A 57,671-nucleotide genomic window follows, 5' to 3' on the forward strand; every position below is an offset into this window, starting at 1 on the left:
TTTGAATGCTTCCAAAACAAGTAGAAAAGGGTGATTTAGCAACTCCTTGTTTTAGAGCTATGTTGTTTTGAATGCTTCCAAAACGTAGAAGCAATTTCAAAAGTCGGTGATGAAGTTTTAGAGCTATGTTGTTTTGAATGCTTCCAAAACACATTTTCGGCAGAAGTTGACATGTTATTTGTTTTAGAGCTATGTTGTTTTGAATGCTTCCAAAACTATCAAAGCTATGCAAAGAGGACACTTGAAGTTTTAGAGCTATGTTGTTTTGAATGCTTCCAAAACTGGTGAACAATCTGAAGGTGACTATTCGTTGTTTTAGAGCTATGTTGTTTTGAATGCTTCCAAAACACAACACATCAGTGCAATCTATCAAGTCATGTTTTAGAGCTATGTTGTTTTGAATGCTTCCAAAACGAAGAAACAAACAAAAATACTCCGAGCTATGTTTTAGAGCTATGTTGTGTTTTGAATATTAACAAGATTATTTAACTACCAGACTTAAGGATAATTTCGCGATGTGTTAGTTTGATTTTCCATCCTATCATCATTTTATTTGCATCTTACCCAGATTTTTGTTACTATAATGATACAATTTTAACTCTTAGGGGAGTAACCAGTAGCAAGAAAAGGCTGCGCTAATGTCAACAGTAAGTTAACGACTTGTCGTTTTCTGGTATTAGATGAAATGGTGAGACTTAAGACAAGTAAACAACTTGTCTTAAGTCTCTTTTTTGTTAAATGGCACTCTAACTTAGGAGAAGAGAAAGGGAAGAAGAATATTGGAAAAGGAAACGTATCAAGTTGAACTTGACGAAGTAATGGAGAAAGTTGCTAGTCAGTCATCAGGATTAACGCAACAAGAAGCAAGTAAACGTTTAGAAACAAATGGCTTCAACCAATTAAAAGAAGCGCCTAAAAAATCAACATGGTCTTTATTTTTTGAAACATTTAAAGATGCAATGGTTATCGTTTTATTAGTCGTTGCTGTGGTTCAAATGTTAATGGGAGCGTATGTCGAGTCTCTCGTTATTTTCATCGTGTTAATGATGAACTCTGTTGTGAGTGTCATTCAAACTAAAAAAGCTGAAGGTTCACTAGACGCTTTAAAAAGCTTATCAGCACCTGATGCGAATGTTATTCGTGATGGGAAAGAAACAGTTATCTTAGCTAAAGAATTAGTTGTTGGTGATGTGGTTATTTTAGAAGCAGGAGATTATGTTCCTGCTGATGGTCGCTTACTTGAAGCGGGCTCTTTAAAAATTGACGAAGGTATGTTAACTGGTGAATCTGTTCCTGTTGAGAAAACGTTAGATGTAATCAATGGAGATGTGCCAATTGGTGACAGAACGAATATGGTCTTTAGTGGAACTATCGTTACTTATGGACGTGGTCTTTTCTTAGTTACTGCAACAGCAAATGACACAGAGATTGGTCAAGTTGCAGGTCTTTTAGAAAGTACAAGCGAACAAAAAACACCACTACAACGTGGTTTAGATAAATTTAGTAAGAAATTAAGTGTTTGGATTTTAATTTTATCGATTATTATTTTAGCCGTTCAAGTGGTTCGAATTTTTGTTAATGGCGGATCAGGAGATATGACAGCTGATTTATTGAATGCCTTTATGTTTGCCGTAGCCGTAGCTGTAGCAGCGATTCCAGAGGCGTTACAATCAATCGTTACAATTGTTTTATCTATTGGAACAAAACAAATGGCTACAAAACATGCGATTATTCGTCATTTACCAGCTGTTGAAACTCTAGGGTCAACAAGTGTAGTTTGTACCGATAAAACAGGAACACTGACTCAAAATAAAATGACTGTTGTGGATCATTACTTACCAAGTAGTCAAACAGAAACCATTTCAGATAATCCAACTGAATGGAATGAAGCGATTCAACGCATTATGGACATCAGTTTATTAGCTAATGATGCGGCTATTACTGAGGAAGGCGAAAAAATTGGGGACCCAACAGAAGTAGCTTTCCTTGATTACACTGAAAAGTTAAATGCGCCTTACCGTAACACACGTGATAAATATCCAAGATTACAAGAATTACCATTTGATTCAGATAGAAAACTAATGTCTACACTTCATTCAATTAACAATGAATTTGTATTAATGACTAAAGGTGGACCAGACGTTCTTCTAGGACGCAGCACAAAAGTATTAGTTGATGGAGAAGTATTACCATTAACAAGTGACATGTTAGCAGAGATTCAAGAGAAAAATGAAGGCTTCTCAAAACGTGCTTTACGTGTGTTGGCATTTGCTTACAAACCAATTGATGCCAATCGTGAATTAACATTAGATGATGAAAATGACTTGATTTTCGTTGGTTTAATGGCTATGATTGATCCACCAAGAGAGCAAGTAAAAGATGCTGTAAAAGATGCTAAGAGTGCAGGGATTAAAACAGTTATGATTACTGGAGACCATAAGACAACAGCTGTTGCTATTGCCCGTGAGATTGGTATTTCAGTTGATGGGGATATGGCGTTAACTGGAACAGAATTAGATGCTTTAACAGAAGAAGAATTATTAAGAGATTTAGAAAAAATTACGGTTTATGCTCGTGTTTCTCCTGAAAACAAAATCCGTATTGTCCGTGCTTGGCAAGATAAAGGTAACGTATCAGCTATGACTGGTGACGGTGTGAATGATGCGCCTGCCTTGAAACAAGCCGATATCGGAATTGCCATGGGAACAGGAACTGACGTAGCTAAAGATGCTGCTGCTATGATTTTAACAGATGATAACTTTGCTTCTATTATCAGCGCTGTAAAAGTGGGACGTAATGTTTTTGACAATATTAAAAAAGCCATTGCCTATCTTTTCTCAGGTAACTTAGGTGCGATTATTGCTATCTTATTTGCCTTAGTAGTTGGTTGGGATAACCCATTCACTGCGTTACAATTACTATTTATTAACTTAGTTAATGATTCTCTTCCAGCGATTGCTTTAGGTATGGAAAAAGCAGAACCAACTATTATGCAAAAAGCCCCAAGAGATCCTAACGAAAGTATTTTCTCTGGTGAAACATTAACATCAGTAATTTACCGTGGTTCATTAATTGGTGTGGCTGTTATTATTGGTCAATGGATTGGTATGCAAGTATCTCCTGAATTAGGTGTGGCAATGGCCTTCTCAACACTTATTTGGAGTCGTACATTACAAACATTCCCAGCAAGATCAAATAGTGAATCTGCTATTAAAGCTGGTTTCTTCTCAAATAAAATGGTTATTACAGCCGTTAGTGTGTGTACAGCTCTTTACTGTGTGACATTGTTACCTGGTTTACGTTCAGTATTCTCACTTCCAGCAGAATTTACTTTAACTTACATTGGTATTTCAATTGCTCTTGCAGTTGGTGCTATTGTCTTAATGGAAGTTGCTAAACTTATTTTTAAAAAGAAAAATAGCTAATTATTAGAGAGGTTAGGACTGCAGAGTCTTAGCCTCTTTTCTATTTGTAAAAGAATCGTTTATAATAACTATATTAGGAGGGATGAAAATGAAAACAATTTATTTAGTAAGACATGGTCAAACCTTATTCAACGTACAGAAGAAAATCCAAGGTTTTTGTGATTCACCACTCACAGAGTTGGGAGTAGCGCAAGCAAAAATCGCTGGAACCTATTTTAAAGAGGCAGGTATTGACCTTGAAGAGGCTCATGTTTCCACTTCAGAAAGAGCCATAGATACACTTCAATTGATAACAGAGTTACCATTTAAGACTCATAAAAACTTACGTGAGTGGAACTTTGGGACTTATGAAGGTGAGGGAGAGCATCTTAATCCACCACTGCCTTACTTAGATTTCTTTGTTCAATTTGGCGGGGAATCACAAGAAGAATTATCTAATCGCATTAACAAAAGTATCACTAATATTGCAACAGAGTCAGAAAATAATGCTATTTTGATTGTCTCTCATGGAGCAGCTATAGCTAATTTTTACCGAAAGTGGGAAGATTTTAGTGATGTAAAACGAACGTCACCTATTAAAAATTGTTCTATCATGATTTATGATTACGATGGTGATGTGTTTAGGTTGCGTGAGATTATTAATCATGATTTCAGTAGCTTAGAAAACTAATATATCAGTAAAATAGCTAAACAATGGATAAATCTGTTGTTTAGTTTTTTGGTTTTAGAAATATAATCTCAATCTGTAGAAGTTTTTAGTGATATAATGAAAAAGATAAAATAGAACTAGGAGATGTCACAGATGAATAATAATGTCACGCTTGAAACTATAAGAGAAAATAGAGAGAGATTGGTTAATGGGAGAGTTAATTATTTTACTGAACTAGTAAAAATAGCAGTAAGTCTAACAAATGAAATGGAAAATGAAGTGAACGAGGAAATCAAGGGATTGAAATCAATGCTCGTTTTAGAGACGGTTACTATGATGACAACTTCATGGAGAAATACACTTCCTTTTAATCTGTTTGTTTCAAAAAAAGCAGCAGAATTTGTAGGGAAATTAGGCGTGAAAGATTTACGAAATCATGATTATAGTCTAAAAATCGGTATGGAAGACATTATTGCTAATATTGAGGAACCATGGTTTCTTTCAGTTGCTGAAAACTTAAATGATCAAGACGTTGCTAAATTAAACAAAGCCCTAAAAAAAGGTGATAAAGCTTTGAATTCAAATGTGATGCTACATTGGGAACATGCTTATACGGGTAAAATGTTTAGTAACCATGTCATGGAGTTGATTAGTCATTTAAGTAATAGTCAAGCTAGTGAAGATACTATTTCTGAAAAAGTACAGGAATTAGTTAACAAACAAGCTATCGTTTGGATTTTAAAGACTGAAAATTATGTATTAACAGAAAAAGGCTATAAAGATACTAGAGATATTGATTGGGAAACAGCCTATAAAGAGTGTGGAATTGACTTATGTGACGTGTCAAAAGAAGACTATCAAAATAGTTTTGGTAAAGATTGGTAGAATAATTAAATAGATGAGTGATAGGAGAGATGGTTGCTAGTTCGTAGAAGCCATCTTTTTTATGTCTCAATGAATTGACAGATAATTCAAAAAGGAGTATGCTTTTAAAGTTAATTCGGAACCGAATTGTTCGGGTTCGATAGTTCGAAAGGAGATTTACATGAATCAACAACTTATTAAAGATATTTTGCTTTCTTTAAGAGAGCTTAGAAAAGAAACTCATACGTTACTTGAAGAGCAATCAGGCAAGTATTATATTTCTATTACTCATTTATTTATCTTAGATACCATCAGAAATACCCCTAAGATTTCATTACAGCAATTAGCTAAAAGGGTGAATTTAAGTCCAAGTTCAACTTCAGAAGCAGTCGAAAAAATGGTTAAATTAGGCTATGTTTCAAGAGAACAGAGCGAAACTAATCGACGTGCGATTGAGCTGATGCTTACAGAATTAGGTTTAGAAACACTAAAAGAAACCTATGAAAATTGGATTCAGGATTTTTCGTTATTTGATGCCATTGGAGAAGAAAAACTTACTTCTTTCTACAACACTCAGCAAGAGATGATTGAGCTATTAAAAGAAAGGAGAGAGCAAAATGGGGCAAACAAAACAAAGTAAACAAGATATCACTGTTTTAGCCATTCTTTTATTTGGAACTTTTTTAAGTTTTCTAAATCAAACACTAATGAATGTCGCTTTACCAAGTGTCATGAGAGATTTTGATATCACAGCAGCTCAGGGGCAGTGGTTATCAAATGGATACATGCTGATTAGTGGAGTCATGATTCCTGCTACAGCCTTTTTAATTGACCGATTTAAAACACGTCATTTATATTTAACTTCAATGGTTGTGTTTACTGTCGGAACTTTAATTGCTTCTATTTCTGTTAATTACCCTATGTTAATTATGGGTAGAATGATTCAAGCTCTTGGTGCAGGACCAATTAGCCCATTGATGACTGTTGTTATAATGAACATGTTTCCTGTTCAAAGTCGAGGAAAAGCCATGGGATTCATTGGATTAGCTATGAACTTTGCACCTGCTATTGGACCGACTCTTTCAGGTTGGATTGTTCAAACGTATAATTGGCGAGCGATTTTTTACGTGATTTTACCACTTGCTGCGATTAATCTAGTTGTCGCCTTCTTTAGCTTAAAGAATTTTGGCGAACAAAAATACCCTGTCTTTAACTTCTTAGGAGTTGTTCTATCAACTGTTGGTTTAGGAAGCTTATTACTTGGATTTAGTAACGCAGGTGATAAACCTTGGTTAACAATAGATGTTCTAGGATTCATTACATTAGGACTTGTTGTGACAGGATTATTTATTTATCAACAAACACATACAAAAACACCACTTTTAAACTTCTCAGTGTTTAAACACTCGATCTTTACGATTGCTTCGATTACAAACTTTGTGGTTATCATGGGACTTTATGGTGGAATGATCTTACTTCCGTTATTCTTACAAAACGTACAAGGCGTGTCACCTATGACTTCTGGTATGGTACTTTTACCAGGGGCGTTGGTAATGGCCTTTATGTCACCTATTACAGGGGCATTATATGATCGCATGGGTGCTAAGTACTTAAGTTTCACTGGATTGATTATTTTAACAGTGGGAACTTTCATGTTTAGTTTGGTTGAATTAAATACTAGCTTAACGTATTTAGCGACGGTTCAAGGTATTCGCTCTTTTGGGTTAGCGTTAGCTATGATGCCACTTCAAACAGACGCTTTAAATGATTTACCACTTGAATTAATGTCTCATGGATCTGCTATGTACAACACGATTAGACAAATTGCTGGTTCTATCGGGACTGCTCTTCTTGTCACAGTGATGAGTCTAGCTACAACACAATACGCAACAAATAACGTTGGTGTTAGTATTGAAGTAGCAACATTACACGGTATAAAAATTGCGTATATTGGTGTGACAATCATTTCGTTAATCGCTACTGGTTTATGCTTAAAACTAAAAACTAAAGAGAAATAAAAACAGGATGAAGGATAATACTATTCATTAAGTTGAGGATATGATAATATTTCTTATATGAAGATATGATTTCTTATTAAGAAAAGGAGCGAGAGGTATGTCTCAACCGAAACCATATGGTACTGTTTTAATAAAAGCAGCTAAGATTTTGGATTATCTAGCTGATTCAACAGGAAATGTTACGCTAAAAGAAATAGCGAGTGCATCGGAATTAACAACATCAACAACATTAAAAATTTTAGACACATTAATTTTAATTGGTTATGTTAGTAAAGATGAAAAGAATAAAACTTATTTTTTAGGATCTGCTCTTGTAAAGTATGGACAAGTATATTCCAAAAATTCCATGCTAAAAAATATCGCTGAAGCTAGTTTAGAAAATTTACAAGCAGAGGTAGATGAGACCATTCACTTAGGTATGGTTCAAAATAATCAATTGATTTATATAGACAAACTGGAGCCTAAAAAACAATCTATTTATATGTCTTCAAAAGTAGGAAGTACGCGTCCTCTGTACTCTACAGGCATGGGAAAAATATTTTTAGCCAATTTTGATGAAGATCAACTAGAGCATTATTTTTCAAAAGTACCTTTAGAAGCATATACGGAAAATACGATAACCAATAAGTTTCTCATGATGAAAGAATTAGAAAAAATACAAGAAACAAGTATTGCTTTTGATAATGAAGAGATGGAAAAAGATTGTTTTTGTATTGCTATGCCAATCATTAATAAACAAAATAATTTAGAAGGTTCTTTCAGTGTCAGCATGCCTAAATTTAGGGCGACAGAGGATACCATCAATAAGACTATTCAAAAAATGACAGAAGCAAAAAAGAATATTGAAACCAACTTAAATTAATTGTTACCCTTTAGATTTCTACTAGTGAGAAATTTAAAGGGTTTTTTTATTTTTTGAAAATGGTTGCATTTTATTAATTATTAGCTATAATAAAAGTATAAAATTTCTTAAAAAGAAATAGTATTTCCAAATAGGAAAAGGAGAGGTTCGGAAATGAAGATGAAAACAAGGTATGGTAGTAGTCCTGAAATGATTAGACATTTTTCAACAACCCAATTGAGAGATGAGTTTTTAGTGGAAGAGCTATTTGTCCCAGGCAAAGTCTGTCTAACGTATACCCACAATGATCGCATGATTTTTGGAGGAGTAACTCCTACTGAAAGTGAGTTAGAAATAAAACTTTCTAAAGAACTAGGTGTTAGCTACTTTTTAGAACGACGTGAATTAGGAGTTATCAATATTGGGGGACCAGGTTATATAGTAATTGATGGTGTGTCAGAACCAATGAAAAAACAAGATGGTTACTATATTGGAAAAGAAACAAAGGAAGTACTCTTTAAATCAGAAGATGCTAGTAACCCGGCTAAATTTTACTGTGTATCTGTGCCAGCGCACAAAAAATACCCAAATGTAAAAATCAGTATTGATGAAATTACACCTTTTGAAACTGGTGAAGCTAAAACACTTAATGAAAGAAAAATTTTCCAATATATTCATCCGAATATTTGTGACAGCTGTCAGTTGCAAATGGGTTATACCATATTAGCAGAAGGTTCATCTTGGAACACAATGCCTTGTCATACTCACGAAAGAAGAATGGAAACTTATTTGTATTTTGATATGGATCCTGATACACGAGTATTTCATTTTATGGGCACACCAGATGAAACAAAGCATTTAGTGATTGGTAATGAACAAGCAGCTATCTCACCTAGTTGGTCAATTCATACAGGTGTGGCAACTGCAGATTATACATTTATTTGGGCAATGTGTGGGGAAAATATTACATATGATGATATGGATATGATTCCAATGAGTGAGTTGAAATAAGAAAGGGGAAAAAGTATGACATTTAGTATGGATTCTTTTAGATTAGATGGAAAAGTGGCATTAGTAACAGGTGGTATTTATGGAATAGGTTTTGGGATTGCCCAAGCATTATCAGAAGCAGGAGCAACTATTGTTTATAATAGTGTGACAGAGGCTTCAGTAGCTGAAGGTGCGGAAAACTATAAAAACGCAGGTATTGATGCTAAAGGGTATGTATTTGATGTAACGGATGAAGAAGCTGTGATTAAAGCTGTTAAACAAATCGAAGAAGAAGTAGGCACAATTGACATCTTAGTGAATAATGCAGGCATTATTAAGCGTACGCCGATGTTAGAGATGTCAGTCGAAGATTTCAGACAAGTAATCGATATTGACTTAAATGGTCCTTTTATTATGTCCAAAGCTGTTTTACCAGGCATGATTGAAAAAGGAAGCGGTAAAATCATTAATATTTGTTCAATGATGAGTGAATTAGGACGTGAGACAGTTAGTGCATATGCAGCTGCTAAGGGTGGTTTGAAGATGTTAACTAAAAATATTTGTTCAGAATTTGGTGAACATAATATCCAATGTAATGGAATTGGACCGGGTTATATCGCGACGCCTCAAACAGCCCCATTAAGAGAAGAAGGACACCCATTCAATGATTTTATTATTGCTAAAACACCAGCCGCTCGATGGGGAACGGTAGAAGATTTACAAGGCTCAGCAGTATTTCTATCATCACAAGCATCAGATTTTGTTAATGGTCATATTCTGTATGTTGATGGTGGTATTCTAGCGTATATTGGAAAACAACCTTAATAAACGCGAGTAGTACGAATCTCGTGCTACTCTTTTTATTTTTTATACAAGGATGGGAAAACAAATGACATTTTATAAAACACTAGATACAACAAGTCGATATATTCTTTTTTGTTGTTTCTTTATTTTCTTTGTTAATGGTCTTTACTCTATGATATTTGGTTCAATATTACCCATTCTCAGTGAGACATATCAACTAAGTGACACGATTAGTGGTGTCCTATTGTCTGCTCATCAAGCAGGAAACTTAATTGCAGGTTTTATTGCTGGACTATTACCTATTTACTATGGAAGAAAAAAATCAATTTTATTTTTAAGTAGCTTTGTTATAATCGGCTTTTTTCTAATGATTGTAACGAGTCAGCCATTGTTGTTATTGTTAGGCTTTTTCTTTACAGGAATTAGTAGAGGAAGTATTTCAAATTTCAACAATAAAACTGTCAATGATATTTCTAACAGTAATCCGGTGGCATTAAATTTTCTTCATAGTATGTTTGCTATTGGGGCACTTTTATCACCTTTTCTAGTTCTAGGTGTTAGCTCATTGTTTGGGAGTTCGGGTTGGAAAGTAGCTCTTATCACGATTATTATCTTAATCATTATTTCTCAAGTGATGTTTAGTAAGATGCCGATTGAAGAGGATAACTTAGTAAGAAAAAACAGAGGTAAAAAAGATTATTCTTTTTTTAAAGATGCTTTGTTTTGGAATACAATAAGTATCATTTTTTTCTATCTTTGCGCAGAGTCTGCCATTACAGGATGGCTAGTGACTTACTTTATTAGTCAAGAGTTACTAACTATTTCTCAAGCACAAATGATTTCATCTCTTCTTTGGTTGTCTATTCTAATCGGACGCCTCATGTGTGTATTTATGAGTGGGCGCTTGTCAAAGGGGATACTTATAACAGTGATAAGTATTGGGAGCAGTTTATTTTATTTATTATTACTTAATAGTAATAGTCTAGCCATGATTGTCTTCTCTATTTTAGGTTTAGGAATTTCCATGGGAGGAATTTACCCAACAGCGATGACAATAGCAGGTCAGTCAATCAAAAAACATCCTATGGCATTAGGTTGGATTTTAGTGATAGGTGGTCTAGGTGGCATAACTATGCCAATGATAACGGGGTATTTATCTGAAAAATTGACAATTTTTCATGGTATGGCAGCTATAATTATAGCCATTGTATTGATGTTACTAAGTGTATTTTGGTATCAATTGGTTAATGAAAAAAAGGAGATATATAAATGAAAAAAGTAAAAACATTATCAATGTTAGAAGAAAATGGCTTAGTTGCTGTTATTCGAGGTAATTCAAAGTTAGAGGGAATAGAACTATCAAAAGCAGTTGTCACAGGTGGTATTACATCGATAGAAGTAGCATATACAACACCCGAAGCAAGTGGCGTGATCTCAGTATTAAAGGAAATGTATCAAGATAATCCAACGGTTGTTATAGGAGCTGGAACTGTTCTAGATGAGGTAACTGCTAGACTATCGATTTTAGCAGGAGCTGATTTTGTGGTGAGTCCATCTTTTGATATAGAAGTAGCACAACTATGTAATTTATATCAAGTTCCCTATATGCCAGGTTGTATGACTATTACTGAGATAAATACGGCTTTACAAGCTGGAGTCGATATCATTAAAGTGTTTCCAGGTGATATAGTGGGAAGTCAGTTTATCAAAAATATCAAGGGGCCTCTTCCTCATGTGAACTTAATGCCAACTGGAGGGGTTAATCTTGAGAACATGGCTGATTGGTTTGAAAAAGGAGTTATTGCTGTTGGTATAGGAGGTAATTTAACTGTGGGGATGACGCCAGGAGATTATCGTCCAGTAATTAGTAACTCAGAAAAATATGTCGCTAAGTTAAATGAAATTAGAGGGAAATAGCTATGGGGAGAGTACTAACTTTAGGAGAAATATTACTTAGATATTCTACAGAAAGAGGAGAAAAAATACAGGATACTCGAAAGTTTTCATCTTACTATGGTGGTAGTGAACCTAATGTTGCGATTGGTTTATCAGGGCTTGGTCACAAGACTCAACTCCTTTCTGCGGTACCAAATAATCAATTGGGACAAGGTGCTATGGCAAATCTTCGTCATTATGGTGTTGACACATCCCTCGTTAAAATGACTGGTGAGAGAATGGGTGTTTACTACGTTGAAAGTGGGGCTGGTAACAGAGCCACTTCTGTTTTGTATGATAGAAAGTACTCAAGTATTTCTGAATTAAAAGAAAATCCATGGCAAGATGAGTTATTATTTCAAGGTGTAGATATTTTCCATGTTTCAGGAATCACCACTGCTTTATCAAAGGATTTACTTGAAACAACCATCGAACTAATGGAGTTGGCAAAAAAAAATCATGTGAAAGTTTCTTTTGATAGTAACTATCGAGCTAAACTTTGGTGTTTAGAAGATGCGTTACAAGCTTATAAAAGAATACTACCTTTAGTAGACTTTTTGTCTGCTAGTAAGTTAGATGCAATTAATATTCTTGGTGTTGAAGAAAAAGAATTTGATACTCAAGAACAAGAGTTAGCATACTACTATCAAGAGATAGAAGCGCTATATCCTAATATTGAAAAAATATATTCAACAGTGAGAGATGTTGTATCGACTGATGAAAATTATTTAATGGGAAGTCTATGGGAAAACCACAAACTATTTTGTTCTAAAAGGTATCATGTGACACAGATTGTTGAACGTATAGGTGGAGGAGATTCTTTTTCAGCAGGAATGCTGCATTCATTTCTGACGGAGAAAACGGCTAAAGAAGCAAGTGAATTTGCTACCGGGATGTCTGTATTAAAACATACTTATTTGGGAGATGCTGTTGAGTTTAGCCAAAATGAAATCGAAGCATTTATTGCTAGTAAATCAAGTAAAATAAATCGTTAGAAAGAGGTAGTTATTATGCTAACATTATCACTAAAAAATAATAATGAAGTGACTGATACAAGAAAAGGGCAAGAAGAAACATATTTAGCTTTTAAACGTTATGCTTATCAAGCAGGCGACTATTTTGAATTAACTACATCAGAACCTGGTCAATATGTTTGGGTCCAAATGGACGCTGCTATTGAACCAAGTTTGATTTTTATGAGAGAATGCAACTGGCGATATAACGTTATTTTAGAGGAATCACTAAAGCGAGCTTACTCACCTAGTGTTTTTATGGGGGAGCGTCATTATGCCAAAGCTTGGTTACCAACTAAGGAAGAAGTAAACCAGTACCGTAATTTGGCTAAAAATTCTCATGATCAAAAAGATGATTCTTATGTTTATCCTCATGCCTTTGCCAATGTTGAAACACGGAATGATTCCACATTTTTTGCAAGAAATGCGATTGATGGCATATTAGCTAATGAGGATCATGGAGCATATCCATATCAATCTTGGGGAATTAATCAAAGATCAGATGCTAAGATAACAATCGATTTTGGTTGTGAGGTACTTATTGACAAACTAGCATTAGTACTGAGAGCAGATTATCCACATGATAGTTTTTGGACACAAGTAACAGTTGAATTATCCACTGGGGAAGAATACATCTTTCAAACAACTGATTCTTTAGATAGACAATTTTTCGATTTACCTAAAACAAAAATTACTCATTTAACTCTAAAAGAGTTAATAAAAAATGAGGATGAATCACCTTTTCCAGCATTAACACAAATTGAAGTATACGGAAAAATAGGATAAACGTTTACAAATAGATTGTCTATCGCTTATACTTTTGTAAACGTTTCGACATTATTATCGAAAAAGTGATAAAGATTAAGAACAGAAAAAAATTATAGGATGATCAGTGTGAATAAAATAGATTACTTGCTTTTTTTGGAAAAATATTTTGAAGCTATAACTGAGTTAACAGAAACTAGTTGTTTTTTTGCCACAACTCAATTTGTTTCTGATAAGACAAATAAAAAGACAAATATTGTGAATCATCATTTAAATAATTTATTCAAAGAAGATCAATTAATTAAAATAAATTCGAAACCAGTTTATTATTTACCTAAAAAATCATTAGAAACTTTTTTAGCGAGAAAAGTTGAAAAATCTGTTTATGAGTCCTTTAAAGAATTAACGGAAGAGAGTCGAGATGTGTTTGATCAGTTGATAGGAAGCCAATACAGCTTAAATCATGTGATTAAACAAGGAAAAATTGCTTTGAGTTATCCCCCTAAAGGGATGCCATTTTTACTAACTGGACCAACAGGATCAGGTAAGACTTTTTTAGTGAAACAGTTTTATGAGTATGCTAAAAGTAATCAGATGGTTCCTAATGATGCACCATTGATTACATTTAATTGTGCTGAGTATGCTGATAATCCTGAATTGTTATCTTCAAAATTATTCGGCTATAGAAAAGGAAGCTTTACAGGTGCTGAGTCTGATAGAAAAGGTTTGCTAGAGTTAAGTGACAAAGGAATTTTATTTATTGATGAAGTGCATAGACTGACTCCTGAAAATCAAGAAAAATTATTCTATTTTATTGATGAAGGGAAGTATAAGCCGATTGGGGAAAATGAAGAGTGGCATTATTCAGATGTTAGGCTGATGTTTGCCACAACTGAATCAGTAGATGATTATTTACTAGAAACTTTTATCAGACGAATCCCAATTGTCTCTCAAGTTCCTTCCTTGGAAGAAAGAGGAACTAGAGAGAAAAGAGACTTCTTGTATTATTTTTTTAAAAAAGAAGCAGGACTTTTAAACAAACAAATTTTAATTGAAGACTCATTGTTTCGTTTTTTATTAGCATTTAACTTCTCTGGAAATGTAGGAGAACTTCAGAATTTAATCAAATATATTTGTGGTAATAGTTATGTGAGACAAGGTGGCATTGAGACATTAAATGTGTCTGTAGGAGATTTACCTGAAAAATTGAAAAAAGAGGCATTTAAAAGTATTGATTTCAATCAAAAACCTCCAATTGAAATTAGTCCGAATGGTAAAATAGTTGATTCCAGTTATCAGTCAATGAGTGTTTTCTTTGAATCTATTTATGCTGATTTAAATGAAGTAGGTTGCCAGTATCAAGAAAATGAAATCAGCTTTTATCATTGGATTAATGACTCGTTCGAGCGAATAGAATCTCAATTTAAATTGATTGATAATCGATTTTTAATTGATAAATATCAAAAGGTAAAACTTCAAACCATTATAGAAGAAATATGTCGTGTAATGTTTGAAACTCATCAAATCGAAGTTCACCAAGAGACAAAAGAAATCCTGCTTACTTTTTTAGAATTGCTTATTTCAAGAGAAACTAAAACAATCTATCCAGATGAGGTTGCTTCTAGCTACAATGTATTGTTTAGTGAGAAATTAGAGTATGTCAAAAACACAGTAGAGTTGTTTGTTTTCTTGTTTAGAGAAATGACTACTGTAGGCAATGTTGTTTTAAACGAGTGGGATTATCTCATGTTGCATATGATTTTTTCTTATTACGGAAGATTAAAGAATAAAGAGCAAATTAATGGAGTTATTATCTGTCATGGAAAGAGTACAGCAACAAGTATTGCTGAGACAACAAATACGATGATCGGTCAGAAAGTGTATCAAGGAATTGATATGGATTTAGAGGTTAGTTTTTCTGAAATTATTGTAAAACTTCAGCGTTATCTATCTTTACATGAAACAGCCAATGGTACGATTATCTTAATCGATATTGGGCATACTCAAGATTTGAAAAAAGCGTTAGAAACGAGAGTAGATGGTTCGATTGTTATTATTAACAATGTGTCCACACAATTAGCTTTAGACGTTGGCTTTAGGATTGTGAATCATGAGAATATCGAAGTGATTGGTAAAGAGTCTTCCTCCCAACATTTTTCAAGTTTTTCATTGTTTCAACCTGAGAAGAAAAAAGTACCAGCGTTAATTATTTCTTGTCAGTCAGGCATTGGAACGGCCAAAAAATTACAAGAAGTTATTTCTGCTAATCTACCAAGAAACACGCCTATTCAATTAGTTTTATCAGACTATAGTCATTTGAAAAGAATGAAAACAAACACCACGATGTTTAATCGTTATGAAATTATTGGTATTTTAGGAACAGCAGATCCAGAAGTTGCAGGAGTGAAGTATATAGGCATTGATGATTTAGTATCTGAGGACGGTCATCAATTTGTTTCTGAGATTTTTAATGATTATTTAAACTATCATGAAATTCAAGAGTTAAATAATGGTGTTATGAAAACATTGTCGTTAGAAAATTTAGTAACAATGTTAAGCATCTTAAATCCGGAAAAAACAATAGAATTGATTTCTGAAATGATTGTCTTTTGGGAAAAGACTTTTAAAATTGAAATACCCAATAATTTAAAAACAGCTCTTTATATTCATATCAGCTGTATGATTGAACGTGTTATTACAAGAGAATACGTTAAAAATCAGCACCTTGATCAAGTTGAGTTTGAAAAAAATCATGGTTTCTTTATCGAGACGATTAAAAATGGTTTGGAGAAGTTTGAATCAGTTTATCATGTTGAGGTAGATATGGGAGAAATCTTCTATTTACATCAATTGTTCCAAGCAAATCTAATTGGATTTACTTTTTAAGAAAGTAAATCCAATTTTTTTTGATATACATCCAATATCCGTATTTGAAAAGGCTATCAGGTGACGTTTTCTAAAAGTTGGCACGACAATTGCTATATATTAAGTGAGATTAAAGAAGGAGAGATGCTAGATGATTAGAGAAGACTTACTTAATGCACAACGTTATTATAGTTCAGGCTATTTATCAAAAAAAGAAATTACGGATGCTTTGGATAGAGCGATTATATTAATCGATGAGAATATTAAAAAATTTGGAGAAACGTACCCTAGTCCAGCTACCAAAAATGGCTTTTATGAAAAAATGAAAAACATTGAATGGACCAATGGTTTTTGGACAGGGATGCTTTGGATTGCATACGAGTACACAGGAGATGAAAAATACCGTCAATTAGCAGATCGACATGTGGATGATTTTTTAAATCGAATTGAGGATAAGGTAGAAGTTGATCACCATGACTTAGGTTTTTTATACATTCCATCATGTGTCAGTGCTTATAAATTAACAGGTAATGAAAATGCCAAAAAAGCCTCTATTTTAGCAGCAGACCAGTTGATATCAAGGTATCAAGAAAAGGGAGGATTTATTCAAGCTTGGGGAGAGTTGGGTGCAGCAGATAATTATCGATTAATTGTCGATTGCATGTTGAATATTCCCTTACTATATTGGGCTACTGAAGAAACAGGTAAGGCTATTTATAAAAATATTGCTGATCAACACTATGAGACAACTATGAAAACAGCAGTTAGAGAAAATGCCTCTAGTTACCACACTTACTATTTTGACCCAGAAACAGGAGAACCATTAAAAGGTGTTACTAGACAAGGCTATTCAGACGATTCTAGTTGGGCAAGAGGGCAAGCATGGGTAGTTTATGGTATTGCGTTACAATACTATCAAACACAAAATGATGAATTAGTGGACGATTTTAAAGCTGTGACTAACTATTTACTAAATCGTTTACCTGAAGATTTAGTTCCTTATTGGGATTTAATTTTTTCTGATGGCAGTGGTCAGTCGAGAGATTCTTCCTCTGGGGCAATTGCAATTTGTGGGATGAATGAGATGTTGAAATATTTGCCAGAGTCTGATGAACTGGGAATGACCTATCGTCAAGCAAGTCATGCTATGCTAGCAAGTCTGATTAAAGACTATACTTACAAGGATTTAGAAAAAGAAAATGGGTTGTTGACTCACGGAGTTTATTCTTGGCATTCTGGAAAAGGAGTAGACGAAGCAAATATTTGGGGCGACTACTTTTATATGGAAGCCTTGATTAGATTTTATAAAAATTGGAAATTATATTGGTAGGAGGAGTAATAAATGACAACACCGAATATTAAAATGGTAAGAATAGATGAACGATTGATCCACGGACAAGGGCAACTTTGGATTAACTCATTAGGAGCAAATTTAGTTATTGTAGCAAATGATGAGGTATCAACTAGTAGTATTCAACAAACATTGATGAAATCATTGATTTCAAAATCAATTGGTATGAGATTTTTCAGTATAGAAGAGACGTGCGAAAAAATTCATAAAGCTTCTCCGAAACAATCAATCTTTCTAGTAGCCAAAGATCCAAAAGATATTTTGAGATTAGTTGAGGGTGGTGTTCCTATAACAGAATTAAACGTGGGTAATATTCACTATGCTGAAGGAAAAAAACAATTAACAAATTATATCTCTGTTGGGGAGGAGGATCTATCGGCTCTTAAAAAATTACGCTTGGAACACGGTCTACACTTTAACACTCAAACCACACCAATGGGGGGAGATTCAGGTGCTGGTGGGTTAGATTTAAACAAATACGTTGAAGAAAATTAAGAAAAAAGGGAGATAAGAAAATGGATGCATCATTATTACAGGCATTGTTAGTAGGGTTATTTGTATCATTTTGTTTAATTGGTCAATTAATTGGTATTTATACGAATAGAGCTATATTTTTAGCTTTTGGTGTTGGGCTGATTTTAGGAGATGTTCAGACAGGGTTGATTATGGGAGCAACTGCTGAACTTGCATTTATGGGATTTGGTGTTGGAGCAGGTGGTACAGTACCGCCGAACCCAATCGGACCAGGTGTTGTTGGTACGATTATGGCCATTGCTTTGAAAGATACAGGAATGGACGTAGAAACAGCTCTGTCGTTATCGTTTCCATTTGCAGTAATGATTCAATTTGTGATTACCTTTATTTACTCACTTAATGCAGGATCACTTAGTTGGTCAACAAAAGCTATTCAATCTGGTAATTACAAATCATTTAAATTAACATCTAATTTTACTTTTATCGGATTTGCTATTTTTGGTTTTATTATGGGATTTGTTGCAACAATGAGTATCGATGTGTTACGTAGCTTTGTTAATATTATTCCTGAAGCTCTTATTTCAGGTTTATCTGTTGCAGGTGGTTTATTGCCAGCAATTGGTTTTGCAATGATTCTAAATGTAATGGTTAAAAAAGAATTTATTCCAGCCATTTTACTTGGATATGTATGTATCTCATATCTTCAAATGCCAGTTATTGGATTAGCGTTTGTCGGAGCAATCTTAGCTCTTAACAATTTTTACAATAAAGGTAACGGCGGATCTGATGAACAAGAGGAGGTAATTGAAGATGGAATCTAATAAACAACCAGTATTAACTAAAAAAGATTATTTAAAAACGAGTGTGCGTTCATACGTGCTACAAAATGGATTTAACTATGGGAACTACCAAGGAACAGGTTATGCCAATATTATTTTTCCAGCACTGCGTAAAATTTATAAAGATGATGAAGAAAAATTAAAAGAAGTAACGATTTCAAACTTAGAATTTTACAACACAAATCCACAATTAGTTCCTTTTATTACAAGTATGCAGTTAGCTATGTATGATAATGGACAAAGTGAAGAAGATACAAGAGCGATTAAATTTGCTTTGATGGGACCTTTATCAGGAATTGGTGATTCTTTATCACAATTTGGTTTAGCGCCTTTGTTCTCAACAATTGCAGCAGGGATGGCATTAGATGGTTTAATTGCAGGTCCTATATTCTTTATCGTGTGTATGTTTGGTATTACATTTGGAATTCGTATGTTAATGGGATTCTTGGGTTATAAACTTGGAACTGGAGTTATTGAAACTTTAAGTGAAAAAATGGCAAGTATTGCAACAATTGCTACAACAATTGGTGTGACAGTAATCTCTGGTTTATCTGTTTCCTTTGTAAAGGCTAATTTAGCTTTGGAGTATGCGACAACCGTTGAAGGAGAAGAACAAATAGTTGCTCTTCAAACTGTTTTTGATAAAATTGCACCTAATTTATTACCTGTTCTTGTTACAGCTGGGGTTTATATTTTAATCAGAAAATATAAATGGTCTACGTATCGTTTGATTGGTTTATTAATTGTTTTAGGTATCGTGTTATCTATGTTAGGAATCTTAAAATAGTAGGGTGGGATTGTCGTGTTTAAAGTATGTATTGTAGGTCATGGTAATTATCCATCAGGAGTATGCTCTGCCCTTAAATTATTATCAGGAAATGATGAAGGAATTCATTATTTTGATTTAGATCATCAGCTAACTCATGAAGAGTATGAAAAACAATTAACATTGTTTTTAGAAGAAAACGATAAAGTATTGATTTTTGCTGATATGACAGGAGGGGCACCACATCAAATAGCCACAAGATTGATTGTCTCCTTAGAAAAAACAAGTCAGTATATTGTTTCTAGTGTATCTCTAAACTTAATTTTAGATATGACGATGAAAAATAGTATGCAATTACTTGATGTAGATAACATTGAGTTGGAGTTAGCTAAAAGTATTGAAGAAAGTAAAGAGATGGTTATGGTCATGCCAGAATCCTCTGAAACAATTGAAAATACTGAAGAGATAGTTGATGAGGGTATCTAATATGGGAACTGTTAGCATCATCTTGCTTTTCGTCTTAGTCATTTTGTATGTGGTAGTCATTCCTCTAGCAAGAAAGCAATATCAGAAAAAGCAGATAACGGAGATGTCATCATTCATTGATAACTTAGCTGTTGGTGATCAAGTAATTATGAACAGTGGTATTGTAGGTAGCATTACTAAAATTGAGGCTTATTTATTTCATATTAGCATTTCTAGTAACACCGTGATACGAGTAGATAAACATTCCATTTTAGGAAAATTCGAAGAAAAATAGCAAGATGTTAAAACGCATAAAACCAAACCAATCGGGTTGAGTTTTATGCGTTTTAATCTTAGATAATGTGATAATTAAAAAGGAGAGTAACCTATGACAATAGCAACTTTTATTAAAAAAAATGAACCAAATAGTGAATTAGCATTAAAAAATAGTGACTATTTAATGGAGAATAATTTTCTGTTTACCCATCCTTACGACATGGAACCATGTCATGAGATTGTATCGTTTCCCAAAAAAATAGATTGGTTACATATCCCGTTTGGTGATGAAGAGTGGTGTTTTATGCTAAATCGTCAAGAGTATTTGTTAGATTTATGCATCTCTTACCAAGGAACATTGGATAAAAAGTATCTGCTTAAAGGAAAAGAACTCATTCTTGATTGGATTTCAGGCAATCAACAACCCAAAGATTGGCGAACCATAGATACTGGTATCAGATTAGTTTATTGGAAGATCATGCTAGATGAGTTGTTAAAAGAGTCGATTCTGACAACTAGTGAATTAAGATTGATTGAAAAAAGTGTGGTCAATCAATTGTATTACCTTGATAAAGAGTACATTGAAAAATATGATCTTAGCAATTGGGGAATATTAATTTCATCGGGATTTTTTATGATTCAGCTAGTGTTTAAGAATTGTGTGCCAATTAGCATGAATCAAAAAATGCTTTTAAGGTTAGAAAATCAATTAAAACTTCAAATTCAACCATCTGGAAACCACTGGGAACAATCTCCACTTTATTTTATGGAAGTATTGAGGAGTTTAGTCTTTTTAGATGTGTCTAAGGCTATACCAGATGAAAAAATACAACAACAGTTAGAGCAGAAAATCTTGTTAATGTATCATTACATGCCGCATTTTGTCACACCAGAAGGAACAACTATTTTGCAAGGTGATACAGATTGTATGATTGTAGACGACATGGCTCAAACAATAGGTATTTTATATAATCGTCCTATTCCACCGCTTTTCACTAAAAGAGTCTCTGTGGACTATGCGACTCTTTTATTAAGTCACGAAACAATTACTTACAACGAGTGGAAACAAGGTATTACTAGATTAACAGATAAACAGTTTATAAAAAAAATGATAGATTCTTACACAGGGAATATCTATTATCATTCAGATTGGTCTGATGCAAGTGATTATTTTCATTTATACAATGGCTCATTAGGAAGTGGTCATGGGCACCTTAGCCTAAATCATATTGATATTTCTATGAAAGGGAGAAATGTTTTTGTTGATAGTGGGCGCTTTACATATGTTGAGTCATCTATAAGAAAAGAATTAAAGAAATCAACTCATCATAATACGTTGATAGCTAACAAACAACCTTTTGGAAAGGTTAAAGATTCTTGGAGTTATGACGACGTTCCAACTAGTATGGGAGTACAACATGCAGAAACAAAAGATTTTGTTGTAAGTCGTAGTGTGTATCTAGATAGACAAGAAGGCTGTATATTTAAAATTTATCGGACTATTATGTACTTTAAGCGCGAGAGGGATTTTTTAATTATTGATCAGGTGATTGATTTGCTTGGGAGTAGTTTAAATGAAATGAATCGCCATTTTCATTTACAACCAAATTGCAAAGTAACAAAAGATGCTAACAAACTAAAAATTCAACAAGAGCGAACTGATATAGTGACTGCTTATTTTAGTGAGGCAACAGTTGATATTCTGGAAACAAACTATTCTCGAGTATACAATCAGTTAGAATCTAGTAAAAAAATAGTAACTACAAGTGATAAACCCCATCATTTTTTATATCTAACACAAAAAAATGATATGACTATTAATAAATGTGCTATTAGAAAGTCTGATGGAACAAGTTGGGATGAAGACAGATGTTTTGGGATTGAAATAAAGAGAAAGGAGATCACCTATCTTATTCATTCCGCTATTGAAGATACCTATAAGGGGCATAAATTATATTTTTTAAATGACTTACCAGTCTATGGACAATTAAGTAGTTACAAAATTGATTCACAAGAAACCACCTATGAAAGAATTTTATAAAATCGAAAAAAACTTATTAAGTAAAAGAAAACTTTATTTAATAGGTTTTTTTAATACTCTTAAACAAACTTAATGTATTATAAGACGTTAGTTATAGAAGTTGGACTCGTTTTCCGTGTTGACAACCGAAATAAAAAAAGTTATAGTGAAAGTGGTTACTACCAGATGGTCGTGATTAGTTGTTAGAAAGGAGAGTTAACTATGATTAATGCAGTGATAACAGGTCACGGAGAATATTCGTTAGGAATGCTAAATGCTTTAGAGATGATTGCTGGAGAACAAGAAAAAATAAAAGCGGTTACTTTTTTAAACGATGAAGCCATGGAAACCTATCAAGAAAAATTACTTGAAGCAATAAACGAGGTAACTGAGGAAGGTTCTGACATTATTATTTTTACAGATTTAAAAGGAGGAACACCTTTTAATGTTTCTATGTTATTAACCAATAGTATGCCTCATGTCAAAGTATTAGCAGGCTCTAATTTACCTATTATTTTAGAATTTGTTGGACAACGTTATATGGAACAATCAATTGATCAGGCACTAGAGACTCTTTTAGAAACAGGCAAATCAGGTTTAATGGTGGGAGAATTAGTCACTAACACAAAAGAAAATGAAGAAGATGGTATTTAATTATGTGGGAAAACATTTTATACACATCCATAGCCCTTATTATCATTATTGTCTTTATAGCGGCCGTTGTTTATGTCGTTAATATGAAGAATTTAAAAAAACAAAAAGAACATTTTAAACAGATTCATCAAAGCATTCAAGTGGGTGCCAAAGTAGAGGTTCTAAATGGAATATACGGAAAAGTTGCTGCAATTAACGAAGATACGATTGATTTAAAAGTAAAATCAGGTTCAATTGTTGAGGTTTCTAGATACGCAGTCACAAAAGTCTTATAAAAAATGGAGGAATAGAAAAATGGCTAATATTTTATTAACAAGAATAGATAATCGATTGATTCATGGACAAGTAGCAACACAATGGAGTGGCTCAATTGGAGCAAATTTAATTTTAGTAGCAAACGATAAAGTAGCAGCAGATACCGTACGACAAGGCTTGATGGATATGGCAGCACCAGCTGGCGTAGCTACACGATATTTTACGTTGCAAAAAACGATAGATATCATCCATAAAGCAGCAGATCGTCAAAAGATTTTTATTGTTGTGGAATCACCAGAGGATGCTTTGGCACTTGTTGAGGGTGGCGTTGAAATAAAAAAAGTCAATATCGGTAACATGCACATGTCAGAAGGTAAACGTCAAGTAGCGACTTCAGTTGCTGTAGATGACAAAGATGTAGCAGCCTTCAAAAAATTAGAAGAAAAGGGAGTGAAGTTGGAAATTCAACGTGTACCGTCAACATCAGTCGAGGACATTTCTAAATTATACAAATAAAAGGAGGGAATTCTAATGGATTATTCAATTATCCAGGTATTATTAATCTTTATTGTAACGTTTATTGTTGCGATTGATCAATTTAGCTTTTTAGAATCTTTGTATCAACCGATTGTAACAGGTATGGTTGTTGGTTTTATTCTTGGAGACGTTCAAACAGGGCTTGTTGTAGGGGGAACGTACCAGTTAATGACAATTGGTAACATGCCAGTTGGTGGGGCTCAACCACCAAATGCTGTTATAGGTGGTATAATGGCAGCCGTCTTAGCTATTACTTTAAAACTTGAGCCTGCAGCAGCTGTAGCAACAGCAATTCCATTCTCTTTATTAGGTCAATACGGAGTAACATTAATTTTCTCATTAATGTCTCCAGTTATGTCAGTAGCTGATAGATATGCTCATGAAGCAAATGATAAAGGTATTGATAGAATTAACTACCTATCAATGGCTGCATTAGGAACTATTTTTGGTGTTATTGTTACATTATTCTTTATCGGTGGAGCAACATTTGGAGAAACTGTTGTTAACATGATTCCTGAATGGTTAATGGGAGGATTATCTGCAGCAGGAGGCATGATGCGTTATGTAGGTTTTGCGATTCTGATGAAAGTAATGCTTTCAAAAGACCTATGGGGATTCTTATTTGCTGGTTTTGCAATGGCGACAATCGTTATGGCTTCTCCAACATTAAGTGGCCCAGCATTAATTATTTTAGCATTCATCGGATTTGCAATTGCTTTCTGGGATTTCCAAATCCAAACAAAATTTAAATCACACCAAGCTCAAACATACGAAGGAGGAGAAGAAGATGGCATATAATATTCCTGATACGTATAAGGATCAAGCTCCAGCAGAAATGCTTGATAACAAAACATTGAATAAAATGGTTTGGCGTTCTTTATTCTTACAAGCTTCCTTTAACTATGAACGTATGCAAGCTGGTGGTTGGTTATACTCGATTTTACCTGGTTTAAAAAAGATTCATAAAGATAAAGATGACCTGGCAGCATCTATGAGTCATAACTTAGAGTTCTTTAATACTCACCCATTCTTAGTTAACTTTGTTATGGGGATTGTCTTGTCACTGGAACAAAATAAAGCAGACATTCCAACAATTCGTGCGGTACGTGTTGCGGCGATGGGACCTCTTGGAGGAATTGGAGATGCGTTATTCTGGTTTACATTAGTACCGATTACAGCAGGTATTACTGCTAATATGGCTATTAACGGAAATATTGCAGCACCATTCATTTTCCTTTTAATCTTTAATGCGGCTCAGTTTGGTTTGAGGTTCTTCTTGATGCGTTGGTCATATAAGATGGGGACTAATGCCATCAGTATTCTAACTGAAAATGCAAAAGAGTTTACTCGTGCGGCAAGTATTCTAGGTGTGTTTATTGTTGGTTCTTTAATTTCTGTTTACGGTGCAACTAAAATCAATGTTAATATTCCAAATGGAACAACTAATGAAGTTCGACAAGTTACAACAATCGTCCCTTCAAAAGACGATGTTAGTAAATACGATGAGTTCCTTTATAAAGCTGATGATAGTGGCAAACTAACAGAAGATTTACAAGATAATGCAAGCGTAACTGAATTATCAACAGGCGAATATGAAGTCGTATTCAATCAAAACCACGAGAAAGAAGTAACAATCAATTTACAAGAAATTTTAGATGGGATACTGCCTCAGTTAATTCCACTAGCTATTTCATTGTTACTGTTCTTCCTGTTATCTAAACGTGGTTGGACACCATTAAAATGTATTGGTTTACTATTTATTATAGGTTTAATTGGATCTGGATTTGGCATTTGGCCATCAATCTGGCCATAAAAAGAAAAAGGTTGATGAGAATCAACCTTTTTTTTACTATAACGATTGACTTTTTATTAAATCTGACTGATAATATAAGTGGTTGATACCAGTTGGTATCTTAATGGGTTTGAAGGAGAGACATTATGAATAAAAAGAAGCAATCCTTATATGGTCAGCTTGTAGATACAATTAGAGAATCGATAGAAACTGAATTAAAGCCTCATGATTTACTTCCTTCTGAGCGAGAATTATCAGAAATTTACGGAGTGAGTCGAACCACAGTGAGATTAGCTATGCAGGAGTTAGAAAATTTAGGCTACATCTATAAGAAACATGGAAAAGGAACATTTGTATCAAGTATCTCAGATAGCATTATGAATTTAACAGGTGCCTACAGCTTTACGGAACAAATGCTAGCTTTAGGAAAAGAACCTAAAACAATTATCTTAGATTTTTCAGTTGTAGAGAGTAATAAATACTTTAGTGAAAACTTAGGCATACATAAGGGAAGCAAAATGATAAAAGTAAAAAGATTAAGGTTAGCTGATGATGAACCTATGATGCTTGAGCGTTCTTATCTTCCTTTCAAACGGTTTGAATCCTTAACAAGTGAAAGACTGGAACAAAAACCAATGTATGACATTTTTTTAGATGATTACAACGAGAGAATCAAATGCGCAGAAGAAGAATTCTACGCTAGTCTTGTTAATTCAAAAGATGCTAGTTTTTTAAAAATACCAGAGGGGTCTGCCTCATTAAATTTGATTAGAAAAACATTTAATCAAGATAACGAAGTAATTGAGTATACCTTGAGTGTTGCTCGTGCAGATCAATTTAGGTACAAAGTATTACATACAAAATCATAAATAAGATAGGGGTAGTTAATACATGTTAAATTGGACAGAAAATGAATTAAAAGAATTACATGCACACATTACAACGAAAGAAATCACGCAACAACCTGAATTATGGCAAGAAACATTAGCTATTTTTAAAGCAAATGAAGACAAATTAATGGCCTTTTTAAAGCAGTTAGATGACGTATCTGGAAAAGGGAAAACACGAGTAATTTTTACAGGTGCAGGAACTTCTGCTTATGTAGGAGATGTTCTTAGACCTCATCTCATTAGATATGGCAATACTCAAAAATATCAATTTGAGGCGATTCCTACAACTGATATTTTATCATCACCTTATAGCTATTTTAAAGAAGACGAACCAACTCTTTTAGTTTCTTTTGCAAGAAGTGGCAATAGCCCTGAGAGTGTTGCAACGATTGAGTTGGCAGATAAAATCATCAACAACGTTCAGCATTTAATTATCACTTGTGCAGCTGAAGGGAAACTTGCTGTTAATGCGACAGGGGACGACCAATCCTATGTTGTTCTTATGCCAGAAAGATCAAATGATCAAGGATTTGCTATGACAGGTAGTTTTTCTTGTATGACACTAACAGGTTTATTAGCCTTTGATACAGTGAATAAAAATCATGATGAACTAGTTTCAAGTATGGTTGATTTAGGACGTCAAGCAATTGAGTTAGAAGATCAGATTGCTAGTTTATTAGAGAATGATTTTGATCGTGTGGTTTATTTAGGATCAGGTAGTTTATCTGGTCTTACAAGAGAAGCGCAATTAAAATTATTAGAGCTAACAGCTGGTAAAATTACAACAGTCTTTGATTCTTCATTAGGATTTAGACATGGACCGAAATCTTTTGTTGATTCAAAAACATTAGTCTTTGGTTTTATTAGTAACGATGAGTACACTAAACAGTATGATGTTGATATCTTAGAAGAAATTAAAATAAATGACATTGCGATTAAAGCAGTAGGAGTCTTACAAAATGACTCTACTTATTCAGGAGAGCAACTTGTTTTAAGTAATTCAATCGTTTTACCTGATGGTTTCTTAGCGTTACCTTTTGTGATGGTCGGTCAAATTATTTCTTTACTAACAGCAATAAAAGTAGGTAACAAGCCAGACACACCTTCTCCAACGGGAACAGTCAATCGCGTTGTACAAGGTGTTACTGTTCACGAATTACCATAACTAATTTTGATAAAAGAGAGGACTTATCTAATGAAAAAATTAAGCACAAGCAAACTAAACTACATGAATCAATTATCAACTAAAGACGGTGTTATCGCAGCTCTTGCCATTGACCAACGTGGGGCTTTAAGAAAAATGTTAGCTGCAGAAGGCTTTGAAGGAGATACTGAACAAGCGATTGTTGACTTTAAAAAACTTGTTTCAGAGGAGCTAACACCTTATTCTTCGTCTATTTTATTAGATCCTGAATACGGATTACCTGCTTCAAAAGTAAAAAGCCCAGAAGCTGGTTTATTACTTGCTTATGAACAAACTGGTTATGATGCCACAGAAGCGGGTCGTTTCCCTGATTTGATTCATGATTATTCAGCTCTTCGTTTGAAAGAAGACGGAGCAGATGCAGTGAAATTTTTACTTTATTACGATGTAGATGAGTCTGCTGAAATCAATGAGCGTAAACATGCTTTTGTTGAGCGAATTGGTTCAGAATGTATGGCTGAAGATATTCCATTTTACTTAGAGTTATTATCTTATGACGCGACAAATGCTGATAATGGTAGTAAAGAATTTGCAAAAGTGAAACCTCATAAAGTGAACGATATGATGGTTGAGTTTTCTAAAGAACGTTACCATGTGGATGTACTGAAAATGGAAGTACCTGTTAATATGAATTTTGTAGAAGGCTTCGCTGCTTCTGATGAGGACGTAGTTTATACAAAAGAAGAAGCAATGGCTCATTTTAAAGACCAAAGTGAGAAAACTGATTTACCGTTTATCTTCTTGAGTGCAGGTGTTAGCGCTAAGTTATTCCAAGATACGTTGTATTTTGCTAAAGAAGCGGGTTCTACTTTTAATGGGGTTTTATGTGGTCGTGCCACTTGGAAAGATGGCGTGAGCGTCTTCGTTAAAGAAGGTGAAGAAGCGACTCGTCAATGGTTACGTACAGTTGGTAAGAAAAATATGGACGACTTAAACCACGCTTTATCAGAGACAGCTTCATCTTGGCACAAAAAATTTAATTAAGAGGGTGTCAGATTTGATACTAACAGTTACGATGAATCCTTCAGTAGACATGTCTTATGCTTTGCCTACTTTTGCCATGGATCAAGTGAATCGATGCCAAAATGTTAGAAAAACTGCTGGAGGTAAAGGATTAAATGTGACACGAGTGATACATCAAATGGGTGAGCCCGTGAAGGCTACTGGTCTTTTAGGAGGCGTTTTGGGTACTTTTATAAAAGAAGAGCTTAATCAGAACGATATTACTCATGCTTTTTCACCTATTAAAGGCGATACGAGAAATTGTATTGCTGTGTTACACGATGGTGGTAAGCAAACAGAAATTTTAGAGGCTGGTCCTACAGTCTCACAAGAAGAGCTGATACGTTTTGAAAACTTGCTTTTAGAAGAAGCTCAACAAGTTGATGTAATTACCATTTCAGGGAGTTTACCAAAAGGTGCGCCAGTTAATTTTTACGCGGACTTATTAGAAAAAGTAGAGAAATTACCAGTTAAAGTGATTCTTGATACGTCAGGAGAGAGTTTAGAGGCTTGCTTGAAGAGTTCAGTAAAACCGTATGGGATTAAACCAAATTTAGAAGAACTTTCTAGTTTGTTGAATCAAGAAGTTACTTTAGAAGAAGAGGATCTGAAGCAAGTATTGTCTCAAGAGTTATTCTGCGGCATTCCCCTTATCCTTGTTTCTCTAGGGAAAGATGGTGCATTTGCCAAGTATCAAGAAGCGTTTTACCGAGTAAGTATTCCTAAAGTAGCGGTTTTAAACCCAGTGGGAAGTGGTGACTCGACTGTAGCAGGTTTAGGGATTGCCATAAAAAAAGGATTAGCTATTGAAGAAACATTGAAAACAGCTATGGCTTTAGGTATTTTAAATGCAATGGAATCTCAAACTGGCTATGTGAATCCTGATAAATTTGAAGAAATATTCAAGCAAATTGATGTGACAATTGTTGACTAATTGAGAGTTGTGAGAAAAGAGTAAGAACTTTTAGGTTTTACTCTTTTCTTTTGCATTTAACCTTTGAATTAAAGCTATTATCCAGTATAGTTAGGAAGGATAAGAACTTTTAAAGTAGAGGAAGTGTTTAAATGCGTTTAAATAAATTTATTAGTGAGTCAGGCAAGGCATCAAGACGTGGAGCAGATAAGTTGATTGAAGAAGGCCGTGTATTTGTTAATGGTAAGAGAGCCAAAGTAGGCAGTCAAGTAGAGCCAGGAGATGAAGTAAAGGTTGATGGTAATCAACTATTTATTGCCCCTAGAAGTAATGTTTATATTGCTTTGAATAAGCCTGTAGGAATTACAAGTACGACTGAAAAAAATGTCAAAGGTAATATTGTTGATTTAGTGAACTATCCGTCACGAATTTTTCATATTGGTCGTTTAGATAAGGATTCTGAAGGATTAATTTTATTAACCAATGATGGAGATATTGTGAATGAGATTCTTCGCTCAGAAGGAGAACATGAGAAAGAATATGTGGTATCTGTAGATAAACCAATCACACCAGAATTTCTCAAACAGATGTCTGAAGGTGTTAAGATTTTAGGAACGACAACACTTCCTTGCCAAGTAGAGCAATTATCAAAATTTGATTTTAATATTATTTTGACACAAGGACTAAATCGCCAAATTCGTCGTATGTGTGAGGAATTAGGTTATAATGTCTATCGTTTACAACGATTAAGAATCATGAACGTTGAATTAGGTAACTTACCAATGGGACAGTGGCGTTATTTAAGCAAGAAAGAAAAAGCTAAATTATTTGATTCATTGGATTATGAAGAAAAAGAATGGTAAAAAAATAAAAAAAGCTTTGATAATTAAAGGCTTAGAAGTATAATGAATAAGGAAAAATGAGATAAATAAGTTAAAGACAATGAAAGCGAAGTGAAATTATGGGACGTAAATGGGCAAATATCGTCGAAAAGAAAACAGCCAAAGATGCTAATAACAGTAAAATTTATGCAAAATTTGGTATTGAAATCTATGCAGCAGCTAAATCAGGTGATCCAGACCCGGAAACAAACCAAAAATTACGTTTTGTAATCGATCGTGCTAAAACTTATAATGTCCCAAGACATATTATTGATCGCGCGATTGAAAAAGCGAAAGGTTCTGGAGATGAGAACTTCTTAGAACTTAGATATGAAGGTTTTGGACCTAATGGCTCAATGGTTATTGTAGATACGTTAACAAACAATGTTAATCGTACAGTAGCGGAAGTTCGTAGTGCATTTGGTAAAAACGGTGGAAACATGGGTGTTTCAGGAGCAGTAGCTTACATGTTTGACAACACAGCTATTTTTGGTTTAGAAGGCCAAGATGCTGATGATATTTTTGAATACTTACTTGAAAAAGATATTGAAGTAAAAGATGTATTTGAAGAAAATGGTCAAGTTATTGTTTACGGTGAAGGAACAGATTTCCATTTAATTCAAGTGGCGTTAAAAGAAAAAGGTATTGAAGAATTTGCCATTACAGAAATTCAAATGTTACCTCAAAGTGATGTGACGTTAGAGGGCGAAGATTTAGAAAAATTCAATAAATTAGTTGCCGTTTTAGAAGACTTAGAAGACGTGCAAGATGTGTATCACAACGTGGATTTAGACTAGTAAAATGACTGACTCAAATCGAGTCAGTTTTTTTGTTTGTGAGTTACATAGAAACTTGATACAATGAACCAAAGTCATAGAAAAAAGGACGAAAAAAATGCGAAATATTAAGTTAACAATTGAATACGATGGCAGACGCTATTTAGGGTGGCAACGTTTGGGTGATTCAGAAAAAACAGTTCAAGGAAAAATTGAAAAAGTTATTGGTATTATGACCGAAGAGAAAATCGAAATTATTGGATCAGGTCGAACAGACTCAGGTGCTCATGCGAAAGGTCAAGTGGCGAATTTTAAAACAGAAAGTCTAATGCCTCTAGATGAAATGATCGACTATTTAAATCGTTATTTACCTAATGATATTGTAGTGAATGCGATTGAAGAAGTACCTGAAAGATTTCATTCAAGATACAATGCAAAAGAAAAAACATATAGTTACTACGTATGGAATAGCTCAATTCCTTCAGTGTTCAATGGGATGCATAGTTTTCAATACTTTGATGACCTTGATTTAGAAAAAATGCAAGAAGCCAGTGAAAAAATGGTAGGGACTCATGATTTCTTAGCTTTCTCAGCTTTAAAGAAAAGCAAAAAATCAACTGAAAGAACCTTAAAAGAAGTAGAAATTACTCAAGAAGGTCATTTGATTCGCTTTAAATTCGTTGGCGATGGCTTTTTATATAACATGGTTCGCATTTTGATGGGAACATTATTACAAATTGGTTCTGGTGAATTGGATGTATCTGTAGTTGAAAAAGCTCTAACAAGTAAAAAACGTATAGATGCTGGACCAACAGCACCATCTCATGGTCTATTTTTAGAAGAAGTCGTTTATTAAATCAAAAAAATCAATTTTGAACAATTTTGTTTGAAGTTGATTTTTTTTTTGTACAAGAGGTAAAATAAAGGTACAATTAATAAAGAAGATAAATTAGGAGGTATCAGAATGAAAGTAAGTTATCATGGTCACTCAGTTGTTGTTATTGAAACAAACTCAGGAACAAAATTGATAATTGACCCCTTTATTTCAGGAAATGAACTGTGTGATTTAAAGGTAGAAGATGTGTCAGTGGATTATATTTTGGTTACTCATGGTCACAATGATCACTTGGGAGACACAATAGAGATTGCTAAGGCAAACAATGCTACTGTTATTGCTTGTCCTGAAATTGTGCATTATGCTGAGAAAAATGGCGTTAAGAAAACTCATGGAATGAACATTGGTGGAAGTTTTACGTTTCCATTTGGGACAGTTAAAATGGTTTACGCTCAACATAGCTCAGGTTTTGAGTTAGGTGAAGAGATGATTTATATGGGAAATCCAGCTGGTTTTGTGTTATCCATTGAGGGTAAACATATTTATCATGCTGGAGATACAGCTCTATTTAGTGATATGTCTCTTATTAAAGAGGAAATCGACATTGATCTAGCTTTTCTTCCAATCGGAGATAATTTCACTATGGGACCTAAAGATGCAGCTAAAGCTAGTTTCTTCATACAACCTAAATTATCAGTACCGATTCATTACAATACGTTTCCTGTTATCAAACAACATCCAGAAGATTTTATTGAGTTACTAAAAAAAGACAGAGGTTTAATAATGGCTACTGGCGATAGTCTTACCCTTTAAGAAAACCCTAATTCTCAGTAGCATGTGAGAATTAGGGTAATTTTATTTAAGGAAATAGATGTTAAGAGGTGAATCACCGGCATCTGTTGTACAAACCTGCATTGTGACAGAAGCATCAGAGAACCAAACCATATCTAAGGCTTCTTGGTCATTTCCTTGATTATAAACAATGTCGTAAACAAAGAAGGAATAACCTTTAATAATAACTTCGCTTCCAATTCTCAAATTTGAAATGGTACGACCTGGAGGACTATTCTTCTCGATTAAATAGTGACTAGGGAAATTAGTCCACTGGTACACACAATTTGTTTCACTAGGAACAAAGTCTGTGCCACTAAAGACGTCCAAATCATAATGATAGCCTAGATAACTAAAATCATTTACTGTAACTGGTTCTTCTTCATAATAGTCAGTAATTTCTTCTTTGATAGCGTCATCATTTAGCTGTTCATTTGTCTCAACAATAGGTTCGGCAATAGAAATGATATTAGCTTCATTGTGCTTAGTTGCTGATTGTTTGTGTTGATCATTACTAGCTGATTGGTTTGTATCCTCTGCGAGATCTTTAGTTCTCGGTGTTTCTTTTTGTTCTACTTCGTTTCTTTTTCTAGGTTGTTGATAGGTAATGGTAACATTTGGTTGAGTCCTACGCTCTCTTTTACTATAGGCGTGAGACGTTGAAACACCACCTACAGTTAGCGTTAAAACAAGAGCAGCTGCAACATCAGTTTTTTTCATAGTTAGCCTCCTAAAAGTGTAACAAATATGAATAAAAAGATTTATATGTATGTTATCGGTTGTTTTGTGTTATAAATTAATAGAAAAAGTTGTTGAATCCGTTTGCATTTCAATTTTGACTGTGTTATATTTTTATTAACAATATCAAGGGAGTTACCGATTAATTTTGGGCTAGACCTTAACAGACAGCTAGGCTTGTTTGTTGAGGTCTTTTATTTTTCAAAGGAGTCTAATGATGGATAAAATAAAAAAGATTTTGAATAATAATGCGATTTTAGTTGTTGAATCAAGTGGGCTTGATTGTGTTTGGATAGGTTCTGGTATTGGCTTTCAAAAAAAAGTTGGAGATCGAGTGAAGTCAGAAAAAATTGAGAAGCGATTTGTTGTGGATCAAACTCAAAAAGTGGAAGAAATTAGTCGTTATTTAGAAAATATATCTACTGATTATTTAAAATTGACAGTTGATATTGTTGATATGGCAAAAGAACAATTGGTGAATCCCTTGTCAAATGCTATCTATCTTTCTTTGGCAGACCACATCTCCAATGCCGTTTATTTGAATAAAAAAGGACTCTCGACAGGAACAGAATTATCATGGGAAGTAAAAAAATTATATCCTAGAGAGTTTAATATAAGTAAGCGTGCAGTTGATTTAATCAATGAACAAACTGGTGTGGTTATGAATGAATTTGAAGTAGGAAATATTGCCCTTCATTTTATCAATGCTCAAATGGCCAATGGTCAAAGAAGTCAGGAAGTATCTGAGAAAATTAAAGATATTTTAACACTTGTTCGAATCCATAATAAGATAGAACTTGATAGTGAGTCCATTTCGTATGATCGTTTCGTCACGCATTTGAGATTCTTTTTTAAGCGAATGGATTCAAGAAGCGATCAAAATCAATCTAATCCATTGTATAAAGAAGTAAAGACACGGTACCCACAATCTTTCGGAACGGTTTTATTGATAGAAGAATATCTGAAAGTCAAAATGAATGAAGATGAACAGTTGTATTTATGTTTACACATTCAAAAATTAATAGAAAATAATTAATACTGGATTGTTACTGGTAAGGCAGGCAAGACCAAGCAAGATTTTTTATCTTGTTTAGTCTTGCCTTTTTTATATATAAAAATAAGAAAAGAGGTTTGAAAGATGAAGTATCAGGAATTAATTGAAGAGATATTAAAAGGAATTGGTGGAAAAGAGAACATTGGAGATGTTAAGCATTGTGTAACAAGGCTTAGGTTTAATCTAAAAGATGAGTCAAAAGCAGATAAAGAATTTGTTGAAAGTATTACTGGAGTTATCACAGTTGTTAAAAGCGGTGGACAATTCCAAGTTGTTATTGGTAATCATGTGCCAGAAGTGTTTAATGAATTACTAACCATTGCTAATTTAGGTGATTTAAGTAATCAGGATAATGGCTCAGAAGTAAAAGGTGTTTTTAATAAATTTATTGATGTTATTTCAAGTATCTTTACACCTGTTTTAGGGATTTTAGCAGCAACAGGGATGATTAAAGGTCTTAATGCGATGTTTGTTGCTTTTGGTTGGATTTCAATGACATCTGGAACGTATAAGATTTTACAAGCAGCTGGGGATAGTTTGATGTACTTCTTCCCAATTTTCCTAGGTTACACAGCAGCTAAGAAATTTAAACTACCACCGTTTATTGGGATGGTTATTGGTGCTTCTCTCGTTCACCCAATCGTATCAGGGATTCTAGTACCAGGGGCAGAGCCTTTATATACACTGTTCCAAGGAACTATTATTGAGTCTCCTGTGTATGTGACCTTTTTAGGTTTACCAGTAATTATGATGAATTACGGTTCAAGTGTGATTCCAATTATTATTGCAGTATACTTTGCTTCAAAAGTCTATAAACAAGTAGATAAAATTATTCCTTCTCTTGTTAAAACATTCTTAGTGCCCTTATTTACTATTTTGATTGTTGTTCCTTTGACATTTTTAGTCATTGGACCAATTGCAACTTGGTTTGGTAACTTACTAGGTGCAATGACGTTAGGACTATATAATTTAAGTCCAGTTATTGCAGGTCTTGTTATTGGTGGTTTATGGCAAGTAATGGTTATGTTTGGCCTTCATTGGGGGGTTATTCCAATTGGTATTAATAACATGGCTGTTATGGGATTTGATCCAATTCTTGTATTAGGTATGGCAACACCTTTTGCAACAGCTGGTGTTGTGTTAGGTATTATGCTTAAGACAAAAAATAAAGATGTTAAAAGTTTAGCAGTTCCTTCGTTTATTTCAAGTTTATTTGGTGTTTCTGAACCGTCTATTTACGGGATTACATTGCCACGTAAAAAGCCTTTTTATGCAACTCTTGTGGCGGCATCTGTTGGTGGTTTAATCATGGGTCTTTCAGGCACAAAAGGTTTTATTATGGGAGGCATGGGGATTTTTGGAATTCCTAATTACATTAATCCTGAAACAGGAATGGACAAAGGCTTCTATGGTTTCTTAATTGCCATTGCAAGTGCATTCGTCATTGGTTTAATCTTAGCTTTAACAGTAGGTTACTCAAATAGTATGGATCCAGTAAAAGAAAAAGAAGAAGATTCAAATAAGTCAGTGGATAGAAATATAAAAGAAAAAGCAATTGCTTCCCCTATTGTAGGAAAAGTATTGCCTTTGTCAGACGTAAAAGATAAAGCTTTTTCAGCTGAATTATTAGGTAAAGGTGTTGCAGTTATTCCAAGTCAGGGACTGATAATTTCTCCTGAAGATGGCACTGTAACAACACTTTTCCCAACGAAACATGCAGTAGGATTAACGTTTAATGATGGGGTTGAGATGTTAATTCATGTTGGTATGGATACAGTTAATCTAAATGGTGAGTGTTTTGAATCATTTGTTGAACAAGGTGATGTGGTGAAAAAAGGTGATAAGCTAATTGCTTTTGACAAAGATAAAATTATAGAGCTAGGTTACTCAATTGAAACACCAGTGGTTATTACTAATTCTGCTGAATTTTTAGATGTGATTGAAACATCTGATGATAAGGTGACAGCAGAATCCACACTTTTGAGAATTATTTTTTAACTAAAAATTCGTGGCCTGTTTAGGTCACGAATTTATCTGTATTTTTGTCGAGATTATATTTAATAAAAGATGCATCATTCCAGATTGATAGGTTAGTATAGGATCTTGAAATTGTTCAATACCTAAAGAAATAGATAGTTCAGATTGTTTTTGTATCCATCCATCTTTAAAAGTAGTAAATGAGACCAATTGCGTGTTGTGTCGATTGAGATCTTTAAAGTATTTTTTTAATAGATCATTGTCTCCCTTACTAGAAAAAACGATAATCAAATCATCTGAAGTAAGGGAAGAGAGTACTGTATTAGTTAGTTCTGCATTGATATTTAAAGGAATAAAGGTTGAAATGATTCCTGATTTTAACAAATAATTTTTTAAGTTTTTTGCTTGTATCTGTTGATCTTGACCAGTGCCAAACAAAAAAATATTATTTGACTCATTGACTAAATGATTTAATTTAACAGAAATTGAATCAATATCAATGGCTGCTATCTTTTTATTAATCAAATTAAGAAAAGGGATAGAATCACTTTCTGTATCTTGAGCTAGTAGATAGTACTTAAAATCTATAAATCCAGAAAAACCAATTTTTTTAAGAAGTCGTAGAACGTTAGTTTTTGAAGAATACGTTTTTTGAGATAATTCTAAAAGAGTCATATTTTTGATTAATTCGCTATTTTCAAGAAGGTAATCACAGATAACTAATTCAGATTTTGTTAAAGTGGATTGATGGCTATTAATAATATTTTTTAAAGAAATCATTATGATACCTCGTTCCGATTAATTAGTACTTTGGTCTAATTATAGATTTAATTGTTACTAAACTCAACAAATAGTCTATGCTATTAGTTAAAACAATGAAGGAGGAATGAGTAATGAAAAATGATTATGATATTTTAGGGGAAAAGATTATTACTTTATCAGGAGGAAAGAGTAATTTTAAGTCAGTCAAGAACTGTATGACACGAGTTCGAATTACTTATGTTGATGAGGAAAAGGTTAATAAGGAAAAAATTGAACAACTTGACGGAGTCTTAGGAGTAAATGTTGCGGATACCTTTCAAATTATTGTTGGTCCTGGCAAAAGTGTAAAAGTGCAGGAGTCTATTAATAGTTTATTAGGTAAACTTGATGATAATGAAAGTGAAGAAGAAGAAAAAGGTAAGAAAAATTTTTTAAAAATGTTATCTAATATTTTTGTTCCATTGATTCCAGCAATTATCGCATCGGGATTCTTACAGGGAATTAATAATATTTTGATTAGTAATGCTAAAGTGACTGCAATGACGCAACAGATTGCAGGAACCGATAAGTTAACACCTTTTCAAGTGGTTTTACAACAAGATGGCTTATTAAAAATAAGTACTTTATTGGGCATTCTAGGTGATGCAACTTTTGCTTTTTTAGCAATTTATGTTGGAATGACTGCAGCAAAACAATTTAAAACAGATCCAATTTTAGGGGCAGCGCTGGGAGCAGTTACTACTCTTCCAAGCTTGTCTATATTAGGATTGACTCCTGGTCAAGGTGGTTTGTTCGGTGTGATCTTTGGCGTTTGGCTAATGAGTAAGGTAGGAATTATTCTGAAAAAAATAGTCCCTGATGTATTAGATGTTGTACTAACTCCCACATTCAACTTAATTATTACTGGGACTATCTATCTTTTTGGAATTATGCCAATTGCAGGTATCTTATCAGATTGGTTAATTGGTGGAATTATGTACTTATTAGAAAACACAGGTATTTTTGGAGGATTTGTGCTAGCAACTGCTTTTCCTTCATTAATTGCGACAGGATTGCACCATGGCTTGTCACCGATTCATATGGAATTAATTAATTCCACAGGTGGAACGCCAATCTTTCCAGTTCAAATAATGAGTAATGCTGGATTGTTAGGAGCGGGAATTGCAATTTTAGTACTTACCAAAAATCAAAAGACAAAAGAAATAGCAAAGGGTTGTTTACCAACTACTTTTTTAGCAGTAGGTGAACCCACTATGTATGGTTTAGTAATTCCATCAGGTTTTGGTTTCATAACAGCTTCTTTAGGAGCAGGGGTTGCTGGAGCATTAGTAAGATTCTTTGATATAAAATCATCGGCTTTTGGAGCTGCTGGAATGTCAGCGATTCCTTTGATGGCGGATGGTAAGTATATTCAATACTTGATCTGTTATGCAGTGGGTGTCATTTCTGCTTTTATATTGACAGTTACATATGCTAAAGTTAGAAATAAAGAATTATAAGATTGTAAAGAAAACGAGGGATTAATAAATGACAAAACGTGCTGTAATGATTATGTTTGATACGTTAACGCGAGATTTTTTACCAAACTTTGGTAATGAGTGGATTCATGCACCAAACTTTAAGAGACTTCAAAGTAAGATGATTACATTTAATCAGTTTTACGGTGGCAGTATGCCTTGTATGCCTGCTAGAAGAGAGTTGCAAACAGGTCGCTATAACTTTCTACATAGGAGCTGGGGACCTTTAGAGAGCTTTGATAATTCAGTATTTGAACGATTACAAGAGAAAGGCATTTACTGTCATTTAGTGACAGATCATTCTCATTATTTTGAAGATGGTGGAGCTACTTATCATAATCGTTACTCAACTTGGGAAGGGTTTAGAGGCCAAGAAGGTGATCGTTGGATGCCCAGACACATGGCAATGGATAACCCAAATCATAATCCATTAAATAAAGAAGGTATTTCAGTTACTCAGCATTATGCGAATCGAACGCAACAATTAGAAGAAGAAGATTATTCAAGTGTAAAAACGATTGATGCTGGTTTAACGTTTTTAAAAAATCATCAAGATAAAGATGACTGGTTCTTACAAATTGAATGTTTTGATCCACATGAACCTTTTTATGTTCCTGAAAAATACCGTGAACTCTATGATTCTATTGCCGTTGAACAAGTTCCTTATTGGCCTAAATACCAATTAAATGATTCTGTTTCTGAAGAAGAACAAATCAATATGAGAAAAGAATATGCAGCTCTTATTTCTATGTGTGATTATCATTTAGGTCGATTAATTGATTACTTTGATGCACATAATATGTGGGAAGATACGTTAATTATTGTTAATACAGACCACGGTTTTTTACTTGGTGAACATGAATGGTATGGTAAGAATATTGCGCCTATGTATCAAGAAGTGATTCATATTCCTTTCTTTATGCATGTACCAAGTTACCAAAATAAACAAGGTCAAACCGTTGAGGGAATCGGACAAACGATTGATATTGCCTCTACTTTACTAGATTTCTTTGAAGTAGAAGATGAGTTTGACCGAGATGGCAAGTCATTAATTAATTTAATTGAAGATGAATTAAATCATGAAACGATTATTTTTGGAACCAATGGAGGCCACGTTTGTATTTATGATGGAGATTATATTTATATGCGAGGTTCAGTTAATGAAGACAACGGTCCGATTACACAACAAACCTTGGCAGTGACGATGATGCGTGGGTTCTTCCCAGGAAAAATGTTAGAATCAATCAAATTAATTCCAGGAAATCGTTTTACAAATGGTTATCCCGTGATTGAGTTAGATGCAATGACTTATATTGATTCTTATTCAATGGGGCATTTACTATTTGATATGAAGCATGATCCAAAACAAAACACGCCATTAAAAGATGAAGCTATTGAAGCGATGATGGTTAAGAAGTTAACCAAAAAAATGACTGAAGTCGAAGCTCCAGAAAGTGAGTTCATTCGATTAGGCTTGAAAGGATAGAAAATTAATGAAACATATATCTGTTTTAATAAAACCTGCATCTTCTTTATGTAATATCAAATGTCGTTATTGTTTTTATAATGATATTAGTTCTATTAGAGAAGTTAAATCATATGGAAAAATGACAAAAGAAGTAGGGATGAAGATGATTGATCAGATATATGTTGATTTAGAAGATGGGGATCAACTAAAATTAACCTTTCAAGGAGGGGAGCCTACTTTGGCTGGTTTATCCTTTTATCAATCGTTAATTGCTTATATCAAAAGTCAGCCAAAAGCAGTTGACGTATCTTTCGGAATTCAAACTAATGGGATGGTTATTAACGAAAAATGGTGCGATTTATTTAAGGAAAATAATTTTTTAGTTGGCTTATCTATGGATGGGCCAGCTATTTTCCATGATGAGGGTCGAGTTGACTGGAAACAAAGAGGGACGTATCAACGAGTCAAAAAAACTAAGGAATTATTTGATGAGTACGGGATTACTTACAACATACTAACAGTGTTAACGAATCAAGTTGCTAAAGAACCTGAGAAAATCATGGCTTTTATAAAAGATGAAAACATTCAGTATATCCAGTTTATTCCTTGTTTAGACTCTTTTTCAGAATCCCATGAGCATTCGTATGCCTTAACGCCAGAATTATTTGCTTATTTTTATCAAAAAATGTATCAGCTATGGTTAGATGAATTACATAATAAGAACTATATCAGTATTAAATTGTTTGATGATTTATTTCATTTATTAGTAAATCGTCAAGTTAGCTCCTGTGGGATAAATGGAAAGTGCCAATCTCAGTATGTTATTGAGGGAGACGGAAGTGTGTACCCTTGTGATTTTTATGTCACAGATGCTTATTGTCTAGGAAATATCACCGAACAATCTTTAAAAGAATTGTTTAGTCAGCCAATTAATATGACTTTTATGTGTGAGGGAAGACAGGTAAAAAAACAATGCATGAGTTGCCCATTTAGCCAATTGTGTGGTGGCGGTTGTAAGCGAATGGCAGATACGATGTATGTGAATCAAACAGATACTTACTGTGGCTTTAAAGAAGTTTTAGAGGTTTACACAAGTCGTTTACCTGATATAGTAGAAGCTGTAAGGAGTGTTGGTTCATGATAGGTATTATTTATTTTTTAGTTATTGTCTTTGCCAATTCTATTGGGGCTATTTCTGGAATGGGTGGCGGCGTTATTATTAAGCCTGTATTTGATTTGATTCATGTCCACTCAGTGGCAGCCATTTCTTTTTACTCAAGTGTGGCTGTTTTGACTATGTCAGTGGTGTCAACGAGTAAACAATTGAAAAACGGAATTGAGGTTAACTGGCCATTTGCCATACAAATCTCAGTTGGAGCTGTTATTGGTGGATTATTAGGTAATGTGGTATTTGAAAACATGTTATCTTTGTTTCCTGGTGGGCGAGAAGTTCAGTTGGTTCAGATAGGTTTGACCGTTGTTACCTTAATTTTTTCTTTTTTATACAGTAAAAATTGGTGGCAAAACTATAGATTTGAGTCTCTCTTTTTAAAAATTGGTGCAGGCTTATTACTTGGCTTTCTAGCTAGCTTACTAGGTATTGGTGGAGGTCCAATCAATGTGGCACTTCTGATGTTACTTTTTAATATTCCGATTAAACAAGCTACAGTCTATTCTATTATTACTATTTTTTTCTCACAACTATCAAAAGTAAGTACGATTGTGTTAACAGGTGACATGAATCGCTATGACTTGAGTATGCTATTTTACATTATTCCAGCAGCTATTTTAGGTGGTTTTTTAGGGTCGTACATTAGTGGGAAAGTATCAGATAAAACAGTCAATCAGGTGTATCAATTTGTGATTATATTGGTGTTATTAATTAATCTTTATAACGGATGGAGTGTGTGGTAATGTCTGAAATGGTTAAAATTCCAAGTGGTATTTATAAAATAGGAACGAATGGTTCTGATGGTTTTTCTTCTGACAAAGAGGGGCCACAAGTTGAGATTGCATTAGAAGCTTTTGAAATAGATGTGACAACTGTAACGAATGAAGCTTTTAAAGAATTCATTGAGGCAACAGGTTATCAAACAGAAGCAGAAGTATTTGGTTGGTCCTATGTCTTTCATTATTTTTTGACCATGGAAGAAAAATTACGAGCAACAGAGATGCCAGGGTTAAATTGGTGGTTGGCAGTTAAAGGAGCTAATTGGCGACATCCAGAAGGACATAATTCAACCATTTTTGAGCGAATGGCTTACCCAGTTGTTCATGTTTCAAGAAATGATGCTCTTGCTTATTGTGAGTGGTCAGGCACACGACTTCCAACAGAAGCTGAATGGGAAGTGGCTGCAAAAGGTGGAACCTCTTATGAGAAGTACCCGTGGGGAGAAAACTTCTTAGTCGAAAATACCCATCAATGTAATATTTGGCAAGGAGACTTTCCTTTAACCAATACTTTAGATGATGGATTTGCTAGTACAGCACCAGCAACTTATTATGAGCCCAATGGTTATGGTATTTATCAAATGATTGGCAATGTGTGGGAATGGTGTCTGAACCCTCAAGGGATTGACTTAAATGAGTTTCAGACAAAAGATAGCACTTATTTTAATAGGCATTTTAATCAAATAAGTCAGGATTCTTTTGCAATTCGAGGTGGTTCTTTTTTATGTCACGAGTCCTACTGTAAAAGATACCGAATTGCTGCTAGAAATGGCAATACAGGTGATTCATCAAGTAATAATATGGGATTTAGAACGGTACGTAGTTTATGATAAAAGGTCCAGCACTAAGAGAAAAAATCTTGTTGCTGGACCTTTATTTTATTAAAAAGTGTGGAAAATACCTTCTTCAGGGGTGATTTTCTCTGTAATTTCTTGTTGGTCATACATCCAATCTTGACAAAGAGTAAAGTCAGATGATGAATAGTTTTGTTGTGGTTCAAACTCAAAATCTGAAAAGATAAGAGCTTTTTCTTTAGGTAAATGACAGTGAGTTTCTAAGAGAGCCACTTTCTCAAGACTTGTTTGTTGATTAAAATATTGTCCGGCCTTTTCCAAGGCTTGATGGAAATGTCTGACGTCATCAGGATGATTCTTAACAAAATCTGCGTCAAAGCACCACATCACATAACAGGCGTCTAGTTGATTTGAATGCCAAATAATTTCTGTATTGGGTTGATTTAAGACTGTAGTAATAAAAGGTTCGATAGCAACTAGAGCATCAATTTCACAAGCCATTAAGGCTTGAATTCGTTCATAGGTATTGTTGATAAAAGTATAAGAAACATTAGGTAATAGCTCACCTAAGTAGGTATCAATAAAAAAACGGAATAAGCCATTCTGGCTAATACCAACAGTTAAAGGTGTTTTTTTTTGCCAATCAGTTGTACCTGCAAGTTGAATAGTTCTTGTTAAAGTCGAAGTAATCATGGCTTTTTTGCCATCTTTTAAATAATAAAAGAAAAATGTTGTGTCTCCCATTTGTGCATCAACTTCTCCTTCAAGAAAAGCACTCTTTCCTTGAAAGACAAAATTTTCAGCTAAATCAAGATCAACTTGAACGCCAAATTCGTCGAAAAAGCCAAGTTCTTGAGCTAATATGATGGGTAAAACAAGTGGATTGATGCGATTTTGTTGTAGTCTAATAACTGCCATAGTGAAGATCCTTTCTTAAATAGCGATAAAAAATAAAATAGCCATGATAACATGAAACGAGCGAATTAAGAGAAGTGGTCGCGGACCAAAATCTCGTCCCATTTCAGGATAAACCTCTGTAATTTGTAGATAGTCCTTTAACCATCGTCTGTATCCTTGAATATAAAAAATAAGAAGGCCAGCTAGACTCTGCCACCAAGTTAAGGTTGTTAGACTTAAGTAACCCCAAGCAATAAGGACGAGTATACTTTCTGGAATTAAGATTAAAATCGAATTTCTAAAACCGATAATATGTGGCCATGTTGTTCTGACTCCCATGTCTTTATCATAGTCGCCTGTGTTATTAGTCGACATGAGGAAAATAGTAAACATCATGCAGATAAAGGCATAGACAAAAGCATTTAGGTTTAATTCACCAGCTTGGAGCCAAAAAGCAACTAAGGAGCTTAGCCCTCCTACTAACAAACCAGAGACAAATTCTCCGATAGGTAGAACGATATATGGAAAAGGTCCTAAAGAGTAGGTAATAGCAGCCAGTAAGCCAATTAGTCCTAAGGCTAGTAACATCAGGCTTTTTGTCAGGTAAACAAGAGCTAAGCCAGTTAAGCCTCCTAAGCCAATCCAGGCTAAGAGAACTAAGCAGGCGTCAAGGAAAGTAGCGTCACCTCTAACTAATCCTTCACTGCCTAAATGACCAGTAAAAGTATCTTCATTTTCTTCTTTTTTCAAAAAAGCACGCATTTCATTGGATACATTGGCAACAATGTTAAATGAAAAACCACAAATAAAGAATAGCACTAGGTAAAGTAAATTGAGTTTCCCAGTTAAATAAGCAGCAAATAGACTAGAGCTTAAAATGGGAAAACCCGTAGCAAATCCAGTGCGTAGTTCCATGACCGTGTAGGCTCTAAATGGAAAACCAATTCCCCAGCGCCACAATTGTTGTATTAATTCTTTCATTAGTACTTAACACTCCCTTGAGATAAGCCTTTATCAATATACTTTTGTAAGACTAAATAAATAATCAACATGGGAATCATACTAATTAAGATGAAGGCACAAATAAGGGGCCAATTAGTTTGATAAGGTCCAATAAAGCGGTAAATACCAGTTGATATAGTGGGTAAATCACCACTTGGCATATAGAGATAAGGTATATAAAAATCATTGTAAATACTTAACATTTTTAAAAGAGTCACTGTTGTTGTGGCAGGTACTAACATCGGGAAAATTACGCGGCGATAGATTTGGAAAAAAGAAGCACCGTCCATCATGGCTGCCTGATCAAGTTCAACCGGAATTTGTTCCATGTTTTGTAAGTACAAATAAATCATAGTAACGTCAGCACCAACGTATAGTAAGATAGGTGCCCAAATGGTGTTGTACAAATTTAAACTGGTTATAATATTAAAGGTTCCTACTTGTGTGACAACCATGGGAACAGCTGATACTAAAAAGTAAGCGAATAAAAGTAACTTTTTTCCTTTAAAATCAAACCGATGATAGACATAAGCTACCATAGAGCCGATAAAAATACTTAACATGACACTGATTAAAATAATTAAGAAGGTGACAGCAAAACTTTTGACTAGGTTGCCTTCTTTAATTGCTGTAACATAGTTGTCTAAATACAAAAAGCTTTCTGGAAGTCGTAGTCCTTGAGAAGCTGAAAACTCATCTAGTGACATAAAAGAACCAAAAAACAGCATACCTAGTGGAAATAAAATAATGGCACTCCAAAGAAGAAGAGACACGTATTTAATGATTTTACCTAAAAGTCTCATGCGTTTTCTCCTCCTTTGTTCTTGATGTATTGAAGAACACCACTAAGTAAGACAATCATTAAAGTAATTAAGACGGACAAGCTAGAAGCTAAGCCATATTTTTTTTGCTCAAAGGCAAGTTTCATGGTTTGGACAACGATAGTCGTTGTGCCATTTGAGCCATTCGTTAAAATAAAAGGAATATCAAACACTGATATGACTCCGATAATAAGTAATAACGTATTTAAAAAGATGACTTTTTTTGTTTGAGGAATGGTCACCCAACGTGTTTTTTGCCATAAAGTAGCACCTTCGAGATAACAAAACTCTTGATAATCTTTTGGAATACTTTGAATCGCTCCGTAGTAGAGTAAGAAACTCATACCAAGGTTACGCCATAAAGAAATACTTGCTAAAGTGATATTTACTTGATCAGGATCTCCTAGCCAAAAAGTTTGCCAAGCACCTAGATGGAAAAAATGAAGGAGCTGATCAAAAGCGCCGTCGGGACTAAAGAACAGTCTAAAAATCATGGCAACGGCGATACTACTAATCAAAGAGGGGAGTAGAAATAGACTCTTAAAGAAAGATTTCCCCATGGTTTTTTCTGACAACAAAACAGCGAAATAATAGGCAATAATCATTTGTAAGATACCTGAAACTAAATAATAGGTGTTTGTTTTTAACGCATGCCAGTAAACCGGACTGGTTAGTAGTGTTTTGTAATTAGCCAAACCAACCCAATCAAACTCTGATCCCATACCATTCCAAGAAGTAAAGCTAATAATAATTAAGTTGATAATAGGTAAAATCCCAAACACTAGTAAAAGAAGTGTTGGGATTATAAGAAATAGAGCGAGAGTTAGTTTATGTTTGATTTGTTTACTCATGTTGCTTAGCAGCATTTACCCATTTATCAGACAGTTGTTTTACATAGTCGTCATAAGAGATGTTTTTGTCAGGGTAAAGTCCGATATTAATCACTTGTTGTAAGACGTCTGTTAAACGGGAGACACCAACTTCATCAGCAATAGCTGAATACTTAGCGTTTGCTTCAGGCGTTTCAGTAGCAACTGTTAAAATCACGTTACTATTATCAATTAATTCTTGTTGTTCTTTTGATAAATCAGCTTTTAAGTTAGGCATACCGTTTAAATCTTTAGCGTAACCACTTTTATTTGAAACAAAGAAATTAACAAAAGCTTCTGCAGTAGCTTTGTTTTTAGAGTTTTTATTCACACCAATTACAGCAGGTGCACCAATAGGTAAGCTTGTTTTACCTTTTGTTTCAACAGGGAAGTTCATGATTTTAATTGGACTTTTTGTTTTCTCTTGAATACCAGCTACTTCTTGAGAGCCGTTCATTAACATGGCAATTTTACCATCAGCTAATTGAGAAAAAGCCGTTTGACTATCTAAGGTCATTGGGTCTTTTTCAATCAAACCTTTTGAAGCCATTTCATAGAATAAATCCATGACTTGTCGAATTGGCATTCCTTCTTTAAAGGCATTTCCAGATTCTAAAGTAGCAGACTTAAATTGTTCACCACCAAATGAAGTTAAGGCACCTGCCCAAACAGCAACGGCTTGGTAGTTAGAGTAAAAAGGAGTCGCATTTGTTTTTTCTTTAATCTTTTCTAAATCTTTCACAAAAGCATCTATGGTTGTAGGTACTTCTGTAATTCCAGCTTCTTTTAATACATCTTCGTTATAAATAATACCTAGTGAGTTAAGGGCAATAGGAAGACCATAAACGTCACCTTTATAATCAGCTTCATAGACATCAAGGTAATCTTTTTCAAGTTCTTTTGTTGTGCCTAATTTTTCGAAATAATCAGGATAGTTTTCACGATTTCCAGCCATTGAGAAAGGAATAAATAAAGCATCTCCGTATTCTCCACCGTTTAAACGAGTTGTTACTGTTTGGTCGTAATCCGCAATATTCTCAAATGTCACTTTAGTTACATCTGGGTATTCTTTGATAAAATCAGCTTCAACTTGTTTGAAAATCTTGTCCCCATCTGTTCGATTCGTTAGGACTGTAATTTCTCCACTTACTTTGTCACTGTCACTTTTAACTTCCTCTTTTTTATTTGCAGCACAACCACCTAAAAAAAGAGTTGTTAAAAGTGTTCCTAAAACTAATTTTTTCAATTTCATTTTATTCTTTCCTTCTTCCTAATAAATAGTTACAACTCCTAATTATAACGAAAAAAAAATCTGAAATCAAAAGGTGTTTTTTAATAAAAATCAACGGTTAGACTTATGAAAAAATGGCAAAACGTGTTAAAGTAAACTAGAAAAGAAAAAATGAAAGAAAAGAGTCATTAATATGCCTAAAAATAAAGCAAAACAACCAAGTAAGCAACCAACTAAACAAGCAAGTAATCAATTTTTTGTCGTAACAGAAGAAACGACTTTGTTACCTTTTCTTGTCCAAGAGGTAAAAGGTAAAAGTAGAAATGCCGTGAAGTCTATTTTGACACGTGGTCAAGTATCAGTTGATGGTAAAGAAGTCACACAACATAATCATCCTTTGATTCCAGGTCAACGTGTGATGATTTTAGATAACAAAACAGCAATGAGTGAAAAAGCACTTGTTGGGATTGAAATCATTTATGAAGATGAAGACATCATTATGATTGAAAAAGAAGCCGGAATGCTATCAATTGCGGCACAAAATAATTTTGAAGTAACAGCACATAATCAATTAATGGGGTATGTCAAAAAAGACCATCCTAAAAACCGTATTTTCGTCGTGCATCGTTTAGATAAGGATACATCTGGTATTATGCTATTTGCCAAAAATGAACCGACGAAAAAAGTATTACAAGACAAATGGAAAGAGCTTGTCACAGAGCGTATTTATACAGCCTTAGTTGAAGGTGACGTTAAGAGAAAATCAGGTACTATTGAGTCTTGGTTAACGGAAAATAAAAACTTTAAAATGTTTTCTTGTCCTTTTGATAACGGTGGTAAACAAGCAATTACTCACTACAAAAAAATCAGAGGTAACAGAAACTATAGCTTGTTAGAAGTATCTTTAGAAACAGGTCGTAAAAACCAAATCCGTGTTCATATGGAAGAAATTGGTCACCCGATTGTTGGAGATAAGAAATACGGAGCTCATGGAAATCCATTAAAACGATTAGGTCTACATGCGACAACTCTTGTATTTACTCATCCGATTAGTGGTAAAAAAATGAAGTTCCATTCAAAAGTACCTAAAAAATTTATTCAAGCAACAAAACAAGACAAACAGTAGATAAAAAGAGCTTTCATTTCTTATAGAGATGAAGGCTCTTTTTATAAATCAATTAGTAGAATAATCATGTATAAAATGATATTGTAGGATTAATAATTTTTTCTAATTGGAAAAAGGTTTCCAATCATGAGAAAATGAACAAGACTAAAAGAAGTTGAAAAGGGGTTTAATCATGTCAAGAACCAATAGCAAAGCGTATCGATTAACGATTCGAGGCATATTGATTGCTATTATTATGGTGCAATCTATGGTGCCGTTTTTAGGCTATATTCCATTATTTGCAACAAGTTTAACGATTATTCATATTACAGTCATTGTCGCAGCAATTACCTTAGGGACAAAAGATGGCATGTTGATTGGATTTATCTGGGGAACACTTACGATGATACGAGCATGGACAATGCCGACAACACCACTAGATACATTGATTTTTACCAATCCAGTTGTATCAGTATTACCTAGAATTTGTGTGGGATTAGTGGCAGGTGTTGTCTTTACTTTACTATATAAAAAGACAAAAAAATTCTACATGGCAACAGCTGTTTCAGCAGCACTTGCTTCATTAACAAATACCGTATTAGTTTTAGGTTTGATGGGGATTTTATACACAGGACCTGTTGCTGAAGCTTATGGAACTACGACTTCAGGTTTGATGGCTGTCTTACTGACAATAGTTGGGACCAATGGGATTCCAGAAATGATTGCAGCAATTATCATCACACCTTTAATTGTAAAAGCTATCTTTTCAGCGACAAGTTTGTCAGCAGATACAAGACTATAATAAGCAAAAGGAGGCTCAATTTAAGTTGAACCTCCTTTTTTTATTTTTCTCTGAATTTTCTTTATTAGTCAGGGGATAAAAAGTCTGCTATTTCAACAACTTCACAATTAAGGAACAATAGAAAAAGTCGATTGTTCCTTAATTCCTCCAGTTGCTTAGAGCAAAACGACTTTTGACTCACCCTGTTTATCGTTTCAAGATAATTTTCCCACTAGATTGGTTTGTTTCTATCAGTCGATGTGCTTCTTTTAAGCCGTTTAAGCTAAAAGAGAGCGTATGCCCAATACGTAAAGCAAGAGGTGATTTTTCATAAAGGGTTAATAAATGAGGTAAAGCTTCAGCATCAATCATATCTTCAGTTTTTTCCATGAAAAATGCAGTAATATCTGATCTGTTTTCAAGATTTGGTAGACTATTTAATCCTAGATAGGTGCCACGCTCTCTGACTAATGAAAGAGCTAGTTCCTCACCAGAATTAAATAAAGAAGCATTAATGACATAGTCACAACTCTGATAAAATTCACTAACTTGTTCAGAGTTTTTGTAGTCAATAAAGATGTCAGCACCTAATTTTTTGAGATAATCTTGATTCTTCTGACTACCTAAAGCTAGTATGGTGATATCTTTTTCTCTAGCAAGTTGTAAGATAAGGCTACCAACATTACCAGATGCCCCAACAATCCCTAATGTATCTCCTTGTTTAAAGGAATAAAAATGAGGATGTAATGTCCAGTAAGCAGTTGTAGCAATCATAGGAAAAGCCGCTCCAATAGCTAAAGGCATGTTGTGAGGTAATTTAAAGACACGACTTTCAAAAGTAGCCACATATTCAGAATCCCCTCGAGCAGGTAATAAAGCCATCACTTTATCTCCTTTAGAAAATGATGAAGAGTCAGAAGCAATTTCGACAATCTCACCTTGTATTTCATTGCCTAAAACTCTGAAATTTTTAGGAGGCGTGCCATTAGACATAAGACCTTTACGGATAGAAACCTCAACCGGATTCACACTAATGTGTTCTGTTTTGATTAAAATAGGTGATGTTTCAGTTGTTGTAATATCCAGTGATGTTTCAGTGAGTACCTCAATAGAGCCATATGAATCAAATCCTAGTACTTTACTTTTTACCATAATATCTCCTCCTAAATGTTAGTTACTTTAAGTATAAGATATCAATAAGGATTGTCAAAAGAGTAGAATTTTAATCCATTGATTAGTAAAAAAAGAGACTGACAGTTGTGTCAGTCTCACGGGAGTTATTAAAGTATATAAAAATATGATCTAACGTCGATTCTTTTGAACAAAGGCACTAATATCTTCCATGCAATCTTCTGCTTGAGGGAAGTTTCCAACGTGGTCAATATACGCATGCCCCATTCCTTTATATAAAGTAAATGTTGTATCCACACCTAAATCGACTAATTTTTTTGCATAGGCTAGACTTTCAAAGGTCAAGAAATCATGTTCGCCAGATGTAATCATAGTAACAGGCATTTTCTCACTGACAGATACGTAAGGAGATAGGTATTTAGTTAGAATATCTTTTGTTCCAAGAACTTCAGATAGACCAGATGACATGCCAGCCATCATCTCAATACCAGGTTTAATGACACTTTTTTGTTTATCATAAATAGCGATATCTTGATCGATATCAAAGGTTGTATAAGGGTCTTTCACGCCACCCATGTTTAGAGTTGGGTAGAGTAAAATTTGACCACACACATCATCACGATTTTCTTCAATATTTCGGTTACTACAATAAGAAGTTAAGTTACCACCAGCACTGTCCCCAGCAACAAAAATACTACGAGGATCGCCACCCCATTCAGCGACGTGATCTGCTAGAAAACGTAAGCCGGTATAACAATCGTTGTGTCCAATCGGATATGGATTTTCAGGAGCAAGACGATAGTCAATACTAACGGCAATCATATTAGTTTGGCTAACAAATAATTTTAGTGCCTCTCTAACGACATCTGTACTACCTGCAAAGAAGCCACCCCCATGAATAAAATAAAGAACAGGTGCGTTTTCTACAGGTTTTTGTGACATAAAACGAGTCATAGGAATATCAAAGCCATCTGCTGCTTTTGCAGTAAATGAGTGCTCTTCAATTTTTTCTTCCACCATAGGCGTTGAGTCGACACTATTAAACATTTTTCGAAGTCGCTTGATTGACTTTGGACTAGCATCCATTTGGAACATACTTTTTGGCATGAATTTCATAATCATGCTCATTTTTTTGGCTCCTTTATAGACACGAGGGTCCATAGCACCATCAATATCGCAATCAGGTATTGGTTTCACAATGATTTCTACGTCTCGACGAATTTCTTTATATTGTTTTTCTTTGATTTGTTTTACAAGTGATACATCATATTCTCTAGGCATGTTCATTCCTCCAAATAAGCTAATTATTGACCATCTAGTTCTTCAAGTAAGTGATATAAAGCACCTAAAAGACCTGCTTCGTTTCTAAAATGACAAGGGACAATTTCAACAGGTGTTAGCATACTACTAAATAAAGGTGAAGAGGCTAAAACTTTTTTATATTGACGTCTGATTTCTTCGACTAAAATAGGTTGGGCACTAATCCCACCGCCAATAGCAACGCGTTCTAAATCTACGACAGATTGCATATTCATCATAATGGTAACAACGCCTAAACAATAGTCTTCAAATAAAGGATAAATTAGTTCGTTTTTATTTTCTAGTTCTTTAAAAACGGTCTTACCATCTAGTAAGTCATCTAACTTAAGTAATGTGGCAGCTTGATGGATAAAATTAACCGCAGACCCTTTCATACCAGCTATCTCATTCATATTAAGCGGAGATTCAACAGAAAGGAGCATAAAGCTTAGTTCTGCAGCTTGGAAATGAGCTCCTTGGAATAAAGAACCATTTAAAACGATTCCTCCACCAACGCCAGTTCCTAAAGTCATCACACCACCGTTTTCAATTCCCTTTAATTGTCCTAACCATAATTCAGCTAGGGCAGCTGATTTTCCATCATTCATGAGACCACATGGTAAGTTATTATGTGACTCAACAAATTCTTTTAATCTAAAAGTATGTAGGAAAGTTAAGGCGCCACCATGATAAACAACGCCTTCTTTTGAATCAATTTGACCAGGGCAACTAATTGCTGTTGCTTTGATTTGTCCTTTGTATTGATCTAAAATAGTTATCAAAAGATCTTTAAAGGCTTCAAGGTTATCAGGGGTTACTTCTTTTTTGACAAAAATAATTTGCCCGCTTCGGTTGATAAGGGCATGCTTGATAAAGGTTCCTCCAATATCAATACTTAAAAAATGATTGTTTGTTTCTGACATGACAGTTCCTCCAATAATTTCATCTAAAATAGTAGCGCTTACACATGTATTGTAACGACTTACTAATGAGAATAATAGTAAAAAATAATTATCTGTGGTATTTTTATATCAAAGGAGAGTGCTTACATGTCAAATTTTACTAATTTTTTAATTCGTTTATCAGAAATTGGCTTGTTTTCTTTTTTATTAGTTAATCAAGAAACAGAAGAAATGATAGATCAAAGAAATTTAACGAATCATAACTTATCGAGTGAACAATTAAAACGAATGAGTAAGCAAACAGACCTTATTTTCAATTATTATGTACAGGATCAAAAATTATTATTACTTGTTTATCAACTAGCAGATTGGAAGCAGACGCTGATTTTATTTATTGATGATGAGGTAGGGAATTTTGTTTCTTACAATGATCAATTACTAAAAATCGCTGAAACAATTCATCTATTTGTGACAGGAAATGAGTTTTCGAAAAAAGAGGTTCAAGTAATTAATCAAAATGTTCTTTATTTAAAAGAGTCTGTTATTGATGATATACTGAGTAAACAAATAGAACAACAACTTTATCACCATGATTTTGAGAGTGAGGAACTTTTATTTGCCACGATAAAAGATGGCGATGAACAAGGACTAAGACAACGATTTTACGGCTTTCAAAAAAATACTAAGATGGGGAAATTATCCACAGAGTCTGAACTGAGAAGCCGAAAAAATTTATTGATTGTAGCAGTTGCTATTTCAACTAGATATGCCATAAAGGGCGGGGTTCCTCATGAGAGAGCCTATACGTTAAGTGATAAATTAATTCAAGATATTGAGAAAAAAACACATTTTAATGAGATGCAGTCGCCTGAGTTAGAGCTTATGTTGTTATTTTGTCAAGAAGTGACTAAGTATAAACACCTTCATTACTCTAAAAATATAAAAAAAACCTGTGAGTTTATTACCAAAAATATTTATTCTGATTTGAGTGTACCCTTAATTGCTAGCTATACTAATTACTCAATTCCTCATTTATCAAAGATGTTTAAAAAGGAAACAGGATTAACGATTAATCAGTATGTGGCCAAGCAACGAATTGAGGAGAGTAAGCGATTGTTAGAAGCCAATCACTATGATTTGACTACGATTAGTTCTCTACTTCATTTTACAGATGTGAGTTATTTCATTAAAGTCTTTAAAAAGCATGAGCAGATGACGCCGAAAGAATATTGGCATAAAAAAAATTAAGGAGTGAGAGTATGGTGCTATCCCATGAATTTATTGAGTACACCCATGAGTTAATTCCTATTAACTGGATTATTCATGGTTCATCTCATTCAGCGAGTACCGTTTTACCCCATTGGCATACCTCCTTTGAAATATCCTATACTTATGCAGGAAATATTGAAAATTATACGATTAGTAATGTGACGCATCGAACAGAACCAGGTACTGTTTTGTTGATTAATTCCGCTGAGGTCCACGGAGCTACTTCAAGTTATTGTGCTGATTTAGAGGCATTAACCATTCAAATTCCCTATGAATTTATTAGTAAGCTCATTCCTGATTTTGAATACATGCGTTTTATCAATCGACCAACTGGAAAAGCAATGGAGTTAAATGAACTAAGAGAAGTACTGAGTGAGTTTTATCATCTCACCAAACGAGAAGTTGAGACGGAGTTACTTGATTTACAATTACTTACGTTGACATATCGATTACTCTTTTTACTAGCAAGAGATTGGGGAAATAAAGAAACCGCACCTATTAATTCAAATTTGTATACAGAAAAACTAGATCAAATACAACCAATTATTTCGTTTATTCAAGAGAATTACAAAGAAGCTTTAACTGTAGGGGATATTGCTGAACATTTTCATGTCTCTACTAATTATTTGAGTAAATTGTTTAAGAAAAATCTCGGACTTAGTGTCATGAAGTATGTTCAATATGTTCGCATTAATCGGGGGCAAGAGTTACTTTTACATAGTGATAAGCCCATTCATGTGATATCAGACATTGTTGGTTTTCCTAATGAAAAATCATTTAGAAAGACTTTTGAAGAAGTTTTCCACCAAACACCAAAAAAATACCAACTGAATTATAAACAAGCAAACGGCAGAAATTGACCTTTTTTTTGATAGGTTCTGCCCTTTTTTATGGTGTTAAACGTGATATTCTTTTGAATGTAATCGATTTCAATAATTATCAGGAGGATGTATCATGAATAAAAATAGCGTTTTATTTAAAGCGTCATTACTATCAATTTCTTTGGTGTTAGTAGCAGGACCTGTTATTTCGTCACTGATACCACTTATGCAACAATCATTTCCAAATCAAAGTACGTCATCAATTGAATTAATTGCGACAATTCCTAACTTTGGTATATTAATTTTTGTATTATTGAGTAATATTTTTATCAAATTTTTAGGCAAGAAAAATACAGTTTTATTAGGTTTATTAATAGCTCTTATTGCAGGGATTGTTCCTGTATTTGTTGACAATTATACAGTTATTTTAGTTTCAAGATTTTTATTTGGTGCAGGGATTGGTTTATTTAATGCCCTTGCAGTTAGTTTAATTACTGAGCTTTATGATGGAGACGAACAAGCGAGTTTAATGGGACTTCAAGCAGCTATGGGATCAATTGGTAGTACAGTCTTAACTCTTTTAGTGGGTTACTTCACTCGTTTTGGTTGGCAAAATTCATTTTTAGTTTATGCTATTACGGTGTTACCACTAATTCTATTTGCACTATTTGTAAAACTACCTTCAGAAGCTAAAGGTACAGAAGAAAAAAGTGAAAAAGTAAAAGAGAGTGTGAATGCTCCAACGTTAGTATTAATGGTTTTTGCTTTAATTGTATACGCTTTATTCTTTGTAGTTATGTTAAAAACTGCTACTCACTTAGTTGAAACAGGGATTGGTAAGCCAGAAACTGCAGCAAGTATTTTAGGATCAATCACTTTAGTAGGGATTGTGGTCGGGGTAGCTTACGGAAAAATCTTTAAGTTCTTAAAACATTTAGTCTTGCCAATTGGTCTTTTAGGTATGGGGATTGGTTTTATTGTCATCATGCTAGCTAATTCAATTGCTATGGTCACAACAGGAGCTATTCTAGCTGGTTTATCATTTAGTTTAGCAGCTCCATTTATGTTTATGTTAGTGGGACAAGTAGCACCCAAAAACTCAACTAACCTAGCAACAGGAGTCTTACTTGTTGGGATTAACTTAGGTGTTTTCTTATCACCAACTATTAATGGCTTTTTAAGTAAATTATTTGGTATGTCAACGGCAGCTGATAGCTTTTTAATCAGTGGTGTTGGTTTATTAATACTTAGTGTTTTATCTTTTGTCGTGTTGAATACACAACAGAAAAAACAAAAATCAAACTAATAATAGATTAAAGAAAAGAGGATGAGTATCATGGCTTTAGTCCAAGTAAACTTTATTTCAAAAATGTTATCAAGAACAGTTACATTCAATGCAATCATTCCATTAGATAAAATTTCTTTTGGAGAAGAAGAAGTGGTTGAGAAAAAACCATTAAAAACGTTGTATTTACTTCACGGGGCATTTGGTAACTATACTGATTATTTATCAGGAACTCGTATTCAACGTTGGGCAGAGGAGCATAATTTAGCAGTTATTATGCCTTCTGGTGAAAATCAATTTTACATCGATAAACCAAATCGTGGTGAAAATTACGGAGCGTATGTGGCTCAAGAATTAGTTGAGTTTACAAGAGAGATGTTCCCTTTATCTGATAAGAGAGAAGATACGTTTATTGCAGGTCTTTCTATGGGTGGTTATGGAGCAGTGATTAATGGATTAAAATACCATGATACCTTCAGTCATATTGGTGCTTTTTCACCAGGTTTAATGATTGATCAAGTAGCAAAACGCTCTGAATTATTATCGGTAACTGGTTGGAGTTTAGATTTTTATGACAATGCATTTGGTGGAATTGACTCAATTAAAAATAGTGATAAAGACTATTATTATTTAATTGATCAATTACTTGAAAATAAAGAAGAAATACCAAAAATGTATATACCAATTGGAACAGAAGATTTCTTACTTGAAAGTGTTAGAGGATTTAAGTCATTTTTAGATGATAGAAAAGTACCAGTGACTTACATTGAAGATGCTGGTGGGCACGAGTGGGATTTCTGGGATACATATGTGAAGAACTTTTTAGATTGGTTACCTCTAGATGAAAAAGGGAACTATTTAAACAGTGGTAATGTAGCTGAATAAATCAAAAAAGAGGTCGACTCAAACGTCAGCCTCTTTTTTGATTTTCTTTACTAGTCAGGAAAAAATGTTCTCTTTCAACAACTTTAAAAACCATCCTGATTTTATTGCTTATAGAGCTGATTGACTAGATTGATTTCTTCAAGAACGATGGAAGTTTCTACATTGGCAATTTGAGTTAGTTCA

57 protein-coding genes and 1 CRISPR repeat array (1 of these 58 running past the window's edge) are annotated in these 57,671 nt (G+C 34.0%); of the genes, 46 read left to right on the top strand and 11 right to left on the bottom strand.

Translation table 11 applies throughout. The annotated features are described in order from the left end of the window. Positions 1-48 precede the first annotated feature (48 nt). Positions 49-414: a CRISPR direct-repeat array (repeat unit 36 nt; unit sequence GTTTTAGAGCTATGTTGTTTTGAATGCTTCCAAAAC). A gap of 365 nt (positions 415-779) precedes the next feature. The 33 genes from DOK76_RS11720 (at position 780) to DOK76_RS11880 (ending at position 32,912) form a co-directional block, all read left to right on the top strand. Beyond that, a complete protein-coding gene (locus tag DOK76_RS11720) occupies positions 780-3,425 on the top strand; it encodes a cation-translocating P-type ATPase (RefSeq protein ID WP_206968002.1) in 2,646 nt (881 codons plus the stop codon). Positions 3,426-3,507: 82 nt separating this feature from the next. Next, on the top strand, positions 3,508-4,095 hold the full coding sequence (locus DOK76_RS11725) for a histidine phosphatase family protein (RefSeq protein WP_206968004.1): 588 nt from the start codon (positions 3,508-3,510) through the stop codon (positions 4,093-4,095). A gap of 132 nt (positions 4,096-4,227) precedes the next feature. Then, positions 4,228-4,959 carry a hypothetical protein gene (locus DOK76_RS11730; protein ID WP_206968006.1) on the top strand — a complete coding sequence of 244 codons (732 nt, stop codon included), beginning with the start codon at positions 4,228-4,230 and terminating at the stop codon, positions 4,957-4,959. Between the two features lie 160 nt (positions 4,960-5,119). After that, positions 5,120-5,578, top strand: coding sequence for a MarR family winged helix-turn-helix transcriptional regulator (locus DOK76_RS11735; protein WP_206968008.1), 459 nt, complete (start codon positions 5,120-5,122; stop codon positions 5,576-5,578). Then, a complete protein-coding gene (locus DOK76_RS11740) occupies positions 5,556-6,956 on the top strand; it encodes a DHA2 family efflux MFS transporter permease subunit (protein WP_206968010.1) in 1,401 nt (466 codons plus the stop codon). The genes DOK76_RS11735 and DOK76_RS11740 overlap by 23 nt, the downstream gene beginning before the upstream one ends. A gap of 97 nt (positions 6,957-7,053) precedes the next feature. Beyond that, positions 7,054-7,818 (top strand): IclR family transcriptional regulator, encoded by a 765-nt coding sequence (locus tag DOK76_RS11745; protein WP_206968012.1) that lies wholly within the window; start codon positions 7,054-7,056, stop codon positions 7,816-7,818. Positions 7,819-7,977: 159 nt separating this feature from the next. Next, positions 7,978-8,808: a 5-dehydro-4-deoxy-D-glucuronate isomerase gene (kduI, locus tag DOK76_RS11750; protein WP_206968132.1), complete on the top strand. Its 831-nt coding sequence runs from the start codon at positions 7,978-7,980 to the stop codon at positions 8,806-8,808. A 15-nt stretch (positions 8,809-8,823) separates the two neighbouring features. Continuing rightward, the gene (locus DOK76_RS11755) at positions 8,824-9,612 is read left to right on the top strand and encodes a gluconate 5-dehydrogenase (RefSeq protein WP_206968014.1); all 789 of its coding nucleotides are present in this window, start codon (positions 8,824-8,826) and stop codon (positions 9,610-9,612) included. Between the two features lie 64 nt (positions 9,613-9,676). After that, positions 9,677-10,864, top strand: coding sequence for an MFS transporter (locus tag DOK76_RS11760; RefSeq protein WP_206968016.1), 1,188 nt, complete (start codon positions 9,677-9,679; stop codon positions 10,862-10,864). Continuing rightward, a complete protein-coding gene (locus DOK76_RS11765; protein WP_206968018.1) occupies positions 10,861-11,508 on the top strand; it encodes a bifunctional 2-keto-4-hydroxyglutarate aldolase/2-keto-3-deoxy-6-phosphogluconate aldolase in 648 nt (215 codons plus the stop codon). Before DOK76_RS11760 ends, DOK76_RS11765 begins: the two co-directional genes overlap by 4 nt. A 2-nt stretch (positions 11,509-11,510) precedes the next feature. Beyond that, positions 11,511-12,521, top strand: coding sequence for a sugar kinase (locus DOK76_RS11770; protein ID WP_206968020.1), 1,011 nt, complete (start codon positions 11,511-11,513; stop codon positions 12,519-12,521). Between the two features lie 15 nt (positions 12,522-12,536). Further along, positions 12,537-13,325 (top strand): hypothetical protein, encoded by a 789-nt coding sequence (locus tag DOK76_RS11775; protein ID WP_206968021.1) that lies wholly within the window; start codon positions 12,537-12,539, stop codon positions 13,323-13,325. A 108-nt stretch (positions 13,326-13,433) separates the two neighbouring features. After that, positions 13,434-16,190, top strand: a complete 2,757-nt coding sequence (locus DOK76_RS11780; protein WP_206968023.1) for a sigma 54-interacting transcriptional regulator — start codon at positions 13,434-13,436, stop codon at positions 16,188-16,190. A 130-nt stretch (positions 16,191-16,320) separates the two neighbouring features. Beyond that, positions 16,321-17,499 (top strand): glycoside hydrolase family 88 protein, encoded by a 1,179-nt coding sequence (locus tag DOK76_RS11785; RefSeq protein ID WP_206968025.1) that lies wholly within the window; start codon positions 16,321-16,323, stop codon positions 17,497-17,499. A 12-nt stretch (positions 17,500-17,511) separates the two neighbouring features. After that, on the top strand, positions 17,512-18,015 hold the full coding sequence (locus tag DOK76_RS11790) for a PTS sugar transporter subunit IIB (protein WP_206968027.1): 504 nt from the start codon (positions 17,512-17,514) through the stop codon (positions 18,013-18,015). 20 nt (positions 18,016-18,035) lie between these two features. Next, positions 18,036-18,815, top strand: a complete 780-nt coding sequence (locus DOK76_RS11795; RefSeq protein ID WP_206968029.1) for a PTS mannose/fructose/sorbose/N-acetylgalactosamine transporter subunit IIC — start codon at positions 18,036-18,038, stop codon at positions 18,813-18,815. Then, entirely contained in the window at positions 18,805-19,620 is an 816-nt protein-coding gene (locus DOK76_RS11800) for a PTS system mannose/fructose/sorbose family transporter subunit IID (RefSeq protein ID WP_206968031.1), read from the top strand. The genes DOK76_RS11795 and DOK76_RS11800 overlap by 11 nt, the downstream gene beginning before the upstream one ends. A gap of 15 nt (positions 19,621-19,635) precedes the next feature. Beyond that, complete coding sequence (locus tag DOK76_RS11805) at positions 19,636-20,085, top strand: PTS sugar transporter subunit IIA (protein ID WP_206968033.1); 450 nt, start codon at positions 19,636-19,638, stop codon at positions 20,083-20,085. Continuing rightward, positions 20,072-20,359, top strand: a complete 288-nt coding sequence (gene yajC, locus DOK76_RS11810; RefSeq protein ID WP_206968035.1) for a preprotein translocase subunit YajC — start codon at positions 20,072-20,074, stop codon at positions 20,357-20,359. The genes DOK76_RS11805 and yajC (DOK76_RS11810) overlap by 14 nt, the downstream gene beginning before the upstream one ends. A 93-nt stretch (positions 20,360-20,452) precedes the next feature. Further along, the gene (locus DOK76_RS11815; protein ID WP_206968037.1) at positions 20,453-22,381 is read left to right on the top strand and encodes a heparinase II/III domain-containing protein; all 1,929 of its coding nucleotides are present in this window, start codon (positions 20,453-20,455) and stop codon (positions 22,379-22,381) included. 201 nt (positions 22,382-22,582) lie between these two features. Then, on the top strand, positions 22,583-23,014 hold the full coding sequence (locus tag DOK76_RS11820; protein WP_206968039.1) for a PTS sugar transporter subunit IIA: 432 nt from the start codon (positions 22,583-22,585) through the stop codon (positions 23,012-23,014). Between the two features lie 2 nt (positions 23,015-23,016). Continuing rightward, positions 23,017-23,289 (top strand): preprotein translocase subunit YajC, encoded by a 273-nt coding sequence (yajC, locus tag DOK76_RS11825; protein ID WP_206968041.1) that lies wholly within the window; start codon positions 23,017-23,019, stop codon positions 23,287-23,289. 19 nt (positions 23,290-23,308) lie between these two features. Further along, on the top strand, positions 23,309-23,785 hold the full coding sequence (agaV, locus tag DOK76_RS11830) for a PTS N-acetylgalactosamine transporter subunit IIB (RefSeq protein WP_206968043.1): 477 nt from the start codon (positions 23,309-23,311) through the stop codon (positions 23,783-23,785). 15 nt (positions 23,786-23,800) lie between these two features. Next, positions 23,801-24,604, top strand: coding sequence for a PTS mannose/fructose/sorbose/N-acetylgalactosamine transporter subunit IIC (locus tag DOK76_RS11835; RefSeq protein WP_206968045.1), 804 nt, complete (start codon positions 23,801-23,803; stop codon positions 24,602-24,604). Continuing rightward, on the top strand, positions 24,594-25,619 hold the full coding sequence (locus tag DOK76_RS11840) for a PTS system mannose/fructose/sorbose family transporter subunit IID (protein ID WP_206968048.1): 1,026 nt from the start codon (positions 24,594-24,596) through the stop codon (positions 25,617-25,619). Before DOK76_RS11835 ends, DOK76_RS11840 begins: the two co-directional genes overlap by 11 nt. A 125-nt stretch (positions 25,620-25,744) precedes the next feature. Continuing rightward, positions 25,745-26,467, top strand: a complete 723-nt coding sequence (locus DOK76_RS11845; protein ID WP_206968049.1) for a GntR family transcriptional regulator — start codon at positions 25,745-25,747, stop codon at positions 26,465-26,467. 22 nt (positions 26,468-26,489) lie between these two features. Then, positions 26,490-27,653, top strand: a complete 1,164-nt coding sequence (locus tag DOK76_RS11850) for an SIS domain-containing protein (protein WP_206968051.1) — start codon at positions 26,490-26,492, stop codon at positions 27,651-27,653. Positions 27,654-27,683: 30 nt separating this feature from the next. Beyond that, positions 27,684-28,676 carry a tagatose-bisphosphate aldolase gene (lacD, locus tag DOK76_RS11855; protein WP_206968053.1) on the top strand — a complete coding sequence of 331 codons (993 nt, stop codon included), beginning with the start codon at positions 27,684-27,686 and terminating at the stop codon, positions 28,674-28,676. A gap of 13 nt (positions 28,677-28,689) precedes the next feature. Then, positions 28,690-29,628: a hexose kinase gene (locus DOK76_RS11860; protein ID WP_206968055.1), complete on the top strand. Its 939-nt coding sequence runs from the start codon at positions 28,690-28,692 to the stop codon at positions 29,626-29,628. 131 nt (positions 29,629-29,759) lie between these two features. Next, positions 29,760-30,470 carry a 23S rRNA pseudouridine(2604) synthase RluF gene (gene rluF / locus DOK76_RS11865; protein WP_206968057.1) on the top strand — a complete coding sequence of 237 codons (711 nt, stop codon included), beginning with the start codon at positions 29,760-29,762 and terminating at the stop codon, positions 30,468-30,470. 98 nt (positions 30,471-30,568) lie between these two features. Beyond that, positions 30,569-31,285 (top strand): YebC/PmpR family DNA-binding transcriptional regulator, encoded by a 717-nt coding sequence (locus tag DOK76_RS11870; RefSeq protein WP_206968060.1) that lies wholly within the window; start codon positions 30,569-30,571, stop codon positions 31,283-31,285. 97 nt (positions 31,286-31,382) lie between these two features. Further along, positions 31,383-32,120, top strand: a complete 738-nt coding sequence (gene truA / locus DOK76_RS11875; RefSeq protein ID WP_206968062.1) for a tRNA pseudouridine(38-40) synthase TruA — start codon at positions 31,383-31,385, stop codon at positions 32,118-32,120. 108 nt (positions 32,121-32,228) lie between these two features. Beyond that, positions 32,229-32,912, top strand: coding sequence for a metal-dependent hydrolase (locus DOK76_RS11880; RefSeq protein ID WP_206968064.1), 684 nt, complete (start codon positions 32,229-32,231; stop codon positions 32,910-32,912). Between the two features lie 42 nt (positions 32,913-32,954). On the opposite strand, the gene DOK76_RS11885 is transcribed toward DOK76_RS11880, so the two are convergent. Beyond that, positions 32,955-33,650 carry a hypothetical protein gene (locus DOK76_RS11885; protein ID WP_206968066.1) on the bottom strand — a complete coding sequence of 232 codons (696 nt, stop codon included), beginning with the start codon at positions 33,648-33,650 and terminating at the stop codon, positions 32,955-32,957. A 235-nt stretch (positions 33,651-33,885) separates the two neighbouring features. Between DOK76_RS11885 and DOK76_RS11890 the strand changes: the two genes are divergently transcribed. Beyond that, a complete protein-coding gene (locus tag DOK76_RS11890) occupies positions 33,886-34,704 on the top strand; it encodes a PRD domain-containing protein (protein ID WP_206968068.1) in 819 nt (272 codons plus the stop codon). A gap of 102 nt (positions 34,705-34,806) precedes the next feature. Continuing rightward, the gene (locus tag DOK76_RS11895) at positions 34,807-36,720 is read left to right on the top strand and encodes a beta-glucoside-specific PTS transporter subunit IIABC (protein ID WP_206968070.1); all 1,914 of its coding nucleotides are present in this window, start codon (positions 34,807-34,809) and stop codon (positions 36,718-36,720) included. Positions 36,721-36,744: 24 nt separating this feature from the next. On the opposite strand, the gene DOK76_RS11900 is transcribed toward DOK76_RS11895, so the two are convergent. Beyond that, a complete protein-coding gene (locus DOK76_RS11900; protein WP_206968072.1) occupies positions 36,745-37,479 on the bottom strand; it encodes a MurR/RpiR family transcriptional regulator in 735 nt (244 codons plus the stop codon). Between the two features lie 113 nt (positions 37,480-37,592). Between DOK76_RS11900 and DOK76_RS11905 the strand changes: the two genes are divergently transcribed. The 5 genes from DOK76_RS11905 to DOK76_RS11925 are packed head-to-tail and all read left to right on the top strand — an operon-like array spanning position 37,593 to position 43,226. Continuing rightward, on the top strand, positions 37,593-38,960 hold the full coding sequence (locus DOK76_RS11905; RefSeq protein ID WP_206968074.1) for a PTS transporter subunit EIIC: 1,368 nt from the start codon (positions 37,593-37,595) through the stop codon (positions 38,958-38,960). A 28-nt stretch (positions 38,961-38,988) separates the two neighbouring features. Continuing rightward, complete coding sequence (locus DOK76_RS11910) at positions 38,989-40,464, top strand: sulfatase (protein WP_206968076.1); 1,476 nt, start codon at positions 38,989-38,991, stop codon at positions 40,462-40,464. A gap of 7 nt (positions 40,465-40,471) precedes the next feature. After that, entirely contained in the window at positions 40,472-41,587 is a 1,116-nt protein-coding gene (locus tag DOK76_RS11915; protein ID WP_206968078.1) for a radical SAM/SPASM domain-containing protein, read from the top strand. Further along, positions 41,584-42,360 carry a sulfite exporter TauE/SafE family protein gene (locus tag DOK76_RS11920; protein ID WP_206968080.1) on the top strand — a complete coding sequence of 259 codons (777 nt, stop codon included), beginning with the start codon at positions 41,584-41,586 and terminating at the stop codon, positions 42,358-42,360. Before DOK76_RS11915 ends, DOK76_RS11920 begins: the two co-directional genes overlap by 4 nt. An 8-nt stretch (positions 42,361-42,368) precedes the next feature. Then, on the top strand, positions 42,369-43,226 hold the full coding sequence (locus DOK76_RS11925; RefSeq protein ID WP_206968134.1) for a formylglycine-generating enzyme family protein: 858 nt from the start codon (positions 42,369-42,371) through the stop codon (positions 43,224-43,226). A 51-nt stretch (positions 43,227-43,277) separates the two neighbouring features. Here DOK76_RS11925 and DOK76_RS11930 read toward each other — a convergent pair whose 3' ends face one another. The 5 genes from DOK76_RS11930 to DOK76_RS11950 are packed head-to-tail and all read right to left on the bottom strand — an operon-like array spanning position 43,278 to position 48,031. Further along, positions 43,278-44,108 (bottom strand): ABC transporter substrate-binding protein, encoded by an 831-nt coding sequence (locus DOK76_RS11930; RefSeq protein ID WP_206968081.1) that lies wholly within the window; start codon positions 44,106-44,108, stop codon positions 43,278-43,280. Positions 44,109-44,123: 15 nt separating this feature from the next. Beyond that, on the bottom strand, positions 44,124-45,068 hold the full coding sequence (locus DOK76_RS11935; protein ID WP_206968083.1) for a prenyltransferase: 945 nt from the start codon (positions 45,066-45,068) through the stop codon (positions 44,124-44,126). Beyond that, positions 45,068-45,892: a carbohydrate ABC transporter permease gene (locus tag DOK76_RS11940; protein ID WP_206968085.1), complete on the bottom strand. Its 825-nt coding sequence runs from the start codon at positions 45,890-45,892 to the stop codon at positions 45,068-45,070. The genes DOK76_RS11935 and DOK76_RS11940 overlap by 1 nt, the downstream gene beginning before the upstream one ends. Then, positions 45,889-46,761 (bottom strand): carbohydrate ABC transporter permease, encoded by an 873-nt coding sequence (locus DOK76_RS11945; RefSeq protein ID WP_242542303.1) that lies wholly within the window; start codon positions 46,759-46,761, stop codon positions 45,889-45,891. Before DOK76_RS11945 ends, DOK76_RS11940 begins: the two co-directional genes overlap by 4 nt. Further along, positions 46,754-48,031, bottom strand: coding sequence for an ABC transporter substrate-binding protein (locus tag DOK76_RS11950; protein ID WP_242542304.1), 1,278 nt, complete (start codon positions 48,029-48,031; stop codon positions 46,754-46,756). Before DOK76_RS11950 ends, DOK76_RS11945 begins: the two co-directional genes overlap by 8 nt. Before the next feature lie 172 nt (positions 48,032-48,203). On the opposite strand from DOK76_RS11950, the gene DOK76_RS11955 reads away from it, so the two are divergent. Further along, complete coding sequence (locus DOK76_RS11955) at positions 48,204-49,136, top strand: RluA family pseudouridine synthase (RefSeq protein ID WP_206968090.1); 933 nt, start codon at positions 48,204-48,206, stop codon at positions 49,134-49,136. Positions 49,137-49,308: 172 nt separating this feature from the next. Beyond that, entirely contained in the window at positions 49,309-49,917 is a 609-nt protein-coding gene (locus tag DOK76_RS11960) for an ECF transporter S component (protein ID WP_206968092.1), read from the top strand. A 186-nt stretch (positions 49,918-50,103) separates the two neighbouring features. Here DOK76_RS11960 and DOK76_RS11965 read toward each other — a convergent pair whose 3' ends face one another. The 3 genes from DOK76_RS11965 to DOK76_RS11975 all read right to left on the bottom strand — a co-directional run bounded on the left by DOK76_RS11965 (position 50,104) and on the right by DOK76_RS11975 (position 53,249). Further along, a complete protein-coding gene (locus tag DOK76_RS11965; protein ID WP_206968094.1) occupies positions 50,104-51,048 on the bottom strand; it encodes an NADP-dependent oxidoreductase in 945 nt (314 codons plus the stop codon). 150 nt (positions 51,049-51,198) lie between these two features. After that, complete coding sequence (locus tag DOK76_RS11970) at positions 51,199-52,308, bottom strand: alpha/beta hydrolase (RefSeq protein ID WP_206968095.1); 1,110 nt, start codon at positions 52,306-52,308, stop codon at positions 51,199-51,201. A gap of 23 nt (positions 52,309-52,331) precedes the next feature. Further along, entirely contained in the window at positions 52,332-53,249 is a 918-nt protein-coding gene (locus DOK76_RS11975) for an ROK family protein (protein ID WP_206968097.1), read from the bottom strand. 126 nt (positions 53,250-53,375) lie between these two features. Between DOK76_RS11975 and DOK76_RS11980 the strand changes: the two genes are divergently transcribed. From DOK76_RS11980 to DOK76_RS11995, 4 genes are all read left to right on the top strand, one after another. Next, entirely contained in the window at positions 53,376-54,476 is a 1,101-nt protein-coding gene (locus tag DOK76_RS11980; protein WP_206968100.1) for a helix-turn-helix domain-containing protein, read from the top strand. An 11-nt stretch (positions 54,477-54,487) separates the two neighbouring features. Continuing rightward, complete coding sequence (locus DOK76_RS11985; protein WP_206968102.1) at positions 54,488-55,357, top strand: AraC family transcriptional regulator; 870 nt, start codon at positions 54,488-54,490, stop codon at positions 55,355-55,357. 94 nt (positions 55,358-55,451) lie between these two features. After that, the gene (locus tag DOK76_RS11990; RefSeq protein ID WP_206968104.1) at positions 55,452-56,624 is read left to right on the top strand and encodes an MFS transporter; all 1,173 of its coding nucleotides are present in this window, start codon (positions 55,452-55,454) and stop codon (positions 56,622-56,624) included. A 30-nt stretch (positions 56,625-56,654) separates the two neighbouring features. Continuing rightward, the gene (locus DOK76_RS11995; protein WP_206968106.1) at positions 56,655-57,488 is read left to right on the top strand and encodes an alpha/beta hydrolase; all 834 of its coding nucleotides are present in this window, start codon (positions 56,655-56,657) and stop codon (positions 57,486-57,488) included. A gap of 101 nt (positions 57,489-57,589) precedes the next feature. Here the strand turns inward: DOK76_RS11995 and DOK76_RS12000 are convergent, their stop codons facing one another. Further along, positions 57,590-57,671 carry the end of an Lrp/AsnC family transcriptional regulator gene (locus tag DOK76_RS12000; protein WP_206968107.1) on the bottom strand. It continues 365 nt past the right edge of the window, so only the last 82 of its 447 coding nucleotides appear in the window; its start codon lies beyond the right edge, outside the window; it ends in the stop codon at positions 57,590-57,592.

Origin of the sequence: Candidatus Vagococcus giribetii, assembly GCF_017316185.1 — a bacterium.
In the GTDB taxonomy this organism is placed as follows: domain Bacteria; phylum Bacillota; class Bacilli; order Lactobacillales; family Vagococcaceae; genus Vagococcus; species Vagococcus giribetii.

Excerpts from the sequence above, each read along its gene's own strand:
- DOK76_RS11725 (WP_206968004.1), top strand. The coding sequence starts at position 3,508 with ATGAAAATGAAAACAATTTATTTAGTAAGACATGGTCAAACCTTATTC.
- DOK76_RS11730 (WP_206968006.1), top strand. The coding sequence starts at position 4,228 with ATGAATAATAATGTCACGCTTGAAACTATAAGAGAAAATAGAGAGAGA.
- DOK76_RS11735 (WP_206968008.1), top strand. The coding sequence starts at position 5,120 with ATGAATCAACAACTTATTAAAGATATTTTGCTTTCTTTAAGAGAGCTT.
- DOK76_RS11740 (WP_206968010.1), top strand. The coding sequence starts at position 5,556 with ATGGGGCAAACAAAACAAAGTAAACAAGATATCACTGTTTTAGCCATT.
- DOK76_RS11745 (WP_206968012.1), top strand. The coding sequence starts at position 7,054 with ATGTCTCAACCGAAACCATATGGTACTGTTTTAATAAAAGCAGCTAAG.
- kduI (WP_206968132.1), top strand. The coding sequence starts at position 7,978 with ATGAAAACAAGGTATGGTAGTAGTCCTGAAATGATTAGACATTTTTCA.
- DOK76_RS11755 (WP_206968014.1), top strand. The coding sequence starts at position 8,824 with ATGACATTTAGTATGGATTCTTTTAGATTAGATGGAAAAGTGGCATTA.
- DOK76_RS11760 (WP_206968016.1), top strand. The coding sequence starts at position 9,677 with ATGACATTTTATAAAACACTAGATACAACAAGTCGATATATTCTTTTT.
- DOK76_RS11765 (WP_206968018.1), top strand. The coding sequence starts at position 10,861 with ATGAAAAAAGTAAAAACATTATCAATGTTAGAAGAAAATGGCTTAGTT.
- DOK76_RS11770 (WP_206968020.1), top strand. The coding sequence starts at position 11,511 with ATGGGGAGAGTACTAACTTTAGGAGAAATATTACTTAGATATTCTACA.
- DOK76_RS11775 (WP_206968021.1), top strand. The coding sequence starts at position 12,537 with ATGCTAACATTATCACTAAAAAATAATAATGAAGTGACTGATACAAGA.
- DOK76_RS11785 (WP_206968025.1), top strand. The coding sequence starts at position 16,321 with ATGATTAGAGAAGACTTACTTAATGCACAACGTTATTATAGTTCAGGC.
- DOK76_RS11790 (WP_206968027.1), top strand. The coding sequence starts at position 17,512 with ATGACAACACCGAATATTAAAATGGTAAGAATAGATGAACGATTGATC.
- DOK76_RS11795 (WP_206968029.1), top strand. The coding sequence starts at position 18,036 with ATGGATGCATCATTATTACAGGCATTGTTAGTAGGGTTATTTGTATCA.
- DOK76_RS11800 (WP_206968031.1), top strand. The coding sequence starts at position 18,805 with ATGGAATCTAATAAACAACCAGTATTAACTAAAAAAGATTATTTAAAA.
- yajC (WP_206968035.1), top strand. The coding sequence starts at position 20,072 with ATGAGGGTATCTAATATGGGAACTGTTAGCATCATCTTGCTTTTCGTC.
- DOK76_RS11815 (WP_206968037.1), top strand. The coding sequence starts at position 20,453 with ATGACAATAGCAACTTTTATTAAAAAAAATGAACCAAATAGTGAATTA.
- DOK76_RS11820 (WP_206968039.1), top strand. The coding sequence starts at position 22,583 with ATGATTAATGCAGTGATAACAGGTCACGGAGAATATTCGTTAGGAATG.
- yajC (WP_206968041.1), top strand. The coding sequence starts at position 23,017 with ATGTGGGAAAACATTTTATACACATCCATAGCCCTTATTATCATTATT.
- agaV (WP_206968043.1), top strand. The coding sequence starts at position 23,309 with ATGGCTAATATTTTATTAACAAGAATAGATAATCGATTGATTCATGGA.
- DOK76_RS11835 (WP_206968045.1), top strand. The coding sequence starts at position 23,801 with ATGGATTATTCAATTATCCAGGTATTATTAATCTTTATTGTAACGTTT.
- DOK76_RS11840 (WP_206968048.1), top strand. The coding sequence starts at position 24,594 with ATGGCATATAATATTCCTGATACGTATAAGGATCAAGCTCCAGCAGAA.
- DOK76_RS11845 (WP_206968049.1), top strand. The coding sequence starts at position 25,745 with ATGAATAAAAAGAAGCAATCCTTATATGGTCAGCTTGTAGATACAATT.
- DOK76_RS11850 (WP_206968051.1), top strand. The coding sequence starts at position 26,490 with ATGTTAAATTGGACAGAAAATGAATTAAAAGAATTACATGCACACATT.
- lacD (WP_206968053.1), top strand. The coding sequence starts at position 27,684 with ATGAAAAAATTAAGCACAAGCAAACTAAACTACATGAATCAATTATCA.
- rluF (WP_206968057.1), top strand. The coding sequence starts at position 29,760 with ATGCGTTTAAATAAATTTATTAGTGAGTCAGGCAAGGCATCAAGACGT.
- DOK76_RS11870 (WP_206968060.1), top strand. The coding sequence starts at position 30,569 with ATGGGACGTAAATGGGCAAATATCGTCGAAAAGAAAACAGCCAAAGAT.
- truA (WP_206968062.1), top strand. The coding sequence starts at position 31,383 with ATGCGAAATATTAAGTTAACAATTGAATACGATGGCAGACGCTATTTA.
- DOK76_RS11880 (WP_206968064.1), top strand. The coding sequence starts at position 32,229 with ATGAAAGTAAGTTATCATGGTCACTCAGTTGTTGTTATTGAAACAAAC.
- DOK76_RS11885 (WP_206968066.1), bottom strand. The coding sequence starts at position 33,650 with ATGAAAAAAACTGATGTTGCAGCTGCTCTTGTTTTAACGCTAACTGTA.
- DOK76_RS11890 (WP_206968068.1), top strand. The coding sequence starts at position 33,886 with ATGGATAAAATAAAAAAGATTTTGAATAATAATGCGATTTTAGTTGTT.
- DOK76_RS11895 (WP_206968070.1), top strand. The coding sequence starts at position 34,807 with ATGAAGTATCAGGAATTAATTGAAGAGATATTAAAAGGAATTGGTGGA.
- DOK76_RS11900 (WP_206968072.1), bottom strand. The coding sequence starts at position 37,479 with ATGATTTCTTTAAAAAATATTATTAATAGCCATCAATCCACTTTAACA.
- DOK76_RS11905 (WP_206968074.1), top strand. The coding sequence starts at position 37,593 with ATGAAAAATGATTATGATATTTTAGGGGAAAAGATTATTACTTTATCA.
- DOK76_RS11910 (WP_206968076.1), top strand. The coding sequence starts at position 38,989 with ATGACAAAACGTGCTGTAATGATTATGTTTGATACGTTAACGCGAGAT.
- DOK76_RS11915 (WP_206968078.1), top strand. The coding sequence starts at position 40,472 with ATGAAACATATATCTGTTTTAATAAAACCTGCATCTTCTTTATGTAAT.
- DOK76_RS11920 (WP_206968080.1), top strand. The coding sequence starts at position 41,584 with ATGATAGGTATTATTTATTTTTTAGTTATTGTCTTTGCCAATTCTATT.
- DOK76_RS11925 (WP_206968134.1), top strand. The coding sequence starts at position 42,369 with ATGGTTAAAATTCCAAGTGGTATTTATAAAATAGGAACGAATGGTTCT.
- DOK76_RS11930 (WP_206968081.1), bottom strand. The coding sequence starts at position 44,108 with ATGGCAGTTATTAGACTACAACAAAATCGCATCAATCCACTTGTTTTA.
- DOK76_RS11935 (WP_206968083.1), bottom strand. The coding sequence starts at position 45,068 with ATGAAAGAATTAATACAACAATTGTGGCGCTGGGGAATTGGTTTTCCA.
- DOK76_RS11940 (WP_206968085.1), bottom strand. The coding sequence starts at position 45,892 with ATGAGACTTTTAGGTAAAATCATTAAATACGTGTCTCTTCTTCTTTGG.
- DOK76_RS11945 (WP_242542303.1), bottom strand. The coding sequence starts at position 46,761 with ATGAGTAAACAAATCAAACATAAACTAACTCTCGCTCTATTTCTTATA.
- DOK76_RS11950 (WP_242542304.1), bottom strand. The coding sequence starts at position 48,031 with ATGAAATTGAAAAAATTAGTTTTAGGAACACTTTTAACAACTCTTTTT.
- DOK76_RS11955 (WP_206968090.1), top strand. The coding sequence starts at position 48,204 with ATGCCTAAAAATAAAGCAAAACAACCAAGTAAGCAACCAACTAAACAA.
- DOK76_RS11960 (WP_206968092.1), top strand. The coding sequence starts at position 49,309 with ATGTCAAGAACCAATAGCAAAGCGTATCGATTAACGATTCGAGGCATA.
- DOK76_RS11965 (WP_206968094.1), bottom strand. The coding sequence starts at position 51,048 with ATGGTAAAAAGTAAAGTACTAGGATTTGATTCATATGGCTCTATTGAG.
- DOK76_RS11970 (WP_206968095.1), bottom strand. The coding sequence starts at position 52,308 with ATGCCTAGAGAATATGATGTATCACTTGTAAAACAAATCAAAGAAAAA.
- DOK76_RS11975 (WP_206968097.1), bottom strand. The coding sequence starts at position 53,249 with ATGTCAGAAACAAACAATCATTTTTTAAGTATTGATATTGGAGGAACC.
- DOK76_RS11980 (WP_206968100.1), top strand. The coding sequence starts at position 53,376 with ATGTCAAATTTTACTAATTTTTTAATTCGTTTATCAGAAATTGGCTTG.
- DOK76_RS11985 (WP_206968102.1), top strand. The coding sequence starts at position 54,488 with ATGGTGCTATCCCATGAATTTATTGAGTACACCCATGAGTTAATTCCT.
- DOK76_RS11990 (WP_206968104.1), top strand. The coding sequence starts at position 55,452 with ATGAATAAAAATAGCGTTTTATTTAAAGCGTCATTACTATCAATTTCT.
- DOK76_RS11995 (WP_206968106.1), top strand. The coding sequence starts at position 56,655 with ATGGCTTTAGTCCAAGTAAACTTTATTTCAAAAATGTTATCAAGAACA.